54 protein-coding genes, 2 tRNA genes and 1 riboswitch (2 of these 57 running past the window's edge) are annotated in these 55654 nt (G+C 73.1%); of the genes, 29 read left to right on the top strand and 27 right to left on the bottom strand.

The genetic code is table 11. The features are described from left to right. The 6 genes from ACZ60X_RS38015 to ACZ60X_RS37990 all read left to right on the top strand — a co-directional run. On the top strand, positions 1-1279 hold the 3' portion of the coding sequence (locus tag ACZ60X_RS38015) for an amino acid permease (RefSeq protein ID WP_469608879.1). It extends 275 nt beyond the left edge of the window; the window shows 1279 of its 1554 coding nt (coding positions 276-1554); its start codon lies beyond the left edge, outside the window; its stop codon occupies positions 1277-1279. A 183-nt stretch (positions 1280-1462) separates the two neighbouring features. Then, the gene (locus ACZ60X_RS38010) at positions 1463-2542 is read left to right on the top strand and encodes a mechanosensitive ion channel family protein (protein ID WP_469608877.1); all 1080 of its coding nucleotides are present in this window, start codon (positions 1463-1465) and stop codon (positions 2540-2542) included. Positions 2543-3167: 625 nt separating this feature from the next. Continuing rightward, positions 3168-3575 carry a DUF4186 domain-containing protein gene (locus ACZ60X_RS38005; protein WP_469608875.1) on the top strand — a complete coding sequence of 136 codons (408 nt, stop codon included), beginning with the start codon at positions 3168-3170 and terminating at the stop codon, positions 3573-3575. Positions 3576-3612: 37 nt separating this feature from the next. Beyond that, positions 3613-5832 carry an NADP-dependent isocitrate dehydrogenase gene (locus ACZ60X_RS38000; RefSeq protein WP_469608873.1) on the top strand — a complete coding sequence of 740 codons (2220 nt, stop codon included), beginning with the start codon at positions 3613-3615 and terminating at the stop codon, positions 5830-5832. A 163-nt stretch (positions 5833-5995) separates the two neighbouring features. Beyond that, positions 5996-6778 (top strand): N-formylglutamate amidohydrolase, encoded by a 783-nt coding sequence (locus ACZ60X_RS37995; protein WP_469608870.1) that lies wholly within the window; start codon positions 5996-5998, stop codon positions 6776-6778. 73 nt (positions 6779-6851) lie between these two features. Then, positions 6852-8075 carry a cytochrome P450 gene (locus ACZ60X_RS37990; protein WP_469608867.1) on the top strand — a complete coding sequence of 408 codons (1224 nt, stop codon included), beginning with the start codon at positions 6852-6854 and terminating at the stop codon, positions 8073-8075. A 6-nt stretch (positions 8076-8081) separates the two neighbouring features. Here the strand turns inward: ACZ60X_RS37990 and ACZ60X_RS37985 are convergent, their stop codons facing one another. From ACZ60X_RS37985 to ACZ60X_RS37975, 3 genes are read right to left on the bottom strand one after another with little or no spacing between them, the layout of a single operon-like run. Continuing rightward, positions 8082-8600: a hypothetical protein gene (locus ACZ60X_RS37985; protein WP_469608864.1), complete on the bottom strand. Its 519-nt coding sequence runs from the start codon at positions 8598-8600 to the stop codon at positions 8082-8084. After that, positions 8597-9235, bottom strand: coding sequence for an RNA polymerase sigma factor (locus tag ACZ60X_RS37980; RefSeq protein WP_469608862.1), 639 nt, complete (start codon positions 9233-9235; stop codon positions 8597-8599). The genes ACZ60X_RS37985 and ACZ60X_RS37980 overlap by 4 nt, the downstream gene beginning before the upstream one ends. Next, positions 9232-10665 (bottom strand): S8/S53 family peptidase, encoded by a 1434-nt coding sequence (locus ACZ60X_RS37975; protein WP_469608859.1) that lies wholly within the window; start codon positions 10663-10665, stop codon positions 9232-9234. The genes ACZ60X_RS37980 and ACZ60X_RS37975 overlap by 4 nt, the downstream gene beginning before the upstream one ends. Positions 10666-10751: 86 nt before the next feature. On the opposite strand from ACZ60X_RS37975, the gene ACZ60X_RS37970 reads away from it, so the two are divergent. Then, a complete protein-coding gene (locus tag ACZ60X_RS37970) occupies positions 10752-13355 on the top strand; it encodes a CHAT domain-containing protein (protein WP_469608857.1) in 2604 nt (867 codons plus the stop codon). 3 nt (positions 13356-13358) lie between these two features. Here ACZ60X_RS37970 and ACZ60X_RS37965 read toward each other — a convergent pair whose 3' ends face one another. Continuing rightward, positions 13359-15074 carry a LuxR family transcriptional regulator AbsR2 gene (locus ACZ60X_RS37965; protein ID WP_469608855.1) on the bottom strand — a complete coding sequence of 572 codons (1716 nt, stop codon included), beginning with the start codon at positions 15072-15074 and terminating at the stop codon, positions 13359-13361. Positions 15075-15168: 94 nt separating this feature from the next. Between ACZ60X_RS37965 and absR1 the strand changes: the two genes are divergently transcribed. Beyond that, on the top strand, positions 15169-16254 hold the full coding sequence (gene absR1 / locus ACZ60X_RS37960) for a beta-glucuronidase AbsR1 (RefSeq protein ID WP_469608852.1): 1086 nt from the start codon (positions 15169-15171) through the stop codon (positions 16252-16254). Between the two features lie 108 nt (positions 16255-16362). Here the strand turns inward: absR1 and ACZ60X_RS37955 are convergent, their stop codons facing one another. The 10 genes from ACZ60X_RS37955 to ACZ60X_RS37910 all read right to left on the bottom strand — a co-directional run bounded on the left by ACZ60X_RS37955 (position 16363) and on the right by ACZ60X_RS37910 (position 24495). Beyond that, on the bottom strand, positions 16363-17739 hold the full coding sequence (locus ACZ60X_RS37955; protein WP_469608850.1) for an NtaA/DmoA family FMN-dependent monooxygenase: 1377 nt from the start codon (positions 17737-17739) through the stop codon (positions 16363-16365). 26 nt (positions 17740-17765) lie between these two features. Next, positions 17766-18977, bottom strand: a complete 1212-nt coding sequence (locus tag ACZ60X_RS37950) for an LLM class flavin-dependent oxidoreductase (protein ID WP_469608848.1) — start codon at positions 18975-18977, stop codon at positions 17766-17768. A gap of 124 nt (positions 18978-19101) precedes the next feature. Beyond that, positions 19102-19215: a putative leader peptide gene (locus tag ACZ60X_RS37945; protein ID WP_469608845.1), complete on the bottom strand. Its 114-nt coding sequence runs from the start codon at positions 19213-19215 to the stop codon at positions 19102-19104. A 5-nt stretch (positions 19216-19220) separates the two neighbouring features. After that, positions 19221-19985: a GNAT family N-acetyltransferase gene (locus ACZ60X_RS37940; RefSeq protein WP_469608843.1), complete on the bottom strand. Its 765-nt coding sequence runs from the start codon at positions 19983-19985 to the stop codon at positions 19221-19223. Between the two features lie 16 nt (positions 19986-20001). Further along, the gene (locus tag ACZ60X_RS37935; protein WP_469608841.1) at positions 20002-21021 is read right to left on the bottom strand and encodes an ABC transporter substrate-binding protein; all 1020 of its coding nucleotides are present in this window, start codon (positions 21019-21021) and stop codon (positions 20002-20004) included. Positions 21022-21071: 50 nt separating this feature from the next. Continuing rightward, positions 21072-21863: an amino acid ABC transporter ATP-binding protein gene (locus ACZ60X_RS37930; RefSeq protein ID WP_469608838.1), complete on the bottom strand. Its 792-nt coding sequence runs from the start codon at positions 21861-21863 to the stop codon at positions 21072-21074. Beyond that, positions 21860-22840, bottom strand: coding sequence for an amino acid ABC transporter permease (locus ACZ60X_RS37925; RefSeq protein ID WP_469608835.1), 981 nt, complete (start codon positions 22838-22840; stop codon positions 21860-21862). Before ACZ60X_RS37925 ends, ACZ60X_RS37930 begins: the two co-directional genes overlap by 4 nt. A 185-nt stretch (positions 22841-23025) precedes the next feature. Then, positions 23026-23172, bottom strand: coding sequence for a hypothetical protein (locus ACZ60X_RS37920; RefSeq protein ID WP_469608832.1), 147 nt, complete (start codon positions 23170-23172; stop codon positions 23026-23028). Between the two features lie 34 nt (positions 23173-23206). Beyond that, positions 23207-23319, bottom strand: a riboswitch (SAM riboswitch). A gap of 86 nt (positions 23320-23405) precedes the next feature. Next, positions 23406-24290, bottom strand: a complete 885-nt coding sequence (locus ACZ60X_RS37915) for a glutathione S-transferase C-terminal domain-containing protein (RefSeq protein WP_469608831.1) — start codon at positions 24288-24290, stop codon at positions 23406-23408. A gap of 79 nt (positions 24291-24369) precedes the next feature. Then, complete coding sequence (locus ACZ60X_RS37910) at positions 24370-24495, bottom strand: putative leader peptide (RefSeq protein WP_469608828.1); 126 nt, start codon at positions 24493-24495, stop codon at positions 24370-24372. Between the two features lie 191 nt (positions 24496-24686). Between ACZ60X_RS37910 and ACZ60X_RS37905 the strand changes: the two genes are divergently transcribed. The 7 genes from ACZ60X_RS37905 (at position 24687) to ACZ60X_RS37875 (ending at position 32018) form a co-directional block, all read left to right on the top strand. Further along, positions 24687-25865, top strand: coding sequence for an NAD(P)/FAD-dependent oxidoreductase (locus ACZ60X_RS37905; protein ID WP_469608825.1), 1179 nt, complete (start codon positions 24687-24689; stop codon positions 25863-25865). Then, positions 25862-26164, top strand: a complete 303-nt coding sequence (locus ACZ60X_RS37900) for a (2Fe-2S)-binding protein (protein ID WP_469608822.1) — start codon at positions 25862-25864, stop codon at positions 26162-26164. The genes ACZ60X_RS37905 and ACZ60X_RS37900 overlap by 4 nt, the downstream gene beginning before the upstream one ends. Further along, entirely contained in the window at positions 26157-27575 is a 1419-nt protein-coding gene (locus ACZ60X_RS37895; RefSeq protein ID WP_469608819.1) for an FAD-dependent oxidoreductase, read from the top strand. The genes ACZ60X_RS37900 and ACZ60X_RS37895 overlap by 8 nt, the downstream gene beginning before the upstream one ends. Before the next feature lie 32 nt (positions 27576-27607). Further along, positions 27608-28504, top strand: coding sequence for a dihydrodipicolinate synthase family protein (locus tag ACZ60X_RS37890; RefSeq protein ID WP_469608816.1), 897 nt, complete (start codon positions 27608-27610; stop codon positions 28502-28504). Positions 28505-28526: 22 nt separating this feature from the next. Beyond that, entirely contained in the window at positions 28527-29528 is a 1002-nt protein-coding gene (locus tag ACZ60X_RS37885; RefSeq protein ID WP_469608813.1) for a proline racemase family protein, read from the top strand. 241 nt (positions 29529-29769) lie between these two features. Next, positions 29770-30471, top strand: a complete 702-nt coding sequence (locus ACZ60X_RS37880; RefSeq protein ID WP_469608930.1) for a GntR family transcriptional regulator — start codon at positions 29770-29772, stop codon at positions 30469-30471. A gap of 170 nt (positions 30472-30641) precedes the next feature. Continuing rightward, positions 30642-32018, top strand: a complete 1377-nt coding sequence (locus tag ACZ60X_RS37875) for an amino acid permease (RefSeq protein ID WP_469608811.1) — start codon at positions 30642-30644, stop codon at positions 32016-32018. A 107-nt stretch (positions 32019-32125) separates the two neighbouring features. Here the strand turns inward: ACZ60X_RS37875 and ACZ60X_RS37870 are convergent. Next, a tRNA-Pro gene (locus tag ACZ60X_RS37870) sits at positions 32126-32199 on the bottom strand. A 44-nt stretch (positions 32200-32243) separates the two neighbouring features. Further along, positions 32244-33671 (bottom strand): MFS transporter, encoded by a 1428-nt coding sequence (locus ACZ60X_RS37865; RefSeq protein WP_469608808.1) that lies wholly within the window; start codon positions 33669-33671, stop codon positions 32244-32246. Between the two features lie 153 nt (positions 33672-33824). On the opposite strand from ACZ60X_RS37865, the gene ACZ60X_RS37860 reads away from it, so the two are divergent. Next, positions 33825-34403 carry a TetR/AcrR family transcriptional regulator gene (locus ACZ60X_RS37860; RefSeq protein ID WP_469608805.1) on the top strand — a complete coding sequence of 193 codons (579 nt, stop codon included), beginning with the start codon at positions 33825-33827 and terminating at the stop codon, positions 34401-34403. Positions 34404-34436: 33 nt separating this feature from the next. On the opposite strand, the gene ACZ60X_RS37855 is transcribed toward ACZ60X_RS37860, so the two are convergent. After that, positions 34437-34961 (bottom strand): hypothetical protein, encoded by a 525-nt coding sequence (locus tag ACZ60X_RS37855; protein ID WP_469608803.1) that lies wholly within the window; start codon positions 34959-34961, stop codon positions 34437-34439. A gap of 62 nt (positions 34962-35023) precedes the next feature. On the opposite strand from ACZ60X_RS37855, the gene ACZ60X_RS37850 reads away from it, so the two are divergent. After that, entirely contained in the window at positions 35024-35182 is a 159-nt protein-coding gene (locus ACZ60X_RS37850) for a hypothetical protein (protein WP_469608800.1), read from the top strand. A 60-nt stretch (positions 35183-35242) separates the two neighbouring features. On the opposite strand, the gene ACZ60X_RS37845 is transcribed toward ACZ60X_RS37850, so the two are convergent. Continuing rightward, the gene (locus ACZ60X_RS37845; protein ID WP_469608798.1) at positions 35243-35875 is read right to left on the bottom strand and encodes a poly-gamma-glutamate hydrolase family protein; all 633 of its coding nucleotides are present in this window, start codon (positions 35873-35875) and stop codon (positions 35243-35245) included. Beyond that, positions 35872-36915: a LacI family DNA-binding transcriptional regulator gene (locus tag ACZ60X_RS37840; RefSeq protein WP_469608795.1), complete on the bottom strand. Its 1044-nt coding sequence runs from the start codon at positions 36913-36915 to the stop codon at positions 35872-35874. The genes ACZ60X_RS37845 and ACZ60X_RS37840 overlap by 4 nt, the downstream gene beginning before the upstream one ends. 126 nt (positions 36916-37041) lie before the next feature. Here ACZ60X_RS37840 and ACZ60X_RS37835 point away from each other — a divergent pair, with 126 nt between their 5' ends. The 3 genes from ACZ60X_RS37835 to ACZ60X_RS37825 all read left to right on the top strand — a co-directional run bounded on the left by ACZ60X_RS37835 (position 37042) and on the right by ACZ60X_RS37825 (position 40121). Further along, a complete protein-coding gene (locus tag ACZ60X_RS37835; RefSeq protein ID WP_469608792.1) occupies positions 37042-38208 on the top strand; it encodes a phytanoyl-CoA dioxygenase family protein in 1167 nt (388 codons plus the stop codon). A 15-nt stretch (positions 38209-38223) separates the two neighbouring features. Continuing rightward, complete coding sequence (locus tag ACZ60X_RS37830) at positions 38224-39000, top strand: SDR family oxidoreductase (protein ID WP_469608789.1); 777 nt, start codon at positions 38224-38226, stop codon at positions 38998-39000. Positions 39001-39116: 116 nt separating this feature from the next. Further along, the gene (locus ACZ60X_RS37825) at positions 39117-40121 is read left to right on the top strand and encodes a Gfo/Idh/MocA family protein (protein WP_469608786.1); all 1005 of its coding nucleotides are present in this window, start codon (positions 39117-39119) and stop codon (positions 40119-40121) included. A 49-nt stretch (positions 40122-40170) separates the two neighbouring features. Here ACZ60X_RS37825 and ACZ60X_RS37820 read toward each other — a convergent pair whose 3' ends face one another. The 5 genes from ACZ60X_RS37820 to ACZ60X_RS37800 form a co-directional block, all read right to left on the bottom strand. Then, positions 40171-40392, bottom strand: coding sequence for a hypothetical protein (locus tag ACZ60X_RS37820; RefSeq protein ID WP_469608783.1), 222 nt, complete (start codon positions 40390-40392; stop codon positions 40171-40173). Positions 40393-40512: 120 nt separating this feature from the next. Then, entirely contained in the window at positions 40513-41421 is a 909-nt protein-coding gene (locus ACZ60X_RS37815; RefSeq protein ID WP_469608780.1) for a sugar phosphate isomerase/epimerase family protein, read from the bottom strand. Positions 41422-41423: 2 nt separating this feature from the next. Beyond that, on the bottom strand, positions 41424-42335 hold the full coding sequence (locus tag ACZ60X_RS37810; RefSeq protein WP_469608777.1) for an ATP-binding cassette domain-containing protein: 912 nt from the start codon (positions 42333-42335) through the stop codon (positions 41424-41426). Between the two features lie 4 nt (positions 42336-42339). After that, a complete protein-coding gene (locus ACZ60X_RS37805) occupies positions 42340-43425 on the bottom strand; it encodes an ABC transporter permease (protein ID WP_469608774.1) in 1086 nt (361 codons plus the stop codon). After that, positions 43425-44444, bottom strand: coding sequence for a sugar ABC transporter substrate-binding protein (locus ACZ60X_RS37800; RefSeq protein ID WP_469608771.1), 1020 nt, complete (start codon positions 44442-44444; stop codon positions 43425-43427). Before ACZ60X_RS37800 ends, ACZ60X_RS37805 begins: the two co-directional genes overlap by 1 nt. A 178-nt stretch (positions 44445-44622) precedes the next feature. Here ACZ60X_RS37800 and ACZ60X_RS37795 point away from each other — a divergent pair, with 178 nt between their 5' ends. From ACZ60X_RS37795 to ACZ60X_RS37770, 6 genes are all read left to right on the top strand, one after another. Then, positions 44623-45414, top strand: coding sequence for a GntR family transcriptional regulator (locus tag ACZ60X_RS37795; protein WP_469608769.1), 792 nt, complete (start codon positions 44623-44625; stop codon positions 45412-45414). Positions 45415-45638: 224 nt separating this feature from the next. Beyond that, positions 45639-46952, top strand: a complete 1314-nt coding sequence (locus tag ACZ60X_RS37790) for an ABC transporter substrate-binding protein (RefSeq protein ID WP_469608766.1) — start codon at positions 45639-45641, stop codon at positions 46950-46952. Positions 46953-46960: 8 nt separating this feature from the next. After that, positions 46961-47941, top strand: a complete 981-nt coding sequence (locus ACZ60X_RS37785) for a carbohydrate ABC transporter permease (RefSeq protein ID WP_469608763.1) — start codon at positions 46961-46963, stop codon at positions 47939-47941. Continuing rightward, entirely contained in the window at positions 47938-48825 is an 888-nt protein-coding gene (locus ACZ60X_RS37780) for a carbohydrate ABC transporter permease (protein ID WP_469608759.1), read from the top strand. Before ACZ60X_RS37785 ends, ACZ60X_RS37780 begins: the two co-directional genes overlap by 4 nt. A 277-nt stretch (positions 48826-49102) precedes the next feature. After that, a complete protein-coding gene (locus ACZ60X_RS37775; RefSeq protein ID WP_469608756.1) occupies positions 49103-50482 on the top strand; it encodes a PP2C family protein-serine/threonine phosphatase in 1380 nt (459 codons plus the stop codon). 21 nt (positions 50483-50503) lie between these two features. After that, the gene (locus ACZ60X_RS37770) at positions 50504-51520 is read left to right on the top strand and encodes an MASE1 domain-containing protein (RefSeq protein ID WP_469608753.1); all 1017 of its coding nucleotides are present in this window, start codon (positions 50504-50506) and stop codon (positions 51518-51520) included. 46 nt (positions 51521-51566) lie between these two features. Here the strand turns inward: ACZ60X_RS37770 and ACZ60X_RS37765 are convergent. Beyond that, positions 51567-51640: transfer RNA gene (locus tag ACZ60X_RS37765), tRNA-Pro, on the bottom strand. A gap of 139 nt (positions 51641-51779) precedes the next feature. Between ACZ60X_RS37765 and ACZ60X_RS37760 the strand changes: the two genes are divergently transcribed. Both ACZ60X_RS37760 and cobF read left to right on the top strand, forming a co-directional pair. Then, on the top strand, positions 51780-52325 hold the full coding sequence (locus tag ACZ60X_RS37760) for a DUF309 domain-containing protein (protein ID WP_469608751.1): 546 nt from the start codon (positions 51780-51782) through the stop codon (positions 52323-52325). A gap of 127 nt (positions 52326-52452) precedes the next feature. After that, positions 52453-53226, top strand: coding sequence for a precorrin-6A synthase (deacetylating) (cobF, locus tag ACZ60X_RS37755; protein ID WP_469608748.1), 774 nt, complete (start codon positions 52453-52455; stop codon positions 53224-53226). A 251-nt stretch (positions 53227-53477) separates the two neighbouring features. Here the strand turns inward: cobF and ACZ60X_RS37750 are convergent, their stop codons facing one another. Then, positions 53478-54224 carry a cobalt-precorrin-6A reductase gene (locus tag ACZ60X_RS37750; RefSeq protein ID WP_469608745.1) on the bottom strand — a complete coding sequence of 249 codons (747 nt, stop codon included), beginning with the start codon at positions 54222-54224 and terminating at the stop codon, positions 53478-53480. Between the two features lie 60 nt (positions 54225-54284). Between ACZ60X_RS37750 and ACZ60X_RS37745 the strand changes: the two genes are divergently transcribed. Further along, positions 54285-55064, top strand: coding sequence for a TIGR01458 family HAD-type hydrolase (locus ACZ60X_RS37745; protein ID WP_469608743.1), 780 nt, complete (start codon positions 54285-54287; stop codon positions 55062-55064). Here ACZ60X_RS37745 and ACZ60X_RS37740 read toward each other — a convergent pair. Further along, a protein-coding gene (locus ACZ60X_RS37740; RefSeq protein ID WP_469608740.1) for a sulfite exporter TauE/SafE family protein crosses the window boundary here: on the bottom strand, positions 55053-55654 show its 3' portion. It continues 181 nt past the right edge of the window; only the last 602 of its 783 coding nucleotides appear in the window; its start codon lies beyond the right edge, outside the window; it ends in the stop codon at positions 55053-55055. The genes ACZ60X_RS37745 and ACZ60X_RS37740 overlap by 12 nt on opposite strands.

Raw genomic sequence — 55654 nt, 5'->3', positions numbered from 1 at the left:
CCTCGCACTCGCCGAGGTCACCAGCGCGTATCCGACCTCCGGCGCGCTGTACTACATGGCCGACCGGCTCGGCGGGCGGCGCTGGGGCTGGTACACGGGCTGGCTGAACCTGCTCGGCCTGCTCGGCGCGATCGCCGGCATCGACTACGGCGCGGCCCTGTTCGCGGGGGCGTTCGCGAACCTCCAGTGGGGCTTCACGCCGACCCCCGGCAGGACCATGCTGGTGTTCTGCGCCGTCCTGCTGCTGCACGCGGTGCTGAACCTGTTCGGTGTCCGCCTGGTCAGCCTGCTCAACTCGGTCAGCGTGTGGTGGCACCTGGCCGGTGTCGCGCTCATCGTCGGCGCGCTCGCGATCGTCCCCGACCACCACCGGTCGGCGTCCTTCGTGTTCACGAGGTTCGTCAACGAAACCGGCTGGCACGACCCGCTCTACGTGGCGGCGATCGGTCTGCTGCTCGCGCAGTACACCTTCTCCGGCTACGACGCCTCCGCCCACCTGTCCGAGGAGACCTCGCGCGCCTCGGTGTCCGCGGCCAGGGGCATCGTCCGGTCCATCTGGGTCTCCTGGCTCGCGGGCTTCGTCCTGCTGGCCGGACTGACCTTCGCCATCCAGGACTACGACGCCACGCGCACGACCGCCACGGGTGTGCCGCCCGCGCAGATCCTGCTCGACGGCCTCGGCACCGACGGCGCGAGCGCGCTGCTGCTGGTCGTGATCATCGCCCAGCTCTTCTGCGGGAATGCCGAGGTCGCGGCGGCCAGCCGGATGGTGTTCGCGTTCAGCCGCGACGGCGCGCTGCCCGGCTCGCACCTGTGGCGCACGGTGAGCGGCCGCACCCAGACCCCGGTCGCCGCCGTCTGGCTGTCCGTCGTCGTGGCCTGTGTCCTCGCCCTGCCCTCCCTGTACTCGGCGACGGCGTACAACGCGGTGACCGCCATCAACGTCATCGGCATCACGCCCGCCTACGCCATCCCCGTGCTGCTGCGGCTGCGCGCGGGGGACCGCTTCCGGCCCGGGCCATGGCAGTTGGGCCGCTGGAGCAGGCCCGTCGGCTGGATCGCGGTGGTCTGGGTGGCCATGGTGACGGTGCTGTTCTGCCTGCCGCAGGGCTCGCCGGTCACGGTCGACACGATGAACTACGCCGCGGTGGCGCTGGTCGCCGTCCTGCTCCTGGCGAGCATCCGGTGGTACGTCGCCCGCCGTTCCTACGGCACGCCCACCACGGCCGCGTACGGCGACGACCGCGACCAGGCCGAAGTGGCGGAGGGCATCGTCTGAGCCACCTGCCCGCAGGGCGCCCGGTCCGGGTGCGAACCGGCGTTCCGGATACGGCAGGATGAACGATCGCGCCGGTCACCGCCGTTTCGGGGCCGGCGCGATCGCACATCCCGCACATCGAGCAGGTGACCACGTGACGAGACTTCCCCACCCCGCAGCCACGGCGAGGCCCGGAGGCGGCCGGTGAACCGCGCGCCGACCCTGGACGACCTCGTCCTCGCCGGTATCTCGATCGCCGCGGGCCTGCTGCTCGCCTTCCTGTCGCGCACGGTGCTGCGCTGGCTCGCGAAGCACGCCAAGCGGACCAGGTGGAGCGGCGACGACGTCATCGTGGACGCGCTGCGCTCGGTGGTGCCGTGGGCGGCGATCGCGGGGGGCCTGGCGGCGGCAGCGGCCGTGCTGCCCCTCACCCGGACCGTCCAGCGCCACACCGACCAGGCCCTCGAAGTGTGGCTGATCTTCGTGGTGACCCTGTCGGCGGCCCGGGTGATCACGGGTCTGGTCCGCGCGGTCACCCAGTCCCGCTCGGGCGTGGCGGGCTCGGCGACGATCTTCGTCAACATCACCCGGGTCCTGGTCCTGGCGATCGGCTTCCTGGTCGTCCTGCAGACGCTCGGCATCTCCATCGCGCCCCTGCTCACGGCCCTCGGCGTCGGCGGTCTGGCAGTGGCCCTCGCCCTGCAGGACACGCTCGCCAACCTCTTCGCGGGCGTCCACATCCTGGCCTCCAAGACCGTGCAGCCCGGCGACTACATCCGGCTCAGCAGCGGCGAGGAGGGCTACGTGGTGGACATCAACTGGCGCCAGACGACGGTCCGTCAGCTGTCCAACAACCTGGTGGTCATCCCCAACGGCCAGCTCGCCAAGGCCAACATGACCAACTTCACCCGCCCCGAACAGCGGCTGACGATCCTGGTGCAGGTGGGGGTGGCGTACGACTCCGACCTGGACCACGTCGAGCGCGTGACGTCGGAGGTCGTCGCGGAGACCATGCGCGAGATCCCCGGCGCCGTCCCCGACCACGAGCCCGCCGTCCGCTTCCACACCTTCGGCGACTCACGCATCGGCTTCACGGTGGTCCTCGGCGTCGGCGAGTTCAGCGACCAGTACCGCATCAAGCACGAGTTCATCAAGCGCCTCCACAGCCGCTACCGCGCGGAGGGCATCCGCATCCCGGCCCCCACCCGCACGGTGTCACTCCAGCAGGGCACGGCGGTGATCCCGCAGCAGCGCAGCGGGGAGGACGTGACAGCGACGCCGTAGCGGCGGCGGCCGGGCGTACGGAGCCCCCTGCGCACTCCGGCCGCCGTAGCCGAGATGCGGGCGGGGTCAGGCGCCGGCTCGGCGCCCCACCGGTGCAGGACACCCCTCCCGCCGGCACGGCCCTGCGCACCGCGCCACCGCCACGGCCCTACCGTCTCCGCGAACCCCGGTACGGCACACCCACCTCCCCACCCGCTCGGCACACCACCGATACAGAACACCCCCTCCCGCCGACACCCGGCCCCCGCCTTCCCGCCGCGCCCCCACGCGCGGTCACGGCCCTACCGTCTCCGCGAACCCCGGTACGGCACACCCACCTCCCCACCCGCTCGGCCCACACCGATACAGAGCACCCCTCTCCGGCTCGCCCGGCTCCGTCCTCCCCGCCGCGCCCGCATGCGCGGTCACCGCCACACCGTCCCCGCGGACCCCGGTCCCGCCCCGTTCAGCACGCCCACCTCCCCACCCGCTCGGCACACCACCGATGCAGAGCACCCCTCTCCGGCTCCCGCCGGCGGGAGCCTGGCCGCCGCCACCGCCCACCGCCGTACCGTCTCCGCGGCGTCGGTGCGGCGCCGGTGCGATCGGCCGGGGTGCGGTGCGGGCGGCTACGCTCGAAAGCGGCATGTCCCCTTCCACCGATCCCGCCGCCCTCGACCAGCGGCTCGACGCCCTCGCCCGGCAGCCGTTCCGGGCGCGGTTCCACCTGCGGGGGCGCGAGCGGGCGACCGCCGAGCTGAAGGGGCCGGCGACGCTCCGGTGGCACGCCTACGACCTGGTCGCGCAGCGGCTCGCGCCGGCCGCGCCGTACAAGGACGGCAGGCAGACGCCGTACCGGGGGCACCCCGTCTTCGTCGCCCAGCACGCGACCGCCACCTGCTGCCGCGGCTGCCTGGAGCGATGGCACGGCATCCCGCGGGGACGGCCGCTCAGCCGCGCCGAGCACGTCTACGTCGTGGACGTGCTCTGCCGGTGGATCGAGCGCGAGCTGGCCGACCCCTGTCGAGCCGACCCCGATCACGAGATATCTTGATGTCGAGCAATGTTGCAGACGTGGAGCGGAGCACCCGGTGACTGACTCGACCATCATCTACACCTACACAGACGAGGCCCCGGCCCTGGCGACGCATTCGTTCCTGCCGGTGATCCAGGCGTACGCCTCGCAGGCCGGTGTGCCGGTCACGACGCGCGACATCTCGCTGGCCGGACGCATCATCGCCCACTTCCCGGAGTACCTGAACGAGGACCAGCGCATCCCGGACGCGCTGGCCGAGCTGGGCGAGCTGGCCAAGACCCCCGCGGCCAACATCGTCAAGCTGCCGAACATCTCGGCGTCCATCCCGCAGCTGAAGGCCGCCGTCGCCGAGCTGCAGGGCAAGGGTTACGCGCTGCCGGACTACCCGGACGACCCGAAGACCGACGAGGAGCGCGAGATCCGCGCCCGCTACGACAAGGTGAAGGGCTCCGCCGTCAACCCGGTGCTGCGTGAGGGCAACTCCGACCGCCGTGCCCCGGCCTCGGTGAAGAACTACGCCAAGACCCACCCGCACCGCATGGGCGCCTGGACCGCCGAGTCCAGGACCAACGTGGCCACGATGGGCGAGAACGACTTCCGCTCCACCGAGAAGTCGGTCGTCATCACCGAGGACGGCGCGCTGAGGATCGAGCTGGCCGGGGCGGACGGCACCACCACCGTGCTGCGCGAGTCGGTACCGGTGCTGAAGGACGAGGTCGTCGACGCCTCCGTGCTGCACGTGGCGGAGCTGGAGACGTTCCTCGCCGCGCAGGTCGCCCGCGCCAAGGCCGAGGGCGTGCTGTTCTCCGTGCACCTGAAGGCCACGATGATGAAGGTCTCCGACCCGATCATCTTCGGTCACGTGGTGCGCGCCTTCTTCCCGAAGACGTTCGCGAAGTACGGCGAGACGCTGAAGGCCGCGGGCCTCACCCCGAACGACGGCCTCGGCGGCATCCTCAAGGGCCTGGAGAACCTGCCCGAGGGCGGCGAGATCAAGGCCTCCTTCGACGCCGAGCTGGCCGAGGGCCCGGCCCTGGCCATGGTCGACTCCGACAAGGGCATCACCAACCTGCACGTCCCCTCGGACGTCATCGTGGACGCCTCCATGCCGGCGATGATCCGCACCTCCGGCCACATGTGGGGCCCGGACGGCCAGGAGCACGACACCCTCGCCGTCATCCCGGACTCCTCCTACGCCGGTGTCTACCAGGCCGTCATCGACGACTGCCGGGCCAACGGCGCCTACGACCCGTCCACCATGGGCTCGGTGCCGAACGTCGGCCTGATGGCGCAGAAGGCCGAGGAGTACGGCTCCCACGACAAGACCTTCGAGGTCCCGGCGGCCGGCACGGTCCGCGTGGTCGACCAGGCCGGCAACGTCCTCATCGAGCAGCCGGTCGCCGCGGGCGACATCTTCCGCGCCTGCCAGACCAAGGACGCCCCGATCCGCGACTGGGTCAAGCTGGCCGTGACCCGCGCCCGCGCCACCGGCGACCCGGCCGTGTTCTGGCTGGACGAGGGCCGCGCGCACGACGCCAACCTGATCGCCAAGGTCAACCAGTACCTGCCGGAGCACGACACCGAGGGCCTGGACATCAGGATCCTGTCCCCGGTCGAGGCCGCCAAGCTGTCGGTGGAGCGCATCCGCCGCGGCGAGAACACCATCTCGGTGACCGGCAACGTGCTGCGTGACTACCTGACCGACCTCTTCCCCATCCTGGAGCTGGGCACCAGCGCCAAGATGCTGTCGGTCGTCCCGCTGATGGCGGGCGGCGGCCTGTTCGAGACGGGCGCCGGCGGCTCCGCCCCGAAGCACGTCCAGCAGCTGGTCAAGGAGAACTACCTGCGCTGGGACTCCCTGGGTGAGTTCTTCGCCCTGGTGCCGTCCTTCGAGCAGTACGCCGAGGCCACCGGCAACGCCCGCGCCAAGGTGCTCGCCGACACCCTCGACCGCGCCACGGCGACCTTCCTCAACGAGGACAAGTCCCCGACCCGTCGCGTCGGCGGCATCGACAACCGCGGCAGCCACTTCTACCTGTCCCTGTACTGGGCGCAGGAGCTGGCGAGGCAGACCGACGACGCCGACCTGGCCAAGGCCTTCGCGCCGTTCGCCGAGTCCCTCGCCGCGGACGAGCAGAAGATCGTGGAGGAGCTGATCGCGGTCCAGGGCTCCCCGGCCGACATCGGCGGCTACTACCAGGTCGACAAGGCCAAGGCGGACGCGGTCATGCGCCCGTCGGCCACCTGGAACGAGGCGCTCGCGTCCCTCGGCTAGCAGGTACGGGGTCCGAGCCGTCGCGCCGCGGCGGCTCGGACCGACGGGGGCAAGCTTCCCGGAGCAGGCCGGCCGGCAGCCGCCCGGGGCCGAGGGCCGGTGGGGGCCGGCGGTGTGGCACGGTGGTGCCCGACGTCGTCACCCCACCTCTCCGGAGTCGCGCGTGTCCCCCTCCTTCGAAGTGCTTCCCGGCGCCCCCGGCTCGCCCGTGCTGCTGCACGTGCCGCACTCGGCGCGGGCGATCCCGCGCGACGTGCGCCGCGGGATCGTGCTGGACGACCGCGCTCTGGAGCGGGAGCTGGACCACATCACGGACGCGCACACCGATGAACTCGCCTGCCGTGCCGCCGCGTTGGCGAACCTGACGCCCTGGCGCCTGGTGAACCGGCTGTCCCGGCTCGTCGTGGACCCGGAGCGGTTCCCGGACGAGCGGGAGGAGATGGCGGCCGTCGGCATGGGCGCGGTGTACACGCGCACCACGCACCGGGAGGGGCTGCGGCCCGCGGGCACCGATCCGGAACCGCTGCTGGAGCGGTACTTCCGGCCGTACGCGCGCGCCATGACCGCGGCGGTGGCGGACCGGCTGGCGGCCACCGGGCGGGCCGTGATCATCGACGTCCACTCGTATCCGACCGCCGCCCTCCCCTACGAGCTGCACGGCGCGGGACCCCGCCCGCCGGTGTGCCTGGGCACGGACGCCTTCCACACCCCGGCCACGCTGGCCGAGGCGGCCGGGGCGGCGTTCGCGGGCTGCGGGGGAACGGGCCTGGACAGCCCCTTCGCCGGGGCGTACGTACCGCTGGAGTTCTACGGCACCGACGCGCGGGTCAGCGCCCTGATGGTGGAGATACGGCGGGACACCTACATGGCGGAGCCGGGCGGGGCGGCGGGGCCGGGGCTGGACCGCCTGGCCGCCGCGCTTGCGGACCTCGTCGACGCGGTGTGAGGCCGCGCGCCGGGCCCTCCGCATGGCTTACTCCCGCAGGACAGCCGCAGGTCCCCGTACCACGCTGGAGACCATGACCGAGGAGATCACGCTCACCGACCAGACCCCGCCGCCGGTGCGGGACTGGTCCACACCCGATCTGGACGGGACGGACTTCGACCCGTGCCTCGCCGCCCTCATGCGCGAGGGTCCGCTGACCCGGATCCGGCTGCCGTTCGGCGAGGGCTGGGCGTGGCTGGCGACCCGTTACGACGACGTGAAGCTGATCACCAACGACCCGCGGTTCAGCCGCGCCGAGGTGACATGCCGTCAAGTGACGCGCATGGCACCGAACTTCGCGCCCCGTCCCGGCTCGCTCGCGTGGGCCGACCAGCCCGACCACAACCGGCTGCGCAAGCCGGTCGCCGGCGCCTTCACGGTGAGCGCCATGAAGCGGCTGCGGCCCCGCGCGCAGGAGATCCTGGACGGGTTCGTGAACGGCGTCGTCCAGGAGGGGCCGCCCGCCGATCTGATCGAGCGGGTGCTGGAGCCGTTCCCGCTCACCGTGGTCAGCGAGGTGATGGGCGTGCCCGCCGCCGACCGGGAGCGGGTGCACGCCTGGACCCGGGAGATCATCTCCACCAACGGGGCCGAGGTGGCCGGCCGGGCCAAGGAGGGCCTGTACGGGTGGATCGCCGCGACCATCCGGGCCCGTGCCACGAGCTCCGGCGAGGACGTCTACTCGATGCTCGGCGGTGCCGTGGCGCGCGGGGAGATCCGCGAGGAGGAGGCCGTGGGGCTGGCCGGCCCGCTCCAGATCGGCGGCGAGGCCGTCACGCACAACTGCGGTCAGATGCTGTACCTGATGCTGACCCGGCCGGAGCTGATGGAGCGGATGCGCGCGCGGCCCGAGGCGCGCGGCCCGGTGCTGGACGAGCTGTTCCGCTGGATCCCGCACCGCAGTTCGGTCGGGCTGTCCCGGATCGCGCTGGAGGACGTGCAGATCGCCGGACGCCGGATCGCGGCGGGCGAGCCGGTGTACGTCTCCTACCTCGCCGCCAACCGCGACCCGGCCGTCTTCCCCGACCCGGACCGCATCGACCCCGACCGCGACCCCAACCCGCACGTGGCGTTCGGCAACGGCCCGCATTTCTGCACCGGCACGCTGCTGGCCCGGCTCCAGACCGAGCTGCTGGTCGGCACGCTGCTGGACCGGCTGCCGGGGCTGCGGCTCGCCGTGCCGCCGCAGGAGGTGCGCTGGCGGCACCGGACGATGATCCGCGGCCCGCGGACGCTGCCCGTCACCTGGTCCGCCTGACCGCGGTCAGGCCCGCAGCCACTCGGTGACGATCACCTCCGCGCCGGTCCGCAGCCTGAGGGCGAACGGGCCGGCCGGGGGTGTGTCGCTGGTGAAGCGGCCGAGGGTGTCGACGGCGACCGGGCGGGTGGTCTGCGGGCCGCCGAGCACCTCGATGCGTGCCGCGCCGGCCGGCAGCACCTGTCCGATCAGCCCGTCGTCGGTGACCTCGACGTCGACGGTCACCTCGCCCGCCCGGAACGTCAGCATCCGCGGCGGATCCGCGACACCCCTGACGGGCAGCGCGTCCACCAGCGAGTCGAAGGTCAGCTCGGCGATCTTCGCGTCCAGGTCGTGCAACGCGTAGGCGTCCAGGGCCAGTTGGCGCAGGGTGTCCGGGACGGGGTCCAGGACCGCGGCCGCCTGCCGCAGTTCCTCCTCCAGCAGTGCCGCCGCGAACGCGTCGTCGTCCGTCCCCTCGCCGGCCGGCCCGGCCTCGTCGTCCGCGCCCTTCGGGGGCAGGCCGTCCGCGTCCTTGCCGCTCATGCCGCACCTCGTGCGTCCATCCGCGCCCGCAGCCGGCGCAGACAGCGCTGCCGCAGGGGTCCGATACTGCCGACCGCGATACCGAGCGCGGCCGAGATCTCCACATAGCTGGGCGGCGGGGACGCGACGAGCACGCGCAGCAGCTGCCGGCAGCGCTCGCCCATCCCCTCCAGCTCCTGCCACAGGCGGCGCACCCGCTCGGCACGGTCCGCCGCCTCCTCCGAGTCGATCAGCGACTCCTCCGGTGTCCGGTCGTCGCTGGCCCGGTCCAGCACCTGCGGATCATCCGTCAGGGTCAGCCGCGTCAGGCTCTTGAGCACCTTCAGGCACTCGTGCCGCGCGGTGCTGGCCAGCCAGGAACCGGCCTTGTCCGGCTCGCGGATCCGCCCCAGGTTCTGGGCGAAGCGGAACCACACCGTCTGGTAGACCTCGTGGGCGTCCGCGTCGGAGAGCCGGTGGGCGCGCAGCACCGACCACACCAGCGGACTCATCCCTTCCACCAGTGCCTTCCAGGCCGCGGCGTCCCCGTCGACGGCGGACTGGACCAACGCCCCGACCTCTGTACGCTCCACGGCTCCACCCCTCGTGTACGGCACGTCATGGTACGCCGTGGAGCGGAGCGTTCCGGCCGTCATACCGGCAGGGCCGGGTCGGCGACGGGTACCGGGCGCCAGGTGGGCGGCCTGAGTACCGGGACCCGCGCCCCGCGCACCTCCGCGCTGTGGGTGGCCGCCGCGAGGAGCGCGTCGCGGGCGGCGCGCGGGTCGCTCTCGCCGTACGCCGCCATCCGCGCGGCGACGAGGCCGGCGACGACCGGCGTGGCGAAGGAGGTGCCGCTCCACTGGGCGAGCCCGTCGAACATCACCTGGTCCGGCTTGGCCCCCGTGCCGCGCCGTGCCTCGCTCAACACGCCGGTGTGGCGCGGGAACCGGCAGGTGCAGGCGTAGTCGTAGTCGAACCGGCAGCCGTCGTAGGTGGAGTGCTGGTAGACGTACGGCACGGGCGTGTCGAAGCCGGTGAGGGCGCTGGTGAGGCGCTCGCCCGGGGCGAAGACCCGCACCCAGGGCCCGTGGTTGCTGAAGCAGGCCTCGCTCTCGCCGTCCGCGCCGAGCGCGCCGACCGACAGGACACAGTCCTGGTATCCGGGCAGCCCCGCGTAGGCGGCGGGCCAGAACGGCGCGTGACTGGAGTTGTTGCCGGCGGCCGCCACCAGCAGGGTGCGCTGATCGCGCAGCTCCCGCATGAACGCGTCCAGGCCGAGCAGGCCGTCGGTGACGCCGTCGGTGGTGGTGCCGGCGGAGAGGCTGAGGATGTCGGGCCAGCCGCTCGCGTCGACGGCGTCGAAGAGCCGGGCGCCGAACTCCGACTCCAGGACGGCGCCCGCGTCGGTCAGGGTGCCCCGCACGGTCACCTCGCTGCGGGGGGCGACGGCCGCGAGGACGCCGGCGATGAACGTGCCGTGGCCGACGTACTGGCGCAGCACTCCGTCGGCGTCGGTCTCGGCCGGCTGGAGATCGCCCGTGGTGTGGGCGAGCGGCGGGTAGGCGTCGTAGTCGTGTACGAGGCCGGTGTCGATCACGAGGACGCGGGGGGCGCCGTCCGGGTCGTAACGGCCCCCGGCGACGGCGGGATTGGCCGGCCGGGTGCGCGCGACGGGCACCGGCTCGTCGCCCGGGCAGGCGTTGACCGCGATGTGCACCACGTGGTTGCGGCTCACCAGCCGGCGGCCCTGGCGGCCCTCGGCCTCGCGCAGGGCGCGCAGGGCGTGCGGGACGGTGTCGGTGCCCTCGGCGGGGTCGCCGATCCGGATGCGGGTGACGCCGGTGCGGTTGGCGTGCGGGCCGTCGCGGCGTACGTGGTCGGGCACGAGGCCGGCGGTCTCGGTGAAGTGGGCGCGCACGGCGTCCTCGACGACGCGGGCGTCCTCCCCGTCCCGCGCGAGGACGACGCCCTTCTCGTACAGGAAGTGGGCGGCGCCGTCGTCGTACGGGCCCATCGCCAGCGCGGTGTCCGGCATGGCCCGCTGGATGTGATCGAACTGCTCGTGGAAACGCTGTGGTGCCATGGTGTCTCCTCCCCCGACAAGACGGTGTTCGACAGTGAGAGTCGCGGGGTCACCGTCTGATACAGCCGGCCACTACCATGCGAGACGTGACGGCGGGAAGCGAGTCAGTTTCCGAACTGCTGCCCTTGGTCTTCGCCGACCCGGGCGAGGCCCGGTCGCGCGCGGAACAGGTGCTGCGCGCCGGGCCGCCGCCGCTGCACGCCAGCGTCGCCCACCAGGTTCTCGGCATCTGGCAGCGGGACTTCGGCGACCTCAAGGTGGCGCTCGGACATCTGCGCCGGGCCCGGGACCTCGCCACCCGCGCCGACTCGGCGGACCGGGAGGCCGACGTACTCGCGACGCTCGGGGTCGCACTGGTGCACGCGGGGCGCACTCGGCAGGGGCTCACCTCCTTCGAGCGGGGGGTCGCCCGGGGCACCGGGCACACCCGGGCGCGGGTGCTCTTCCGGCGGGCGTACGTGTGGTGGGTGCTGGGGCATCACCGCGAGGCGCTGGAGGACGTGCGGCGGGCGCTGCCGGTGCTGCGCCAGGTCGGCGACGACATCTGGACCGCGCGGGCGCTGACGCTGCGGGCCACCGTGCATCTGGCGCTCGGCGCGGTGGACCGGGCGGTCGCGGACTTCACGGCGGCCGAGCGGCTGTGGGACACCACCGGCCAGGAGCACGACAAGGCCGACGCGGTGGAGAGCCGGGGGCTGGCCGCGTTCCGCTCCGGGGACATCCCGGCGGCGCTCGCGCTGCTGGACGAGGCCGAGGAGCGCTACGCCAAGCTCGGCACCCCGACGTACATGCTGTCCATCCGGCGCTGCGAGGTGCTGATGGCGGCCGGGCTGGCGCCGGAGGCGCTCGCCGAGGCGGACGCGGCGATCGCGCTGCTGGACCGGATCGGCGGGCAGTCCACCCGCAAGGCCGAGGTGCTGCTGGCCGCAGCGCGGGCCGCGCGCTCGGCCGGGGACCCGCACACCGCCGTCGCCCGCGCCGCCGTCGCCGTGCGGCTGTTCGCGGCGCAGCGGCGGTCGTGGTGGCAGACGCATGCCCGGCTGGTGCTGATCGAGGCCCGGGTGGCGGCCGGGCGCCGCTCGGGGCGGCTGGTCGCGGACGCGGCGGCGGTCGCCGAGAAGCTGGCCTCCTTCGGTTCGCCCGCCGCGCCGGAGGCCTCGCTGCTCGCGGGCCGGATCGCGCTCGCGCTGGGCTGGACCGCGGACGCCGAACGGCATCTGGCGGTCGCCGCGCGCAGCCGGCACGGCGGTCCGCCGCAGGCCCGGGTGACGGGCTGGGCGGCCCAGGCGCTGCGGGCCCGCGCCGCCGGGTCCGGGCGCGGGGTGCTGGAGGCCTGCCGGCGCGGCCTCGCCGTGCTGGACGACCACCGGATGACGCTCGGCGCCTCCGAGCTGCGCGCCCACACCACCGCGCAGGGCGCCGAACTGGCCGCGCTGGCCCAGGAGGCGAGCCTCGCGCTGGGCGGCCCCCGGCGGCTGCTGGAGTGGAGCGAGCGCTGGCGGGCGACACTGCTGTCCGCACCGCCGACCCGGCCGCCCGCCGACCCCGCCCTGCTGAGCGGGCTGACCGCCTACCGGGAGATAGCGGCCCGCGCGGACGAGGCCCGGATGGAGGGTCGCCCGGTGCCCGCGCTGGAGCGCGAACAGCGGCGCCTGGAGCGGGAGATCCGCTCGCGCACCCATCACATCCGCGGCGCCGCCTGCGACGCCGGGGACCGCTTCGAGGTGGCCCGGCTGCTGGACCGGCTCGGCGACTCCCGGCTGGTCGAACTCGCCGTCGTCGAGGGGCGGGTGCACGTCCTGCTGTGCGGGCGGGGCCGGGTGCGGCGGTTCACCGGCGGCCCGCTGGCGGAGGCGATGGCCGAGGCCGAGCACGTCCAGGCCGGGCTGCGCCGGCTCGCCCATCCCGGTGCCGAGGCCCGGCTGCCGATGGTCGAGGCGGGCGGCCGCCGCCTGCAGGAACTGCTGCTGGGCGGGGCGGCCCGGCATCTCGGCGACGGTCCCGTGGTGATCGTGCCGCCGGGCGCGCTGCACCGGGTGCCCTGGGCGCTGCTGCCCGCGCTGCGTGAGCGGGTGCTCAGCGTGTCGCCGTCGGCGGGCAGCTGGCTGCGCGCCCGCGAGACCGAGCCGCCGCCGGGCGGCCGGCATGTGCTGGTGCGCGGCCCCGGCCTCGCCACCGGCGGCGCGGAGGTGCCGGAACTGGCGGGCCGCAGTGGCACGGCGACGGTCCTGGAGGGCGACGCCGCCCAGGTCCCCCGGGTCCTGGAGCACCTCGACGGCGCGGCACTCGCCCATCTCGCGGCGCACGGCACGTTCCGCGCGGACAGCCCGCTGTTCAGCAACCTGCGGATGGCCGACGGCCCGCTGATCGTGCACGACTTCGAGCGCCTGGCCCGCAGCCCGTACCGGATCATCCTCTCCAGCTGCGACACCGCCCGCCTCGCCTCGGTCGGCGCCGACGAACTCCTCGGCCTGGTCACCGCGTTGCTCCCGCTGGGCACGGCCGGTGTGGTGGCGAGCAGCGCGCCGGTCAACGACGCGGCGGTGGTCCCGCTGATGCTCGCCCTGCACCGGGGCCTCGGCACCGGTCTCTCCCTCGCCGAGGCCCTGCGCGACGCCCGCGCGGCCCTGCCGGGCGACGCGGTGCACCAGGCGACGGGGTGGGCTTTCGCGGCCTTCGGCGCGGCTTGAGGCTCACGCCGACACGCCCTCCGGCAGCTCGACGAGCCACGGCAACGCCCCCCGATCACCTGTGCCGAGCCGGGTGTAGGCGCCGTAGAGATGATTCCCCACCGTCCGCACCGACAGCGTCAGCCGCTCGGCGATCTCCCGGTTGCTGAGGCCCGCCGCGGCGAGGGCGACGATCTGCCGCTGCCGGGCGGTCAGTTCGCCGAGCACCAGCCCGGCGAGCGCGGGTGTCCGTGCCCCCGGGCAGCGGCGCGCCAGCGCGACCGCCCGCGTACGCGACAGCCGGGCGGCACGCGGATCCCGGTGCAGCCGCACGGCCTGCGCGTAGGCCTCCGCCGCGAACAGCAGGAAGCCGCGCTCCGCCAGCGCCTCGGCGGCCCGGTCCAGCCGGCCCCCGTCGCCGCGCGCCAGCGCGTCGGCGTGCTCCGCGAACACGCTCCCTGCCGGCAGCCGCCCCACCGCCCGCCCGGCCTCTCCCCGCCGCACCGGCTCGTAGCGGGCGTACACGTCGTCGCCCTCGCCCGACGCACCGTCCGCCCGGCGGAGTTCGGCACGGCAGGACGCGTCGCCCGGCGCCTCGCGCAGCCCTTCGCGGGCCCAGGCCGCCGCGTCCCGCAGTTCGCCGCGCAGCCGCGCGAACCGGGCGCGGACGGCGGCGTACCCGGCCGGAACGGGCGTGCCCTGCGCCACCAGCCACTCCCCCACCGGGGCGGGCACCGCCCGGACGTCCAGCCGGTCGATCCCCCGCAGCAGGGCTCGCCGTTCGGCCTCCAGGGCGGTACCGAGGTCGCGCGGCGCACCGGTCAGCCGGCGGGCGCGCAGCCGGCCGGTCACGGCGCGCAGGCCCGGGCCGTGCAGGGGGTGGGCCAGGGTGACGGCGCCCTCCCGGTCGTCGACGTGGATCAGGCCGTCCGCCTCCAGGTGCTCCAGGACGTCGAGGTCGAGGTCGTCCAGCGGCAGCCCGAGCGGCTCGGCGAACGCCAGGCGCTCCAGCGTGTCCCGTTGCCCGGCGGCGGAGCGCTCCAGCACCGGGGCGAGCCGTTCGCGCACGGCCGGGGTGACGGGCAGCGGTCCGCGCCAGGCCCGCTCGCCGGTGCCCGGCAGGGGTGTCAGCCGCCCGGCCGCGCCGAGCGCGGCGACCAGCTCCCGCAGCAGCCGCAGGTCGCCCCGGCACACGCCGTGCAGGCGGCGCACCGTGAGCGGTTCGAGGCCGGCCGGGCCGAGCAGCTGCGCGACGTCCTCGTACGGCAGCGGTCGCAGCGCCAGCCGGGGCAGCACTTCGCCGGTCCACAGCCGGGAGACCGCGCCGGGCGCGGGCGCCCCGTCCACCGCGGCCACGACGAGCCGGGTGCGGCCGTGCACGGCGAGCTGGTGGACCAGGGCGGCGGAGGCCTCGTCCAGCAGATGGGCGTCGTCCACGACGAGGAGCCGGATGCCGGACAGGATCCGCAGCGCGCGCTGCGGTGGGACGGCGTCGGGCAGCAGGTGCGCGAAGGCGGCGAAGGGCAGGTCCCGGGCCTCGGGGGTGCCGGTGACCCGGGCGTGCTCGGTGCCGCGGACCGCCTCGGTGATCAGCCGGGTCTTGCCGTGGCCGGCCGGTCCCGTCACCACGATGCCGGGCCGGCCGGCCGCCCATGAGCCGCGCACCAGCTCCCTCTCGTCCTCCCGGCCGGTGAACGGCCAGGGCGCCGCCGTCGTCGCGTCCTGTTCGTAAGTCCTCACACCATCGAGAGCGCGCGTACTCAGGTTTGATACAGGGCGACTTGAGTAGCTCCCGACTCAGGCGCCGGGGGCGGCCGGCAGGCAGTCTGGGCCCATGACACGACGCCTGTGCTCGCTACCGCGGCAGCCGGCCCCGGCCTTCGCGCCGGGGCTGACGGCCGAGCGGCTGGGCGCGCTGCTCGCCGGGCGGCGGATGTGGGTCAACGGCACGGTGCTGCACTACTACTTCTACGGCCACGGCTCCGACGCCTCCGTGATCCCGGTCCCCGGGACCGGGGAGCTGCGCCGGGTGCCGTGGAGCGGTGGGGAAGCACAGCGGGACGCGGTCCGCGAGGGTCTGCGCGAGTGGCAGGGGCTCGGCATCGGTGTCATGTTCACCGAGGTCGGCGACCGGCACGAGGCGGAGCTGCGGATCGGGTTCCAGAGCGGCGGCGGTTCCTGGTCCGCGGTGGGCCGGGAAGCGTTGTCGGCCGGCCGGGGCGAGCGCACCATGAACCTGGGATGGGATGTGACGGGGCCCGGGGAGCGCGGCACGATCCTGCATGTGATCGGGCACGCGCTCGGCATGGTGCACGAGCACCAGAGCCCGTACGCCGGGCTGCACTGGGACGACGAGGCCGTGTACGCCGAGCTGGCGGGCCCGCCGAACCACTGGAGCCGGGAGACGACGGACACCAACGTGCTGCGCGCGCTGGACGCGGGCGAGGCGAGCGGGTCGGTATGGGATCCGCAGTCGGTGATGACGTTTCCGTTCGGGCCGGGGCTCGTACTGGAGCCGGAGCAGTACCGCGGGGGGCTGCGCCCGTCCGGTGCTCCGTCCCCGGCCGACAAGGAGTTCGTGCTGCGGTGGTACCCGCCGGCGGATGTGGCCGCTCCGGCCGCGCTGGTGCCGTTCCGGTCGGCGCCGCTCGGTCTGGGGCCGGGTGAGCAGGCCGACTTCGTCGTCGAGCCGCCGGAGACCCGCGAGTACAGCGTGGGCACCTTCGGCGACGCCGACAGCGTGCTCGTGGTCTTCGAGGAGCGGGACGGGGAGCCGCGTTTCCTCGCGGGCCACGACGACGGCGGCACGCCGGACAACGCCGCCGTCCGGGTCCGGCTCGTCAAGGGCCGCCGCTACGTCGTCCGGGTCCGCCTGTACTCGACCTGGGGTTCGGGAGAGACAGCGGTCATGTGCTGGTGACGGCACGGGGACGACGACAGCCACAGTCCGGCGCCGGGGGAGCGGCCGCGGACGTCACCTACGGGGGAGGTGACGTCCGCGGCCTTGCCGTCTCACGCGTGCGGTGCCCTACGAGGCGGCCGCCCGCTGCCTCGCGGCCGGGTCGGGGTGGGCGAGGCCGAGGTGGTCGCGCAGCGTGGTGCCCTCGTAGTCGGCGCGGAACACGCCCTGTTCCTGGAGCAGCGGAACGACCGTGTCGGCCAACCGGTCGAGGCCGCCGGGGGTGATGTGCGGGACGAGGATGAAGCCGTCGGAGGCGTCCGCCTGCACGAAGTCGTTGATCGTCCGTGCGACGGTGGCCGGGGAGCCGACGAAGGTCTGCCGGTTGCCGGTGTTGATCACCAGGTCGCGGATGGACCACTTGTTGGCCTCGGCGAGCTGCCGCCACTCGCGGGCGATGGCGAGCGGGTCACGGTACATCCGCACCTGGGCGCGGCCCCGGGAGATGTGCTCCTCGCTCACCACCGGGTCCACGTCGGGCAGCGGGCCCTCCGGGTCGTACGCGGACAGGTCCCGGTTCCAGACGAACTCCAGGTGCCTGAGGGCGGTGGCGCCGCTGACCTGCTGCCGGCGTACCTCGCGGGCGAGTTCGGCGGCCTCCTGGTCGGTGTCGCCGAGGACGAACGTCGCGGCGGGCAGGATGAGCAGGTCGCCGGGGCGGCGGCCGTACTTGGCGAGGCGGGACTTGACGTCCGTGTAGAAGGCCTTGCCCTCCGTCAGGGTGGAGTAGCGGCTGAAGATGGCGTCCGCGTCGGCGGCGGCGAACTCGCGGCCCTCGTCGGAATCGCCGGCCTGGAAGATCACCGGGCGGCCCTGCGGGGAGCGCGGGACGTCGAACCGGCCGTGGATGTCGAAGTGCCTGCCCTGGTGGACGAAGGCGCCGGCGCGCGCGTCGCGCAGGAAGGTGCCGGTGGCCTGGTCGGCCACGATCTCGTCACCCTGCCAGGAGTCGAAGAGTTCGTGCGCGGTGGCGAGGAACTCCTTGGCGCGGGAGTAGCGCTCCTCCTGCGGCAGGAAGCCGCCGCGGCGGAAGTTCTCGCCGGTGAAGGCGTCCCAGGAGGTGACCACGTTCCAGGCGGAGCGGCCGCCGGAGAGGTGGTCGAGGCTCGCGAACTGGCGGGCCACCTCGTACGGCTCGTTGAACGTGGAGTTGATCGTTCCGGTCAGTCCGAGCCGGTCGGTGACGGCGGCGAGCGCGGCCAGCACGGTGAAGGTGTCGGGGCGGCCGACGACGTCCAGGTCGTATATCTTCCCGCCCTGTTCGCGCAGCCGGAGCCCCTCGGCGAGGAACAGGAAGTCGAACTTGGCGCGTTCGGCGGTCCGCGCGAAGTGCGCGAAGGAGCTGAACTCGATGTGGCTGCCCGCGGCCGGGTCGCTCCACACGGTGGTGTTGTTGACACCGGGGAAGTGCGCGGCCAGGTGGATCTGCTTCAGCGGCTTGCTCATGGGGTGCGGGGGTCCTCTCCGGCTGCTCAGGCTGTGGCGGCGGCTGCGTAGCGGTTGGCGGGGCGGGCGAGGCCGAGCAGGCCGCGCAGGGTGCCGGCTTCGTAGGCGTCCCGGAAGCGGCCCCGGCGCTGCAGCTCGGGCACCAGGTCGCGGCTGATCCGGGGCAGGTCGTGCCCGGCGACGGCGGGCCGCAGCCGGAAGCCGGTCAGCCCGGCCGCCGCCAGCTCTTCGAGGAGGTCGGCGAGTTGCGGGGCCGTGCCGGTGAAGATCCGGGCGTCGCTCCGGTACGGCTCGCCCGCGAGCCTGTCCAGCCGCTCCCGCCGGTCCTCGGCCGCGGCCCGGCTGTCGTCCAGGAGGACGACGAGGTCGCCGAAGACGTGCAGGGGGTGCCCGGCCCGGCCCGCCGCCTCCTGCTCGGCACGGATCTCGGCGACGATCGCGCGGGCCTCGTCCGCGTCGTGCGGGGTGACGTAGCCGAGGTCGGCCTGGCGGGCGACGAGCCGGTAGGGCACGGTCTGGTGGGCGAGGGCGGTGACCAGGGGCTGGCCCTGCGGCGGGCGCGGGGTGATCGAGGGGCCCCGGACGCTGAAGTGGCGGCCCTGGAAGTCGATGTAGTGCAGCTTGTCCCGGTCGATGAAGCGGCCGGTCGCCGCGTCCCGGATCTCGGCGTCGTCCTCCCAGCTGTCCCAGAGCCGGCGCACCACCTCCACGTAGTCGGCGGCCTCGTCGAAGAGTTCGGCGGTGATCTCCTGGGCGGCGGGGCTGTCGTAGGCCTCGATCCGGCCGATGGTACGGCGTCCGAAGTGGGCGGCCTCGTCCGGCCGGGCGCTGATCCGCACCCGCAGGCCGGCGCGGCCGGTGCTGACGTAGTCGAGGGTGGCGACGGCCTTGGAGATGTGGAACGGCTCGGTGTGCGTGGCCACCACGGTCGGGACCAGGCCTATGTGGTGGGTGAGGGGCGCGACGCGGGAGGCGATGAGCACCGCGTCGAGGCGGCCGCGGACCTGGTCGGTGCGCTCGTCGGGAGCGAGGAGGTGGGAGGACTGCGGGGCGAGGCCGTCCTCGATGGTCACGAAGTCGAGCAGGCCGCGCTCGGCCTCGGCGACCAGATCGGCCCAGTAGCCGGCGGTGAACAGGTCCCGGGGGCGGGCGACCGGCTCGCGCCAGGAGGCGGGGTGCCAGCCGGTGCCGTCCAGGGCGACGGCGAGGTGCAGAGGGCGAACGGGAGTTGGGGACACGTCGGTGCCTTCCTGGATGTCCGTACGAAGGTGGGCACGGCGAACACCGGCACGCGAGGGCAGGCGTCGGCGCCGGGCGGGCGCGGCGGGGGGAAAGAGGCGGGCCGTGCGGCCGGGGAAGAGGTCAGGGGCGACAGAGCGCGGCGGACACGCGCTGGAGGTCTATGTGCGGCCGGGAGTGCAGACGGACGGAGCGGTAGGGGCACGGGGCGTGTGGCAGGCGTCGTTCGCGTGTCACGACCGTCACCTCCGTGCCGTCGGCCGCCGCGCCTCGCGCGCCGCGGGTCCCGTCAACTCTCCCAACGCTCCGCCCGCTTCGGTTGTTCCCGCACCTCGCACCCGTACGATCCGGGAGCGGCGGCGCAGGGTGAACCCGAGGGACTCGTAGAGCCGGATCGCCGGTGCGTTGTCCGCGGCTGCGTGCAGGAACGGGGTGTCCCCGCGCTCCCGGATGCCCCAGGCGACGGCGCGCACCAGCCGGGTGGCCAGCCCCCGGCCGCGGTGTGCGGGGTCGGTGCACACCGCGCTGATCTCGGTCCAGCCGGGCGGCCGCAGTCTCTCCCCCGCCATGGCGATCAGCCGTCCCTCGTGCCGGATGCCGAGATAGGTGCCCATCTCGACGGTGTGTTTCAGGAACGGACCGGGCCGGGTGCGGGCGACGAGGTCGAGGATCTCGGGGACGTCGGCGGGCCCGAGCCGTACCGCCTCCGGGGCGGGTTCGGCGCGCAGCGCGGTGTCGGTCAGCTGAACTCCCTCCCCCTCGCCCTCGATCCGCCAGCCGTCGGGCACCCGGTCGACGGGTTTGATCCCCACGACGGCTTCCGGGCCGGTGAGCGCCCGCAGATCGTGCCAGGCGGCCGGGTCCGCCGGGTCGGCGAGCGCGGCGAAGGCGTAGATGCCGTCCCGGTAGCGGGCGGCGCGGCCGCGGCGTTCGGCGAGGTGGGCGTGCGGCCCGGTCAGCGCGGCCCAGACCGCGTTGTCGAGCACGTGAGGGGGCTGCGAGGGCATGTGCGGCACCGCCTGTTCAGGAGTTGGTCAGCGGCAGCCCGGGCGGGTTCACCTCGGACTTGGCGACGGCCTCGTTGGAGAGGTTGTAGGCCTTGAGCCACTCGGCGTACTGACCGTTCGCGATCAGGTGGTTGACGGCGTCGGCGATGGGCTTGGCGAGGCCGCTGTCCTTCTTGGTGGTGGCCGCGATCAGTCCCTGGAGGCTCGCGCCGGCGCCGGAGAAGGTGCCGGCACTGCGGGTGGCGTTCGGCGAGGCGGCGGTCTGCTTCTCGTGGTAGGCCTGCCCCGGGTTGGCGGAGAAGTAGGCGTCGATCCGGCCGCCGGCCAGTGCCAGATAGGTGGCGTTCTTGCTGCGGTAGTACTTGACGGTGAGCCGCTTGCCCTCCTTCTTCAGCTTCGCCTGCCACTCCAGCAGGATCTTCTCCTGGTTGGTGCCGTTGTCCACGGCCACCGTCTTGCCGGCGAGGTTCTGGTAGGTGCCGTCGAAGTTCCAGGTGCTCTTCTTCGGCACCTCGAAGCCGAGGTTGTCCTTGCGGTAGGAGGCGAAGTCGTACTTCTTCTTGCGTTCCTCGGTGTCGGTGATGTTCGCGAAGCCGACGTCCGCCTTGCCGCTGTCGATGCCGACGAACATGTTCTCCCAGGTGTCGTTGGAGAGCTGGGGCTTCAGCCCGAGCACCGCGGCGACCAGGCGGGCGAGGTCGGGCTCGGCGCCGGTGAGCGACTTCTGGTCCGAACCGATGTACGCCAGCGGCGGGAACCCGTCGGGCAGGGCGCCGACGGCGATCCTCAGGGTGCCGCTCTTGCGCACGGTGGCGGGGAGTTCGGAGCTGATGGTCTTCACCTCGGAGACCTGGAGCCGGGTCTCCTTGGCCGCGCCGTTGGACACCCTGCCGACGGTGACCGTGCCGGCGGTGTCGGTCGTGGTGGCCGCGTCGCTGTTGCCGCCGCAGGCGGCGAGCCCGGTGGCGAGGGTGGCGACGGCGGTCGCCGCGGTGATGCCGCGTATCAGGCCGCGTCGGGAGAGGTGGCTGTGCATGGCTGTCCTTCGTCGTTCGGTGCTGCTCGGGGAAAGGGAGGAGAAGGGAGTCAGAGGACCTTGGCGAGGAAGTCCCTGGTCCGCTCGTGCCGGGGCCGGTCCAGGACCTCCTCGGGTGGGCCCTGCTCGACGATCCGGCCGCCGTCGACGAAGACGACCCGGTCGGCGACCTCGCGGGCGAAGCCGATCTCGTGGGTGACGATGACGAGGGTGGTGCCGCTGGTGGCGAGGTCCTTGATGACGGCGAGCACCTCACCGACCGTCTCGGGATCGAGGGCCGAGGTCGGCTCGTCGAAGAGGATGATGCCGGGGCGCAGCGCGAGGGCGCGGGCGATGGCGACGCGCTGCTGCTGCCCTCCGGAGAGCTGGCGCGGGTAGGCGCCGGTACGGTCGCCGAGGCCTACCCGGGTGAGCAGTGCGCGGGCCAGGTCCAGCGCCTCGGGCCTGGTCAGCTTCCCGGTGGCGACGGGCGCGGCGGCGACGTTGTCGAGGGCGGTCAGGTGCGGGAAGAGGTTGAAGTTCTGGAAGACGAAGCCGATCCGGCTGCGCTGGGCCAGGATGGCGCGCTCGCTGAGCTCCTTCAGCCGGCCGCCGCTGCCGCGTCTGACGCCGATGGGCTCGCCGCCGACGCTGACATGGCCGATCTCGGGCTTCTCCAGGTGGTTGACGACCCGCAGCAGGGTGGACTTGCCGGAGCCGGAGGGGCCGATGATGACGGTGACCTCGCCGGGGCGCACCGTCAGGTCGATGCCGTCGAGCACGCGATGGGTGCCGTACCACTTGTGGACGTCGTGGACCTCCAGCGCGGCCGGGGTGGTCTCCAGGGTGTCGGTGGCGGTCATACGGCGGCCTCCTTGCGCAGCCGGGCCCGGAACCCGGCGAGGCCGGCGCGCGCCTTCTGCAGCGGGGTCGGCGGCAGGCTGCGGGTGGCGCCCCGCGCGAAGTACCGCTCGACGTAGAACTGGACGACGGACACGGCGCTGGTGAGGACCAGGTACCAGACGGTGGCGACGAGCAGCAGCGGCACGATGTCGCCGGGGTAGGTGCTGCCCATGGTCTGCACGGAGCCGAAGAGGTCGAGCAGCGAGACATAGAACACCAGCGAGGTGCTCTTGATCAGGCCGATGAGCTGGTTGACGTAGTTCGGGGTGATCGACCTCAGGGCCTGCGGGAAGACGATCCTGGTGAACTGGTAGCCCTTGGGCAGCCCGAGCGCGGCCGCCGCCTCGTGCTGGCCCTGGTCGACGGAGAGGATGCCGCCGCGGACGACCTCCGCGGCGTACGCCGCCTCGTTGAGGCTGAGTCCGACCACGGCGACCGTCATGTCGGTGGCCAGCTTGGACTCGTCGAAGGTGACGAAGGCGGGGCCGAAGGGGATGCCGAGGCTCACCGTCTTGTAAAGGGCGGAGAAGTTGTAGAGGAAGATCAGGACGACGATGAGCGGTACCGAGCGGAACACCCAGGTGTAGGTCCAGCTCACGGCGCGCAGCACCGGGCTGCCGGACTGGCGGCCGAGGGCCAGCAGGATGCCGCCGAGGAGGCCGAAGACGGCGCTGAGCGCGGTGACTTCCAGGGTGACGACAAGCCCGTCGAGGACCGTGGGGCGCAGGAACCAGTAGCGGAAGCGGTCCCATTGGTAGAAGGGGTTCGTGGCCAGACCGTGCACGAACTGGGCGACGAGCACCAGGACGACGGCGGTGACGATCCACCGTCCGGGGCGGCGCAGCGGCTGAACCCGCTGCTTCCTGAACGGTTTTGACGGGGCGTCGGCGGGTGGCGCGGCGGCCAGGGACAGGGCGGCGCCTGGGGGTTCACTCATGGCGGGGCTCCGGCTCGGGTCGGCTCCCCGGTCGCGCGGCGCGCGGGCACGGGCCGCGGCGGCCCTGTGGCGCGAGGTGGCGCGCGTGGTGCGCACGGCGACCGGGGGCTGGGGTGGGGCTGGGCGGAGGACGGCACACCGCGAGGGCGGTGTGCGTCAGGAACGCGGGTGGCTGGAGAGGGAGTTCAGCCGCGGCGGCGGGTGCCCGGTGCGGTACACAGCGCGCTGTTGACCCGGAGCAGATCGACGGCGCGGTCGGCGACGAGGAGCCCGGCGTACGACGGTACGCGGCCCTGGGGGCGGCTCACGGCCGCCCGGGGGCTTGCGTCCATGGTGTCACCTGTCACTGTTCCGGCCCCGTCGGGGCCCTCGCGCTTACCGAAATACGTCGTTCCGGTCCGGTCGTCACCTGGGGCACCCCACCGCGATGCGAGGGTTGCCGGTCAGCGAGCCAGGGCTTGGCGCTGACGCTCATGACCATCTGGCCGTCAGTTAAGGCAGCCGGCCGCCCGCATGTCAACCGCTGTCCGGCAGGTGGACGTTCGGGCGTCCGCATGCACCGCGTTCACCTGCGGAAAGCGTCCTCGGTGCCGGCCGCGTGGCCCGCCCAGTCCACGATCTGGACGGCGGCTCCGGCGGCCTCCAGCCCCTGGCAACGGCCGTGGTGACGGCGGGAGATGCCGTCGAGGTCGAGGTGGCGGCCGAAGGCGGGACGGGCGGCCAGCCGGCGGGCATAGGCCCACAGGGCGCGGTGGCCGGCGAGGCGGTGCACGGCGGAGGCGTCGAGGTGGCAGCGGTGGACGGTGTCGAGCTGCACCAGGGTCACCCACAGTTCGACGTCGGCGGCGGTGAGCCGGCCGTCGACCAGGTACTCCTCCCCGGCCAGCCGGCTGTCCAGCCGCTCCAGGGTGTCGAGCAGCGCACCGAGGGCCGCGGTCCGTTCGCCGGGCTCGGCATCCGCCCGGCCGGCGCGCTGCGCGGCCTCCTCGACGCCGTCGCACATCGCCTCGACGGCCTCGATCACGGACTCCTGGCCGCTCGGGTACAGCGTGCCGCGCCCGTCGCCGGGGAAGCGGTCGAGGTCGCGCAGGATGTCGCGGGCGCGGGTGCTGACGATGCGTCCGGACCAGTCGTCGCTGAGCACCGGGGCGAGGGCGGGTCCGGTGTAGTGGTGGGCGCTGGCCTCGTACAGCGGGCGGAGCGCGGAGTGCCCGTCGCCGGGACGGTCCGGGACGGCGGGCAGGAGGGTGACCGGACAGCTGTCACCCAGGGCGAGGAGGGCGTGTCCGACGGCGAGGCGCAGGCCGTCGGGACAGGCGGTGGACAGGTGCAGGCGGTAGCGGTGGGGCACGGCGTAGTGGCCGCTGCGGGCGTCCCCGCCGATCCGGCCCCGGAAGACGGGTGCGGCGCGGTGGACGGACGGGACGGCGGCGAGCGGAGTGATGGACATGCGTCTCCCCGGGTGGTGGGCGTGCTTCAGGGGGCGCGCCCGCGGACGTCGTCGGCCGGTGGGCGCGCGGGGCCCGGTCTCAGCGGCGCGGGCTGATCGCGCTGCACACGCGCAGCAGATCGATGTGACGACGGGAGGTCAGCAGGGGCGCGCGCGACGGCGTGCGACCGGCGTGGCCGGCGACCGTGGCGAGGCGCGTCATCATTCCCTACCTTTTCACTAGGATTCCCGCCCTGAAGTGTCGATCCGGTGTCGTACGACGTCAAGGGGGCGTCCACGACTCAGTCTCACGGCGTGGGACGGCGCGGGGCGGCTCGGGCCGGCGCTGGACACGAGCGGGCGGCCGAGTGTGTCCGGGGTCTCCTCAGACAGTGCGCCATGTGACATAGTACTGCTGTGGCGAAGCGACTGACCTGCGATGTCGTGGTGGTCGGAGCCGGCATGGTCGGCGCGGCCTGCGCGTGGTACGCCGCGCGGGCGGGCCTCGACGTCAGGGTGGTGGACCGGGGCCCGGTGGCCGGCGGTACCACCGGAGCGGGCGAGGGCAACCTGCTCGTCTCGGACAAGGAACCGGGCCCGGAGCTGGAGCTCGCCCTGCTGTCGGCCCGGCTGTGGGAGCGGCTGGCGGGCGAGCTGGGCGCGCGGATCGAGTACGAGCCCAAGGGCGGCCTGGTGGTCGCCTCGACGCCCGGCGCCCTGGCCGCGCTGACGGACTTCGCAGCCGGGCAGCGCGCCGCCGGCGTGACCGCCGATGCGGTGGACGCGGCCGGACTCGCCGCCCTGGAACCGCACTTGGCTCCCGGCATGGCGGGCGGTGTGCACTATCCCCAGGACGCCCAGGTCATGCCCGCGCTGGCCGCCGCCCATCTGCTGCGCGCCGCGGGCGCCCGGCTGCACCCGGGCTGGACCGTGACCGGGATACTGCGCGCGGAGGGCGGCGCGGTCGCCGGTGTCCGCACCGACCGGGGCGAGTTGTCCGCGCCGGCGGTGGTGAACGCGGCCGGCACCTGGGGCGGTGGCCTCGCGGCACTCGCGGGCGTCCGGCTGCCCGTCCTGCCCCGGCGCGGCTTCGTACTGGTCACCGAGCCGCTGCCGCGCATGGTCCGGCACAAGGTGTACGCGGCGGACTATGTGGCAGATGTCGCCAGCGACTCGGCCGCCCTGCGCACCTCGCCGGTCGTGGAGGGCACGGCCGCCGGGCCGGTGCTGATCGGCGCGAGCCGGGAGCGGGTCGGCTTCGACCGCTCGCTGTCCCTGCCCGCCGTACGGGCGCTCGCGGCCGGGGCGGTCGGCCTGTTCCCGTTCCTGGAGCGGGTCAGCGCGCTGCGCGCGTACGCCGGTTTCCGGCCGTACCTGCCCGACCACCTCCCGGCGATCGGTCCCGACCCCCGGATGCCCGGCCTCTTCCACGCCTGCGGGCACGAGGGTGCCGGCATCGGACTCGCCACCGGCACGGGCCTGCTGATCGCGCAGGCGCTCACCGGGAAGGCACCGGAGCTGGACCTCACACCGTTCCGGCCGGAGCGTTTCGACACCGACACCGACACCGACACCGACGGAGGCGACACGCCGTGAATCCCCTGGAGTTGGCCGGGGCCCGGCCGGGCGAGGCCTTCACCGTGACGCTCGACGGGCGGCCCGTGGCGGCGCTGCCCGGACAGACGGTCGCTGCGGCGCTGTGGGCGGCGGGCGTGACGGCCTGGCGCAGCACGCGCGCGGCGGGCCGCCCGCGCGGGGTGTTCTGCGGGATCGGGGTGTGCTTCGACTGCCTGGTGACCGTCAACGGCCGGTCGAACCAACGGGCTTGCCTGGTCACCGTGCGGCCGGGCGACGCGATCCGCACCCAGGAGGGGACGGGCCGGGACGATGACTGAGCCCCCGTCCCTCGCCGTCGTCGGAGCCGGCCCGGCGGGCCTCGCCGGGGCCCTCGCCGCGGCCGCCCGTGGCCTGAGCGTCACCCTGATCGACGCGGCCGGCCAGGCGGGCGGCCAGTTCTACCGGCAGCCCGCCCCCGCCCTGAACGCCCGCCGCCCCGAGGCCCTGCACCACCAGTGGCGCACCTGGCGGCGCCTGCGGGACGGCCTCGCCCGGCACATCGCGGCGGGCCGGATCACCCACCTGACGGAGCACCATGTCTGGTGCGTGGCGCGGGAGTCCGAGCAGGGGACCGGTTCCTTCGCGGTGCACGCCCTGCGCGGCCCCGCGCAGGAGCACGGGGTCACCGTGCGGGCCGATGCCGTGCTGCTCGCCACCGGCGGCTACGAGCGCGTGCTGCCCTTCCCGGGCTGGACGCTGCCCGGCGTCGTCACGGCGGGCGGCGCGCAGGCGATGCTCAAGGGCGCCCTGGTGCTGCCGGGCCGTACGGTCGTGGTCGCGGGCACCGGTCCGCTGCTGCTGCCGGTGGCCACCGGGCTCGCGGCGGCGGGCGCGCGGGTGGCCGCACTGGTCGAGTCCGCCGCCCCCGGCGCCCTGCTGCGCCGGGCGCCGGACCTCGCGGTGCAGCCCGGCAAGCTCGCCGAAGGCGCCTGGTACGCGGCGCTGTTGGCGCGCCACCGGGTGCGCACGCTCGCCCGGCACACCGTGGTGGAGGCGCACGGCACCGACCGGCTGACCGCCGTCACCGTGGCCGCGCTGGAGGGGACCGGCCGCATCCGGCCCGGCACCGCGCGCCGCATCCCCTGCGACACCCTCGCCGTCGGCCACGGCATGCTGCCGCACACCGACCTGGCCGAGACCCTCGGCTGCGCCCTGACCGAGCCGGACGGCACGGCCGTACGGGTGGACGCGGAGCAGCGCACCGACGTGCCCGGCGTGTGGGCCGCCGGGGAGGCCACCGGCATCGGCGGCGCCGCCCTCGCGCTCGCCGAGGGACACATCGCCGGCCGCTCGGCCGCCGCCCGTCTCACCGGCACCGCCCCCGACCCCACCTCCTGGTCGGCCGCCGCACGGGCCAGGGAGCGCCTGCGGGCGTTCTCCGCCGCGCTCGACACGGTGTACGCCCCGCCCGCCGGGTGGGCCGAGCGGATCCCGGACGACACGGTGGTGTGCCGCTGCGAGGAGGTCAGCGCCGGTGCGGTCCGTGCGGCCGCCCGGACGCTCGGGGCCGGCGACCTGCGCTCGGCGAAGCTGCTCACGCGGGCCGGCATGGGCTGGTGCCAGGGCCGGATGTGCGCGCCGGCGGTGGCCGGTCTGACCGGCTGCCCGCTCGTGCCGGGGCGCCGCCCGTTCGCGCGCCCGGTCCCGCTCGGCGTGCTGGCGGGCCTGCCGGACGAACCCACGTTGTGACATGTCACGCCCTACCTGATGGGAGACCGCTCATGACCCACCCGGAGAACCGGCCCTGGCGCGGCGTCCTCGTCGCCACCGCGCTCCCGCTGCGCGCCGACCTCTCCGTCGACTACGACCGCTACGCCGAGCACTGCGCCTGGCTGGTGGCGAGCGGCTGCGACGGCGTCGTGCCGAACGGCTCGCTCGGCGAGTACCAGGTGCTCACTCCCGAGGAGCGGGCCCGGGTGGTGCGGACGGCCGTGGCGGCGGTCGGCGGGGAGCGGGTGATGCCGGGCGTCGCCGCGTACGGCTCCGCCGAGGCCCGCCGCTGGGCCGAGCAGGCGGGCGAGGCCGGCTGCGCGTCGGTGATGCTGCTGCCGCCCAACGCCTATCGCGCCGACGAGCGTTCCGTTGTCGCCCACTACGCGGAGGTGGCCCGGTCCGGTCTGCCGGTGGTGGCGTACAACAACCCGATCGACACCAAGGTCGACCTGGTGCCCGAACTCCTCGCCCGGCTGCACGGCGAGGGCCACATCCGCGGCGTCAAGGAGTTCTCCGGCGACGTGCGCCGCGCCTGGCGCATCGCCGAACTCGCCCCGGAACTCGACCTGCTGATCGGCGCCGACGACGTCGCCCTGGAGCTGGCCGTGGCCGGCGCCAAGGGCTGGGTGGCCGGCTACCCCAACGCGCTGCCGCGCGCCTCGGCCGAGCTGTACCGGGCCGCGACGGCCGGCGACCTCGCCACCGCGCTCCCCCTGTACCGGCAGCTGCACCCGCTGCTGCGCTGGGACTCGCGGACGGAGTTCGTGCAGGCGATCAAGCTGTCCATGGACGTCGCCGGCCGCCACGGCGGCCCGGTGCGACCGCCGCGCGTCCCGCTGGCGCCCGAGCAGGAGGCCGCGGTGCGCGCCGCGACCGAGAAGGCCGTGGCCGCGGGGCTCGCGTAAGCTCGCACGAAGGAGTCGGACCATGCGCAGCAAGCTCGTCCTGCACGCCGTCGACTCGCACACCGAGGGCATGCCGACCCGCGTGATCACCGGCGGGATCGGCACCGTACCGGGTGCGACGATGAACGACCGGCGGCTGTACTTCCGTGAACACCGCGACGCCGTCAAGCAGTTGCTCATGAACGAGCCGCGCGGGCACTCCGCGATGAGCGGCGCGGTCCTCCAGCCGCCGAGCCGCCCCGACTGCGACTGGGGCGTGATCTACATCGAGGTCTCCGGCTATCTGCCGATGTGCGGACACGGCACCATCGGGGTGGCGACCGTGCTGGTGGAGACCGGCATGGTGGAGGTCGTGGAGCCGGTGACCACCATCCGCCTGGACACCCCGGCCGGCCCGGTGGTCGCCGAGGTGGCGGTGGAGAACGGTGCCGCGCGGCACGTCACCCTGCGCAACGTGCCCTCGTTCGCCGTCGACCTGGAGCGCCGGATCACCCTCCCGGACGGGCGTACGGTCACCTACGACCTCGCCTACGGCGGCAACTTCTACGCGATCCTCCCGCTCGACGCCCTCGGGCTGCCCTTCGACCGCGCGCGCAGGGACGACATCCTCACGGCCGGCCTCACCCTGATGCGGGCGATCAACTCCGCGGCGGAGCCCGTGCATCCCGAGGACCCGTCCATCCGCGGCTGCCACCACGTCCACCTCTACGCACCCGGCGCCACCGCACGGCACTCGCGGCACGCGATGGTCATCCATCCAGGCTGGTTCGACCGCTCCCCGTGCGGCACGGGGACGAGCGCGCGCATGGCGCAGTTGCACGCGCGCGGCGAACTGCCGCTGCACACCGAGTTCGTGAACGAGTCCTTCATCGGCACCCGGTTCACCGGACGGCTGCTCGGCGAGACGGACGTCGCGGGGATCCCGGCCGTGCTGCCGAGCTTCACCGGCCGCGCGTGGATCACCGGCACCGCCCAGTACCTGCTCGACCCGACCGACCCGTTCCCGGAGGGCTTCGTCCTGTAGTGCCCCGGCAGGCAACGTTTGCCCGTCAAGGAGCGGCGTCCGGTGCGTGGCTGCCGGTGTGCCGGCCGGAAGTCCTCGTACTGGGCGTACGTGGGCTTTCGGCCGGTGCGGCGAGTGGGGGCGCCTCCCGCGCAGCGGGGGAGCGTGCCGGGCGTCGCGACGGGGCGAACGTTGCCTGCCCGGGCACTAGGGAGCGGCGGAGCCTTCCGGACGTCCTCTACACTCCCCGGTGATGCGTGACATGGCACAGGACCAGAAGAAACCGGGCTCGGAACTTCCGGCACTGCCCCGGCTCGGCGGCCGGCGCAGCAGCTACCGCGAGCGGGTCGCCGACGCGCTGCGCGCCGCGCTGATCGCGGGCGAGCTGCGGCCGGGCGAGGTCTACTCCGCGCCCTCGCTCGCCGCCCGCTTCGGGGTCTCGGCGACGCCGGTGCGCGAGGCGATGCTGGACCTGGCCAAGGAGGGCCTGGTCGACACCGTGCCGAACAAGGGCTTCCGGGTCACCGCCGTCTCGGACCGGCAGCTGGACGAGTACACCCACGTCCGCGCCCTCATCGAGATCCCCACCGTGGCCGCCCTGGCCCGCACGGCGGACCGCGTCTCGCTGGAGGCGCTGCGCCCGGCGGCCCGGGAGATCGTCCACGCGGCGGCGGCCGGCGACCTGATCGCGTACGTGGAGGCCGACACCCGCTTCCACCTCGGCCTGCTCGCCCTGGCGGGCAACGGCCACCTGGTCGAGGTGGTCGCCGACCTACGCGGCCGCTCCCGCCTCTACGGCCTGACCGCACTGGTGCGGGCGGGCCGGCTGCTCGCCTCGGCCGAGGAACACCTCGAGCTCCTCGACGCCCTGCTGGAGCGCGACGAGCAGGCCGTGCACGAGATCATGACCCGGCACCTGGGCCATGTGCGCGGCCTGTGGGCGGCGAGCGGGGAGCACGACTAGTCCACCGGACATTTCGCGGCGGGAGCCCCGCTGTCCTGCATTTTTTTCACGTTCTGCCCGGCCGGACGACACAAGGACCGGCAATTTTGCGGGGGGTGGGGGCTTCCCGGACCATTGGTCCTGTTCCGGCGATCCCGGGACATCTGTTTGATGAGAGGCAGAACACCCACATGGCCACGGCCGTCGACACCACACCCGCCGACACCAAGGACGCCACGGACCCCTCCGGAACCAGCAAGCACGCGCGGCGCTTCGGCCTGCCCGTCGCCACCGCGCTGGTCATGGGCAACATCATCGGCGGCGGCATCTTCACGCTGCCCGCCTCCATCGCCCCCTACGGCACGGTGAGCCTGGTCGCCTTCGGCGTGCTGACCGTCGCCGCCATCGCCCTGGCCCTGGTCTTCGGCAGGCTGGCCGCCCGCGATCCGCGCACCGGCGGGCCGTACGTCTACGCCCGCGAGGCCTTCGGTGACTTCGCCGGGTTCCTGACCGCCTGGTCGTACTGGATCACCGGCTGGGTGTCGAACGCGGCGCTCGCCGTGGCCGCCGTCGGCTACCTCGACGTGCTGCTCCCGGTGGGCGGCCACCACTGGTCGGCGTGCCTGACCGCCCTTGTCCTGCTGTGGCTGCCCGCGGTCGCGAACTTCGCCGGCAGCCGGTACGTGGGCGCCGTACAACTCGTTTCCACGGTGCTGAAGTTCGTGCCGCTGCTGCTCGTCGCGGTCGGCGGTCTGTTCTTCTTCGACCCCTCGCGCCTCGGGCCGTTCAACTCCAGCGGTCACGGCCCGGTCGGCGCGGTGTCCGCCTCCGCCGCCCTGCTGCTCTTCTCCTACCTGGGCGTGGAGTCCGCCGCCGTCAGCGCGGGCGAGGTCGACAACCCACGCCGCAACGTGGGCCGCGCCACCGTCATCGGCACCGCGGGCGCGGCCCTGGTGTATCTGCTGGGCACCCTTTCCGTCTTCGGCACGGTCCCGCACGACCGGCTGGTGCACTCCACCGCGCCGTTCTCGGACGCCGTGAACGCGATGTTCGGCGGCGGCTGGGGAGGTACGGCCGTGGCGCTGGCGGCGGTGATCTCGATGACCGGCTGCCTCAACGGCTGGACGCTGCTGAGCGCCCAGACCCCGTACGCCGCCGCCAAGGACGGGCTGTTCCCGGCCACCTTCGCCCGGCGCCGACGGGGCGTGCCGACCTTCGGCGTCGCCGTCACGGTCGTGCTCGCCTCGCTGCTCACCGCGTACAACTACCTGTCGGGCTCGACGAAGATCTTCGAGGTGCTGGTCCTCGTCACCACGTTCACGGCGACCGTGCCGTACCTGCTGTCGACGGCCGCGCAGCTCTCCTACCTGGTGTCCGGCCGGGGCGCGTCGGTGGACCGCGCCCGGCTGGTGCGGGACTCGGTGATCACCGCGGTCGCCGCCGGCTTCTCCCTGTGGCTGATGGCGGGCGCCGGGTACGCGGCGGTCTACCAGGGCACGCTGTTCCTGTTCGCCGGGGTCCTCGTCTACGCCGTGATGACGGCGCGCCGCCGGCGCGAGGCGGCGTAAGGCCCGCGGCGCGCGAGGAACGCGGAAACCGGCGGAAGACGGGGAGAAACGGAAGGCGCCGTGCCGGAGAGTTCCGGCACGGCGCCTGACCTTGCGTTCTCGCAACGTCGGGACGACAGGATTTGAACCTGCGACCCCTTGACCCCCAGTCAAGTGCGCTACCAAGCTGCGCCACGTCCCGTTGCGATCCACCCGGGGTGCCCCGCGTGATCACGCAGGTCAACCCTACCGCACCCGGGCAGGTGTCCGGGGCACCCCGGTCGCGGCGGGGGTCGTCGCGGCGCCGGGGCGGCGGGCCGGGACCAGGAGGGCGGCGCCGGTGGCGGCCAGGCAGAGCAGGGCGAGCAGGGCCCAGCCGTGGGTGTAGCCGGAGGCGTAGGGCAGGCCGGAGGGCTGGAGGCGGCCGGTCACCAGGACGCTGGTGAGCGCGGCGCCGATGGAGCCGCCGATGGTGCGGATGTTGGCGTTCATTCCGGTCGCGGCGCCGGTCTGCTCGGGCGGGACGCTGCCGACGATCAGGTTGGCCATGGCGGCGAAGGCGAGGCCGATGCCCAGGCCGAAGAGGCCGGCGACCACGGCCGTCTGCCACGGCGCGTCATGCCAGAGGGTGAGGAAGCCGCAGGCCAGCGCGCCGAGCGCCGCACCGGTGGTGAGCAGCGCCTTGGCGCCTACGCGGGGTTCCAGGCGGCCCGAGAGGACGCCGGACACGAACATCGCGAGCAGCATCGGCAGCATGAGCAGGCCGGATGCGGTGACGCTCGCACCGAAGCCGTACCCGGCGGCGGACGGCGTCTGGACGAAGCCGGGCAGGAAGGACCAGATCGCGTACATGCCGGCGCCGAAGAAGAGGGCGGCGGCGTTCGTCGTCCACACCGCGGGCTGCCGCATCACCCGCACGTCGATCAGCGGGCTGCGGGAGCGGGCCTCGGCGGTCAGCCACGCGGCGAACAGCACGACGGCGGCGGCGAACAGGCCGAGCACCTTCGCCGAGCCCCAGCCCCACCGGCCGGCCTGGCTCAGCGGCAGCAGCAGGGCCACCAGCCAGGCGGACAGCAGCGCGGCTCCGGCCCAGCTGACCTTGCCCTGGGCGCGCTTGGGCGACTCGGGGACGTAGGCGACGGCGATCAGGACGGTGGCCGCGACGATCGCGACCGGGATCCAGAAGAGCCAGCGGTAGTCGAGCGCGGAGACGATGGGTCCGGCGGCCACCATGCCGACCCCGCCGCCGGCGGCGATCACCGCGGAGAGGTTGCTGATGCTGCCGCTGACCTCGGCCGCGGCGAACTCGTCCCGGATGATGCCGAAGGACAGCGGGAAGAGGGCGCCGCCGACCCCCTGGACGACCCGGGCGACGATGAGGGCACCGATGCCCGGCGCGAGCGCGGCGAGGAGGCAGCCGGCGAGGACGGCGAGCAGGACGGCGACGAGCGTGCGCTTCTTGCCCACGAGGTCGCCGACGCGGCCGAGGATCGGGGTGAAGACAGAGGCGGACAGCAGATACGCCGTCATCACCCAGGTCGCGGTCGACTGGGAGGTGTGCAGGGCGTGCTGGACGGTCGGCAGGGCCGGCGCGATCAGCGACTGGAGCATCGAGAACACGCCGGCACCGGTCGCGAGGACCGCGAAGGTGAGGCGGGTGGACGTGCGGGGCATGGAGGGGCCTCTTCCGGATATCCGGGGCAGGGAAAGGTGGAGTGCACGTGGGATTGCTAAAGTGGAGGTGCCCCTCCACTCTAGCGGAGGTGGACCTCCGGTTTCAAGATGCGGAGGCGACCCTCCAGATGTCCACGCCCCCAGGAGGCACCAGTGACGGCCACCCCGTTCCCCGTCGGCGAGATCGTGGCGGCCCGCAGGCCGCACCGCAAGGACGCCGCCCGCAACTACGACGCGCTGCTCGCGGCCGCCCGCGAGGCGTTCGCCGAGCACGGCTCGGACGCCTCCCTGGAGGACATCGCCCGCCGCGCGGGCGTCGGCATCGGCACCCTGTACCGCAACTTCCCCACCCGCCGCGATCTGTTCGAGAGCGTCTACGCCGACGAGGTCAACACCCTGTGCCGGGCCGCCGTGGAGGTCGCGGACCGGGAGCCGTGGGAGGCGCTGACGGCCTGGCTGGACCGGTTCGCCGGGTACATGGTCACCAAGCGCGCGGTGCGCGAGGCACTCAACGACGAGTCCGGGATCTTCCGGTCCTGCCGCGACTCGATGTACGCCGCCGGGGGTCCGCTGCTGGAACGCGCGCAGCGGGCGGGCGTCGCCCGCGCCGACATGGACTTCACCGACCTGCTGCGGATGGTCTCCGGGATCACGGCGACCGTGTTCGACGACGACGCCCAGCGCGACCGGGTGCTCGCGATCGCCCTGGACGGCGTGCGCACCGGCCGCTGAACCCCGGCCGGGCGCCCCGCAGCGCCCGGCGCGTCACTTGATGAGCGCGTTAGCCACCACCACGATCAGCCCGAGCAGCGCGTCTCCGAGCCCCATGAGGACCGCGACGGGCCAGCCGCGGGCCGACCGGCGAGCGGTGAACAGCCCGAGGCCGAAGAGGATGGCGATGTTCAGGCCGAAGGCCGGGTACTCCAGCCCCTTCGCGGGCCACCAGCCCCAGCCCGCGCCCGCGAGGACGAGGACGGTGGGCAGGACGGCCACGACCAGCGGCCACTCGTCGCGCAGGGCGCGCAGCACGTCCCAGCCGCGGTGCGGGGCGCGTTCGGCGATGTAGTGGGCGTAGCCGTGCGCCAGGGCGGAGGCGAGTGCGGTCACCAGCAGCCACACGGCGTCGTAGCGGCGGCCCGCCGGGGTGACACGGCCGTACTGGGTGAGGGCGGCGACCATCGAGCTGGCGAGGACGGCGCCGTAGACCCCGCCGAAGAGGACGGCCTCGCGCGTGCCGTGCCGCTGCCGCGGCGCGCCGGGCCGACCGGTGGCCGCCGTGGAGTCAGCCATGCTCCCCACGGTCGTACGCCCCCGCCGCCACCGCCAGCGGACGCACCCCGGCGAAGTGTCCCGTGACCGGCCCGGACGCCGACCGGGTCCGCGGGATCCGGCAGATCACCCCGGGGGTGGTCACGGACACCGAGGCGGACGAGGCGTTGATCGGCGGCTCGGCGACGATCGAGGTCGAGGGCGAGCCGGTGCCGGAGGTGGGGACGCGAGATGGGGGGTAATGCGGGCGGGGGTCCGTACGCGGTGGGCGGTGCGGGAGACGCCGCGCAGGGCGTACGCGGTCAGTCTGTGAAGCGGGGCGCGTGTGGGCCGTGGGGCGCCGGCCCGCGCAGCGTCGCCACTCCCGCCGCCAGCGCCTCCACCACGTCGTCCGGCGGGACGTCCGTGCCCTCGTCGGTGCGGGCCAGGAGCGGCAGTTCCACCTGGACGCCGGCGAGCGGGGTCAGGTTGACCGGGTTCGCCGGGTGTACGCCGCGCAGGCCCGCCGGGATGACCGACAGGTCGGCGACCGCCGGGAACCGCGGCGCCCGGGACGCGAGGGCCTCGGCGAGGGCGCGGGCCGCCGCGCGGTTGCGGCCGCCGAGGAAGACGGTGTGCGGTGCCTCGGGCCGCATGTGACCGTGCAGGGAGACCGTGAGGCGGACGCGCGCCAGGAACTCGCCCAGCAGCGCGCAGTGACCGCAGGCCATGCGCGGGGACGGGATGTGCACGGGCCGCCGGGTGCCGGGCTGGGTGAAGACGAGGCTGGTGGCGCCGCAGCGCCGGGCCAGGATGGCGGCGAGTTCGGCGGTGCCGCCCTCGTTGCTGCCGTGCAGCGCGAGCACGCCGATCCCGTCGCCGTCGCCGGGTACGAGGGTGGCGACCAGCGCGACGCCCTCGACCACCACGTGCTCCACGCGTTCGCGCCGCGTCACCGCTCCCCCTCGCTCACCGGCCGCACCGGCATGTTGTACGGCGTGACGACCTGGATCGCGCAGGGCTGCGCCGGTGCGGCCGGGGGCAGGGCGCCGTGGGCCCGCATGACCAGGTGGCAGGCCTCGCGCATGTCCTGGCGCAGGTCGTGGTGGAGCACCGCGGACAGCCGGTGCTCGCGCAGCAGACGCGTGTTCTCGTGGTCGAGGTCGTGGGCGACGAACACCGCGCATTCCCGGCCGAGATCGGCGAAGGCGCGCAGGGTGGCCCGGTTGCCGCCGCCGATGGAGTACACGGCGCGGATCTCGGGGTCGCGCTCCAGCGCGGCGCGGACGAGGTCGTACTGGGTGGCGTCCAGGCCCTGCCCCTCGGCGATCTCCACGAGCGTACGCTCGGGGTGCCGGGCCCGCATCACACTGCGGAAGCCCATGTCGCGCTCCTCCTCGTTGCGGAAGGAGCCGCTGCTCAGGCTCGTGAGGACATGGCCGGGGCGGTCGCCGAGCCACTGGCCCATCAGATAGGCGGCGGTGGCGCCGGCGCCCCGGTTGTCGCTGCCGACGTAGCCGATACGGCCGCTCGCGGGCAGGTCGGTGACCAGGGTGACGACGGGGATGCCGGCCGCGGTGAGCCGGCCCACGGCGGCGCCGACCTCCGGGACGTCCGGCGCCTTGAGGATCACGCCCTGGGAGCCGCGCCGGGCGATCCGGTCCAGCGTCGCGACCTGCCCGGCGGCCGGGCCGGTCTCGCGGAAGTGGAAGCGGGAGCGGACGACCGCCGGATGCAGCGAGGGCAGTTCGGCCTCCAGGGCGGCGCGGACGGCGGTCGAGAACCGCTCGGGCGCCTGCACGACGATGTCGAGCATGAACCTGCGGCCGACCAGCCGGACCTGGGTGCGCTGCCGGTCCAGGTCGGCGATGGCCCGGTGCACCTCCTGCGCGGTGCTCTCCCGCACCCCTCCCCGGGCGTTCAGCACGCGGTCCACGGTGGCCTCGCTCAGGCCCGCCTGACGTGCGATTTCCCGGATCGGGAACGGATGGCCCATGCGCCGGCTCCTTGAGGGGTTTTTGATGGCTGGCTGCTGGTTGTTCGAAGGGTTTGTCATGACAAGAATGACAGGGCCGAGCTGCCCGTGCGGCCGAACGCCCTGATCCACGAAATGAGGACACCGATGTCCGTAGCCGCCGCGCCGGGCCGTACCTGGCTGTCCGAGCAGGACTGCGACCTCGACGCCTTCCGTGCGCTGACCGGCCGTACGACCCCGCTCGCCGACTACCCGCACGCCGCGTCCGTGCGCGACGGCGTCCTGCTGTACGACGCGGCGCGGCTGCGCTCGGCCGGTGACCAGGGCGCGCTGCGGGCCGAGTTGGTGCGGGCCCTCGCCGACGGGCCCGGCGTCGTCGTCGTGCGGGGCGCCTTCCCGGACCCGGCGGTCGTCGACCGGCTCACCGGCGTCTTCGAGGCGCTCGTCGCCGAGCAGCGGGCCTCCGGGGCCACGGCCGGCGACCACTTCGCGAAGCCGGGCGCCAACGACCGGGTGTGGAACGCGCTGGAGAAGGCGGCCCTGTACGACCCCGAGGCGTTCGCCGACTACTACGCGAGCGACGTCCTGGCGCTCGTCTCCACGGCCTGGCTGGGCCCCGGCTACCAGGTGACCTCCCAGGTCAACGTGGTCAATCCGGGCGGCGCCGGACAGACCGTGCACCGCGACTACCATCTGGGCTTCCTGAGCAACGCGGCCGCCGCGGCCTACCCGGCGCACGTGCACCGGCTCTCCCCCGTGCTCACCCTCCAGGGCGCGGTCGCCCACTGCGACATGCCCGTGGAGTCCGGCCCGACGCGCTGCCTGCCGTACTCCCAGCTGTTCGAGCCGGGCTATCTGGCGTGGCGGCTGCCCCGGTTCCAGGCGTACTTCGAGGAGCACCACGTCCAGCTGCCGCTCGCCAAGGGCGACGCGGTCTTCTTCAACCCGGCGCTGTTCCACGCCGCGGGCGCCAACCGCACCGCGGACGTACGGCGCACCGCCAATCTGCTGCAGATCTCGTCCGCGTTCGGGCGGGCGATGGAGACCGTGGACCGGGAGGCGGTGGCGGGCGCGGTCTTCCCGGTGCTGCTGCGGCGCGCGGCCGAGGGGGCCGACGAGGCGTGGCTGGAGCGGGTGATCGCGGCGAGCGCCGAGGGCTATCCGTTCCCGACCAACCTCGACAGCGACCCGCCCGTGGCCGGTCTGGCCCCGCCCTCGCAGGCGGACCTGGTGCGGCGCGCGGTCGGCGAGGGGTGGGATCCGCGGCGGCTGCGCCGCGAGCTGCGGTCGTGCGCCGAGCGGCGCGAGAGCTGAAGGGACTGAGCGGGCATGGGACTCCTCGACGGCAAGGCGGTGCTCGTCAACGGCGGCAGCCAGGGCGTGGGGGCCGCGATCGCGCGGGCCGCCGTCCGGGAGGGCGCCGCCGTGGCGGTCACCGGCCGGCGCACCGAACCGGGTGAGGCGCTGGTGGCGGAGCTTTCGGCGGCGGGCGGCACGGCGATGTTCGCCCGCGCCGACCTCGCGGACGCCGAGCAGGCCAAGGCGGCGGTCGCCGAGGTGGTGGACGCGTACGGCCGGGTGGACTGCCTGGTGAACTCGGCGGGGCTGACCTCCCGGGGCACGTTGCTGGACACCACCCCGGAGCTGTTCGACCAGCACATCGCGATCAACCTCAAGGGGCCGTTCTTCGCGATGCAGGCGGCGGTCGCCGACATGGTGGCCCGCGAGGCACCGGGCACGATCGTCAACATCATCACCTCGTCGGCGCACGGCGGACAGCCGTTCCTCGCGCCGTACGTCGCGGCGAAGGCGGGGCTGGCGGGCCTGACCCGCAACGCGGCGCACGCCCACCGCTTCGACCGGATCCGGATCAACGGCCTGAACATCGGCTGGACGGCGACGGAGGGCGAGGACGCCACCCAGCGCGCCTTCCACGGCGCCGGCGACGACTGGCGCGAGCAGGCCGCGACACGGCTGCCGATGGGCAAGCTCGGCCAGCCGGACGAGATCGCCGACTTCGTGGTCTTCCTGCTGTCCGACCGCTCCGGCGTGGTCACGGGCTCGGTGATCGACTGGGACCAGAACGTGCTCGGCGGCCTCGACTGAGCGCGTCACCGGAAGTGTCGCGACATGCCGTCGATCGGCAGCGGGTCCGCCGCGACCGGAATTCGCCGGACCCGCTGGGAAACCTCCGCACCAACACCCTGGGAGCAGCACCCCTCATGCGTATCGGAATCCTCGGCCTCGGCCGCATCGGCGCCTTCCACGCCGAGACCCTCTCCAGCCTCGACGCCGTCGAGTCGCTCGTCGTCACCGACCCGTTCGCGGACGCCGCCAAGGCCGCCGCGGAGCGGTTCGGCGCCGAGGTCGTGGACTCGCCCGAGGCGCTGCTGGCCGCCGGCGTGGACGGCATCGTGGTGGCCGCCGCGACGGACGCCCACCCCGCCCTGATCCTGGCCGGCGTGGAGGCCGGCGTCCCGGTCTTCTGCGAGAAGCCCGTCGCGAAGACGATGGGCGAGGGGGTCGAGGTCCTCAGGGCAGTCCAGGGCCGCGGCGTACCGATCCAGATCGGCTACAACCGGCGTTTCGACGCGGGCTTCGCCGCCGCCCGGGCCGCGGTGCGGGCGGGCGAGCTGGGCAAGCTGCACACGGTGCGCTCCACGACCCTGGACCCGGCGCCGCCGCCGGCCGCGTACGTCGCCGCGTCGGGCGGCATCTTCCGCGACTGTTCCGTGCACGACTTCGACATCATCCGCTGGGTGACGGGCCGCGAGGTCACCGAGGTCTACGCGGTCGGCGGGAACAGGGGCGCCGACTACATCAAGGAGGCGGGCGACGCCGACACCACCGGGGCGATCCTCACCCTGGACGACGGCACCATCGCGGTCGTCTCCAACTCCCGCCACAACGCGCGGGGTTACGACGTCCGCATGGAGCTGCACGGTTTCGCGGACTCCATCGCCGTCGGGCTGGAGGACAAGCTGCCGCTACGGTCGGTCGAACCCGGCGTGAGCTTCCCGGCCGGCGCGCCGCACGACTTCTTCATGGACCGCTTCACGGCCGCCTACCGGGCCGAACTCAGCGCGTTCACCGAGGTCGTGGCCGGCACCCGGCCGTCCCCGTGCACCGTCGAGGACGCCCTGGAGGCCGGCTGGATCGCCGAGGCGTGCACCCTGTCCCTGCACGAGCACCGTCCGGTGACGATCGCCGAGGTCCGCCGGGCGTGAGGGGAGGAGGGAACGGCGCCGGGTCTGCGCCCGGCGCCGTTTCGCCGTCTCAGCCGCAGTAGCGGATCAGCCACTCGTCGGGGTTGTACGTGTCCCGCGCCGGGTCCGGTGCGGTCGCGGGCCTGGTCTCCACCATGTCCTGCGGGCGTATCCGCTCGGGCAGCGCGCCGAAGCGGTCACGGCGCGCGGCGGCCGCGCCGTCGGTCCCCTGCCGGTCGCGGTGCGCGCCCCCGTCCTGGGGCGCCGTGCGTGCTTCCGTACGGTGTGTCATCGCGTCCTCCCGTCTGCGCGGGCCTCCCCCGTCACCCTCACAACGCCCGCGTGCCCCGGTAGGTTCCCGGCCGTGAGCGGGCCGAATCCACCGGGGGCACGAAGGAGAGCGCGTGGCCGCTCAGGCTCCGCAGGAGCGCAGGAACCGGCGCGTGCGGACCGCGATCGGCAGGGGCCGGTCCGGCTCGCAGGGGTACATGTCCTGCTCGACGATGGCGAACAGCTCCACGCCCAGTTTCTGGGCCGCCTCCAGCACCGGGCCCAACTCGGGGACGCCGGAGGGCGGTTCGCACATCACGCCCTGCGCGACGGCCGGCCCGAAGGGGGTCCCCTTCTCCGTCACGTCGGCCAGGATCTCCGGGTCCACCTGCTTGAGGTGCAGATAGCCGATGCGCTCGCCGTAGGTCTCGATGAGCTTGACGCTGTCCCCGCCGCAGTAGGCGTAGTGGCCGGTGTCCAGGCAGAGGTTGACCAGTTCGCCGTCGGTCGAGTCCAGGAAGCGTTCGACGTGGTCCTCCGTGTCGATGTGGGTGTCGGCGTGCGGGTGGACGACGATGTCCAGGCCGTACGCCTCCTTGACCTCGTGGCCGAGGCGCTCCATGCCCTTGGTCAGGTGGGCCCACTGCTCGGCGGTCAGCTCCGGCGGCTCCAGGATCTCGGCGGTCTTGTCGTCCCGCCAGAAGGAGGGGATGACCACCAGGTGCCGCGCGCCCATGGCCTGGGTGAGGGCGGCGACCTGGCTGACGTGCGCCCAGGTCTCGGCCCAGACGGAGGGGCCGCGGTGCATGCCGGTGAAGACCGTGCCCGCCGAGACCTTCAGGTTCCGCCGGGCGACCTCGTCGCGCAGGCGGGCGGGGTCGGTGGGGAGATAGCCGTAGGGGCCGAGTTCGATCCAGTCGTATCCGGCCTCGGCGACCTCGTCCAGGAAGCGGTCCCAGGGGACCTGCCGCGGGTCGTCCGGGAACCAGACGCCCCAGGAGTCGGGGGCCGAGCCGACCCGGACGCGGTCGAGCGGGGTGGGGTGTGCCATGGTCAGGTGGTTCCTTCCGGGGTGCTCGCCGTGGGTGCGGCGAGGTCGCTCTCCTCGGGGAGTTCCTCGGTGTCGACGCCGCGTACCTGGGCCAGTTCGTGCTTGAGCGCGGCGAGTTCGGCGCCGCCGGCCATGTGGTTGGTCAGCTCCTCCAGGCTGATGCGCTCCCGGGCCGCGCTCAGCTCCAGCGTGCCCAGCCGCAGCACACTGAAGTGGTCGCCGACCATGTACGCGTGGTGGGGATTGTGGGTGATGAAGATGACGCCCAGGCCCCGGTCACGGGCGGCGGCGATGTACTTGAGCACCACACCCGACTGCTTCACCCCCAAAGCGGCCGTCGGCTCGTCCAGGATCAGCACTCGCGCCCCGAAATACACCGCCCGGGCGATGGCCACACACTGCCGCTGACCACCCGAGAGCGTACCGATGGGCTGGTCCAGGTCGTCCAGCACGATGCCCATGTTGCGCAGCTCCGCGTCCGCGGTCCGCTTCATCCCCGCGATGTCCAGCCGCCTCAGCGGCCAGGGACCCCGCGTCAGCTCCGAGCCCAGGAAGAAGTTGCGCCACACCGGCATCAGCGGCACCGTGGCCAGGTCCTGGTAGACCGCCGCGATCCCCCTGTCCAGCGCCTCACGCGGCGTGGCGAACCTGACCGGCTCCCCGTCGACCAGGAACTCGCCCTCGGTGTGCCGGTGCAACCCCGAAATGATCTTGATGAGGGTCGACTTGCCCGCCCCGTTGTCCCCCAGCACACACGTGACCCGCCCCGCGTGCACCGTCAGATCCACCCCGTGCAGCGCACGCACGTTGCCGTAGGACTTGCCCGCCCCCCGCAACCGCACCAGCGGCACCTCGCCCGACGGCGGGGTGTCGGCGAGCACCGCACCGTGACCCGCGGCCTTGTTGTCAGTCATCGCTTCACCTCCGGGTCGCCGCACGGCCGACCCACAGATTGATCAGGACGGCGCCGAGCAGCATCACGCCGAGGAACGCCTTGAACCAGTCCGGGTTCCAGCCGGCGTAGACGATGCCCTGCTGCACCATGCCGAACATGAACGCCCCGAACACCGGCCCGATCGCCGAGCCCGCACCACCGGTCAGCAGACAGCCGCCGATCACCGCCGCCGCGATGTAGATCAGCTCCTGCCCCACACCCTCACCGGACTGCACCGTGTTGAACGAGAACAGGTTGTGCATGCCGATGAACCACGCCCCGAAACCCACCAGCATGAACAGCGAGATCTTCGTGAACGTCACCGGCACGCCCACCGCCCGCGCGGACTCCTTGCTGCCCCCGACCGCGAACACCCAGTTGCCGTACTTGGTGCGCAGCAGCACCCACGTGGCCAGCGCCGCGAACACCAGCCACCACACCACCGTGATCTTCACCTGCACCCCGCCCACGTCGAACGACGACGCGAAGACCTTCCTCGCCTGGGCGAAACCGTCCATGTCACTGATGTCGTCCGTGGCCACGTTGCCGGTCACCAGCTTGGTCACCGCCAGGTTCACACCCTGCAGGATCAGGAACGTGCCCAGCGTCACCAGGAAACTCGGCAGACCGGTCCTCACCACCATCCAGCCGTTGAAGAAGCCGATCGCGAGGGAGGCGGCCAGGGCGACGATCACGCCCGTCCACACGTTCAGGGTCAGCTGGTAGCTGAGCATGCTCGCGGTCAGGGCGGAGGAGATCACCGCGACGCCGGAGGACAGGTCGAACTCGCCGCCGATCATCAGCAGCGCCACCGGCAGGGCCATGATCCCGATGGTCGAGGACTGGTAGAGGATCGTCGCCATCGAGCTGCCCTGGCGGACGGAGGGCGCGACGACCAGGAAGAAGGCCAGGACGGCGGCGGCACCGAGGAAGACACCCACCTCCGGCCGGGCCAGCATGCGCAGCGCAAGCGGGCGCCGGGCGGTACGGCCGTCGGTCTCGTCCGCCTTGGAACCGGGTGCCGGGGGTGTCGTCCCCACGGCCGGTTCGGCGTGCTGGGCCATGCTCATCACCGTGTCCCCTTCGCGGCGAACCCGGCGATCCTGTCGACATTGGACTTGTCGACGAAGGCCGGGCCGGTGAGCACCGGCTGCTGACCGCCGCCGCTGAAGTTGCCGTTGTACTTGTAGAGCCACAGCGAGTCGACGGCCAGGTAGCCCTGGAGGTAGGGCTGCTGGTCGACCGCGAACTCGATGCTGCCGTTCTGGACGGCCTTGACCAGGTCCTTGTTCAGGTCGAAGGTCGCCACCTTGGCCTTGCTGCCCGCGTCGCCCACCGACTGCACGGCGGTGAGGGCGAAGGGGGCGCCGAGGGTGACGACGGTGTCGATGGAACTGTCCTGCTTGAGCTTGGCGGTGATCGTGGACTTCACCGAGGGCATGTCCGTGCCGTTCACGTACAGGGTCTCCGTGGTGCCCTTGAACGTCTTCTGGACGCCGTCGCAGCGCTGGGTGAGGCCCACGTTGCCCTGCTCCTGGATCACGCAGACGACCTTCTTGGCCCCGGTGGTGTTCAGCTTGTCGCCGAACGCCTCGCCCGCCACGCTCTCGTCCTGGCCGAAGAACTCCAGCAGGCCGAGCTGCTTCCAGTCGCTCAGTCCCGAGTTCAGGCCCACCACGGGGATGCCGGCCTGCCCGGCCTTGCCGATGACGCCCTTCATCGCGTCCGGCTTGGCCAGGGTGACCGCGATGCCGTCCACCTTCTGGTCGAGCGCGTTCTGCACCAGGTTCGCCTGGTTGCCCGCGTTCGGGTCGGCGGAGTAGACGAGCTTGATGTTGTCCTTGGCCGCGGCCGCCTCGGCGCCCTTGCGGACGGTGTCCCAGAAGGTGTCGCCGGGCGCCTGGTGCGTGACCATGGCGACGGTCATCCGGGGGGTGTCGGCCTTGCCCGCCGAGGCGTTCTGTGCCGCCTCCTCGGCCTTTTTCCCGCCGTGGGCGCTGGCGCACCCGGCGAGAGTGAGGGCTGCCGCCGCGGCCACCGCCACGAGGGGGGCCGTTCTGCGGAAGCGGGAGGGAGAAGAGCGGTCCATCTTTCCAGCACCTCACTGTGCATGCGACGGGGGGAAGGGACGCTGTTGCGTTGGGACGCGATCCAAGTCCCTGGTGGGCCCGCTGTCAATACTTTGTCAAGACATCATTTCAGAAGCAGGTCCGAATGTAAGTACAAACCGTTGACACCGGGGCCTCCCGCGCCTACACCTGACAGGCATGAGCCCAGTACACCGCACACCGCAGCGAACGGCACCGGGTGACCGGGCGCTCGACTCCCTCGCCTTTGCCCTGGACCGCACGAGTCCGGTACCGCTGTACTACCAGTTCGCGCAGCAACTGGAGGCCGCCATCGAACAGGGTGCGCTGGCTCCGGGCAACCTTCTGGGCAACGAGGTCGACCTTTCCGTACGGCTCGGACTGTCCCGCCCGACCGTCCGCCAGGCCATCCAGTCCCTGGTCGACAAGGGACTGCTGGTGCGCCGCCGCGGGGTGGGCACGCAGGTCGTGCACAGCCAGGTCAAGCGCCCGCTGGAACTGAGCAGTCTCTACGACGACCTGGAGGCGGCCGGACAGGCCCCGACCACCCGGGTGCTGCGCAACGAGCGCATCCCGGCACCCGCCGACGTGGCCGCCGCCCTCGGCGTCGCGGAGGGCGCCGAGGTGACCGTGCTGGAGCGGCTGCGCCACACCCACGGCCGTCCGGTGGCGTTCCTGTGCAACTACCTGCCGCCCGCGCTGCTCGAACTCCCCACCCAGCGGCTGGAGTCGACGGGCCTGTACCAGCTGCTGCGGTCCGCCGGGATCACCCTGCACAGCGCCCGGCAGTCCATCGGCGCGCGCAGCGCGACCGCCGACGAGGCCGGCCTGCTGGAGGAGAAGGAGGGCGCGGCCCTGCTCACCATGCGGCGCACCGCGTACGACGACACGGGCCGGGCGGTGGAGTACGGCAGCCACCTCTACCGGGCCTCCCGCTACGCCTTCGACTTCCAGCTGCTGGTCAGGGCCTGAGGCGGCCGATCCGGCCCATTGATCAACAAAGCCGCAGGTAACGATGACGATTACGTTTCGGGCAAGACACCCCCGAGTGCGACCCGACCTATTGACGCATGAGCGGACATGGCGGTGTCATGACGCCCACGATGTTCGGTCGAGTTGATTTCTGAGCGGTTTCGAAAAGCTTTCGGTGATCAACTCACCCCCTTGACCGAGCCCTGTATTCCTCTGGAGCCGCCATGCGCCTCTCCCCCTCCGGTGTTTCCGTCCCGGGTCCCAGCCGTCGCTCGCTGCTGCGCACGGCGGGCGGTGCCGCTCTGCTCGCCGGTGCGGGCACACCCCTGCTGTCCGCCTGCGGAGGCAGCGGTTCCTCCTCCGACCCGAAGACCGTCACGGTCGGCTCCAACGCCTCCGACGCGGTGCCGAAGAAGGCCTTCGAAAGCGTCTACGCGGAGTTCGAGAAGCAGTCCGGTCTCACGGTCAAGGTCAACACCAAGGACCACAACACCTTCCAGGAGCAGATCAATTCGTATCTGCAGGGCACCCCGGACGACGTGTTCAACTGGTTCGCCGGATACCGCATGCAGTTCTTCGCGGCCAAGGGACTGGCCTCGCCCGTCGACGACGTGTGGCAGAAGATCGGGGGCGATTTCCCCGACGCGATGAAGAAACTCAGCAAGGGCGAGGACGGCAAGTACTACTTCGTGCCGCTGACGACGTATCCCTGGGCGGTCTTCTACCGCAAGAGCGTCTTCCAGCAGCACGGCTACAAGATCCCGGCCGGCTGGGACGACTTCGTCGCGCTGTGCAAGCAGATACAGAAGGACGGACTGGTCCCGATCGCCTTCGGTGACAAGGACGCCTGGCCCGCGATGGGCACCTTCGACCAGATCAACTTCCGGCTCAACGGCTATGACTTCCACGTCCAGTTGATGGCCGGAAAGGCCTCCTGGACCGACGCCAAGGTGAAGGCCGTCTTCGACCACTGGGCCGAGATCCTGCCCTACCACCAGGACGGCTTCATGGGCCGCACCTGGGAGGACGCGGCGCAGACGCTGGTGGCGAAGAAGGCCGGCATGTACCTCCTCGGCTCCTTCGTGGCGCAGCAGTTCACCAACAAGGCCGACTTGGACGACCTCGACTTCTTCGCCTTCCCGGAGATCAACTCCGCGTACGGCCAGGACACGGTCGAGGCGCCGACCGACGGCTTCATGGTCAGCAAGTCGCCGAAGAACCACGACGGCGCGGTGAAGCTGCTGGAGTACCTGGGGACCCCGGCGGCCGAGGAAACGTACCTGAAGACCGACTCCAGCGTGGTCGCCGCCTCCAGCAAGGCCGACACCTCCGCGTACTCGCCGCTGCAGAAGAAGGCGTTCGAGATGATCGGGAGCGCCAAGAGCCTCACCCAGTTCATGGACCGCGACTCCCGGCCCGACTTCACCTCCACGGTGATGCAGCCGGGGCTGCAGAAGTTCCTCCAGGACCCCAAGGACGTCGACAGCCTGCTGTCGTCCATCGAGCGCCAGAAGAAGACGATCTTCGCGTCCCAGTGAGCGACCCGATGACGACCGACACGACGACGAAGACCCCGGAGGCGGCCGCCGTGCCGCCGCCGGGGCCCGCGCCCGAGAAGAGGCGGGCCACGCAGGGCCACCGGCGCCTGCTGACCCGCCGCGACCGGATCACGCTCGGCCTGATGGCGGGCGTGCCGACGATCCTGCACGTGGCCCTCGTCTGGGTCACGGCCATCGCCTCGATCTTCCTCGCCTTCACCACCTGGGACGGCATCGGGTTCGCCTCGATCAAGTGGGTGGGCCTGGACAACTTCAAGCAACTCTTCAACGACAACCCGCAGTTCTGGCCGGCCCTCCAGCACAACGTCGTCTGGTTCGTCGTACTGATCCTGATCCCGACGCCGTTCGGCCTGTTCCTGGCCGTGCAGCTGGACAAGCGGATCCGGTTCTCCCGGGTCTACCAGACCGCGTTCTTCCTGCCGGTCGTCATCTCGATGGCCTGCATCGGCTTCGTCTGGCAACTCGTCTACAACCCCGACACCGGCCTGATCAACAGCATCATCGGCGCCAACAAGCCCGGCCGCTACATCGACTGGATCGGCAACCCGCACCTGAACCTGTGGGCGATCCTCATCGCCGCGTCCTGGCGGCACACCGGCTACATGATGATCCTTTACCTGGCCGGACTGAAGAGCGTCGACCCCTCGCTCAGGGAGGCCGCCGCGCTGGACGGCGCGAACGAGTGGCAGACGTTCAGATCCGTCATCTTCCCCACCCTGCGCCCGACCAACACGGTCGTCCTCGTCGTCACCATCATCGAGTCCCTGCGCGCCTTCGACCTCGTCTTCGTCTTCAACAAGGGCGCCCAGGGCACGGAGTTGCTGTCGATCCTGGTGACGAACAACATCATCGGCGAGTCCAGCCGCATCGGTTACGGGTCGGCCATCGCCGTCGTCCTGCTGGTCATCTCGCTCGCGGTGATCATCCCGTATCTGATCGCCACCTTCCGCAAGGAGCGGCGCGCATGAGCAGCACCACTGTCCCGCTGAAGCAGCGCGCCCCGATCCGCCCGGCCCGTGTGCTGCTGCACGTCTTCCTCGCCGGTACGGCCCTGGCCTGGCTGGCGCCGCTGCTGTGGGCGGTCTTCTCGGCCCTGCGGCCGTACAGCGAGACCAGCGCGAAGGGCTACGTCTCCTGGCCCAGCAAGCTGACCTTCGCGAACTTCACGAACGCCTTCCAGCAGTCCGACATGCTGCACTACTTCGGCAACACGCTGGTCATCGCGGTGCCGGCCGTGCTGCTGACGCTGCTGCTGTCCTCCTGCGTGGCCTTCTACGTCAGCCGGTTCGACTTCCGGCTCAACCTCGCCCTCCTGCTGGTCTTCACGGCCGGGAACCTCCTGCCGCAGCAGGTCATCATCACCCCGCTGTACCGGCTGTACCTGCTGACGAACCTGCCGGGCATCACGGCCAGCGGCAAGCTGTACGACTCCGCGCTCGGGCTGGTCCTCATCCACGTGGCGTTCCAGTCCGGCTTCTGCGCGTTCGTGCTGAGCAACTACATGCGCTCGCTGCCGCACGAGCTGACCGAGGCCGCGCTGGTCGACGGGGCCTCGGTGTGGCGGCTGTACTGGCAGATCACGCTGCCGCTGTGCAAGCCGGCGATGGCCGCCCTGGCCACCCTGCTGTCCATCTGGATCTACAACGACTTCTTCTGGGCGCTGGTCCTCATCTCGACCGGCGAGAACATGCCGATCACCTCGGCGCTGAACAACCTCTCCGGCCAGTACTTCACCGACCCCAACCTGGTCGCCGCCGGCTCCCTGGTGACGGCGATCCCGACCCTGATCGTCTACTTCGCCCTGCAGCGCCAGTTCGTCAACGGTCTGACCCTGGGCTCCAACAAGGGCTGAGAACCTCCTGACCTGCGACTTTCACAGGATAACCGGGCAGCGCGCCGTACCTGTCCCCGTGGCCGGCGCCCGCGGCGGCGCGGGTGCCGGTGCACAATCGGAGACGACGCAGCGATGACCGTCGGCCCCGGGGTGCTCGGGGCCGGGGGTGCCCGGGGGCGGGGAAGGAGGCCGCCATGCACTGGTCGAGTCAGGAGCTGCACGAGCGGAACCACCGCGGCCGGCGAGCGGACCCGACGCCGGCCGGGCGCCGGCATCGGGCCACGGAGTGCCCGTGATGGCGGGAGAGAGGCACGGACGGGCACCCCGGCAGCCGCACGTCCCCGATCTGCACGCACGCCTGCGTTCCGAGCTGGGCCGGATCGACGAGCAGCTGCGCGCCCTGCTGTCCTCCATGGACCGGCTCCAGGGCCTGCTGGACGCAGTGGTGGCCATCAGCCGTGAGGTCGAACTGCCGGCGGTGCTGCACCGCATCGTGACCACCGCCATGGAGCTGGTCGGCGCCCGGTACGGGGCACTGGGCGTGCTCGACGAGTCCGGTGAGCGCCTGGCGCAGTTCATCACGGCGGGGCTGAGCGAGCAGGAACACCAGGCTCTGGCCGGAACCGGCATGCCGCGCGGTCTGGGTGTCCTCGGCCACCTGATCCGCTACCCCGAGCCCCTGCGGATCGACGACATCCCGGCCCACCCGTCCTCCACCGGTTTCCCGGCCGGCCATCCCCGCCTGCGCACCCTGCTCGGCGTCGCCATCAGCGTGCGCGGCGAGATCTACGGCGACCTCTACCTGTCCGAGCGGGACGACGGAAAGCCCTTCGACCTGCACGACGAGAACGTCGTCGTCGCCCTGGCCGGCGCCGCGGGCATCGCGATCGAGAACGTCCGCCTCTTCGAGCGGATCCGGGTCGGAGCCGAGCAGTTCCAGCGGCTGCTGCTGCCCACCCTGCCCGACCTGCGGCCCTTCACCGCGGCCGCCATCTACCGGCCCGCCGCCGAGCCGAGCCAGCTCGGCGGGGACTGGTACGACGCCGTCCCGCTGCCCGACCATGTGGTGGCCGTCGTGATCGGCGACGTGGTCGGTCACGATCTGCGGGCCGCGGCCGCGATGGCCTCCACCCGGAACATGATGCGCGCCCTGCTGTTCGACCGGAGCGACCCGCCCGGCGCTGTCCTCGCCCGGCTCGACCGGGCGCTGGAGGCCATCACGGACAACACCGTCACGACCACCACGCTGGCCCGCATCGAACCGGAGGAATCGGGCTGGCGAGTGCGCTGGAGCACGGCGGGCCACGTCCCGCCCCTGCTGCTCACCCGTGAGCACCACGCGACGTACCTGCTCGGCGAGCCCGGACTGCCGCTCGGCGTCGACACCGCACAGCCGCGCCCGGACCACTCCCGGCTGCTGCCCCCGGACGCCACCGTGGTCTTCTTCACGGACGGGCTGGTCGAGCATCCCGAGCACCCCATCGACGAGCGGCTGATCGCGCTCGCCGAGCTCGCCGTGGAGCACTCCGGGCTGCCCCTGCCCGCGTTCGTCCGGGCCCTGGCCGATCACCATCCCAGCGACGGTCACGACGACATGGCCATCCTCGCCGTCCGTACACCGCCCGGCGGCATGGAGCATCCGGGAGATCCGGCGGATGATGGACCTCGGGGGTGACGTCGACGCGGAGGTCGCCCGATGCCCGTCGCGCGGCATGTGCACCTCGGCCGCAGTGGTGCGGTGGCCGTTCTGGAGGTCTGCGCCATCGCCGCGCTCTACTACGGCTCGGCCAGGCTGGGACTGCTCCAGCAGCTGGTGCGCGGCCAGGTCACCCCGCTGTGGCCGCCGAGCGGGATCGCGGTGGCGGGCCTGCTCCTGCGGGGGCGGAAGGTCTGGCCCGGGATCGCGCTCGGCGCGTTCCTGGTCAACATCGCGCTGGGGCCGTCGTTCCCGGCCGTCCTCGCGATCACGGCGGGCAACACCGTGGCGCCCCTGTGCTCGTACGCACTGCTGCGCCGCACGGGGTTCCGCAACGAACTGGACCGGCTGCGGGACGCCCTCGCCCTGATCTTCCTCGGCGCGTTCACCGGGATGCTGATCAGCGCGACGACGGGCAGCGGGACCCTGATCCTCGCGGGCGTCCTGAACGCCGAGGGCTTCTGGCCGACGTGGTCGGTCTGGTGGACCGGCGACGCGATGGGCGTTCTCGTGGTCACGCCGGTCCTGCTCCTCCTCAGCTCGGCTCGCTGGCCGAAGCAGGCGCCGCCCCGGCGGTGGGCGGAGGGGCTGCTGCTGACGGCGGCCACCTGCGGCGTCGGCGTCGTCGAGACCGGGAACACACCGCTGCTGTTCCTCGGCTTCCCGCTGCTGATCTGGGCGGCCTTCCGCTTCCAGCTGGCCGGGGCCGCGCCGTGCGCGCTGGCCGTGTCCACCTTCGCGATCGTCACCGCGACGCGCGGATCAGGCCCGTTCGCCGGTCATGACCTGCTCACCGGCATGATCACCCTCCAGGCCTTCAACGGCTCCGCCTCGCTGACCGCGCTGCTGATCGCGGCGGTCATCAGCGAGCGCAACGAGACCCAGCGCGAGATCGCGCGGGCCTGCGGGCAACTCGCCGGGATGGTGGCCAGGATCGCCACCGGCGACCCTCACCCGATGCCCGAACAGGAGGAGGAAAGGACGAAGAAGGCGAACAGGACGGACCCGCAGACATGAGAAGGCCGTCCCCTCATTCCTGAGAAGACGACCTCCGACCTGCCGGTCGGGACGACAGGATTTGAACCTGCGACCCCTTGACCCCCAGTCAAGTGCGCTACCAAGCTGCGCCACGTCCCGGTGCGCTCACTCGCGGTGACCCGCGTGATCGCGCGAAGAGAACTTTACCCCACGTCCGAGGGTGCGCCGAAGGGGGTCGCGGGGAGCCGGGGGAATGCGAGGGGGACGGCGAGGCGGAAGGCGAGGGAGAATCGGCCGTATGACGAACGCGGGCGCAGCGGAGGCCAGGGACAACGCGGGCACGCCGGAGGCCCGGGACCGCGACGCCGAGGGGCGGGCGCGCAACGCACGGCCCCGGGACGGGCTCGGGCGGCCGCTGCCCCACGGGACGCAGGGCGTCGCCCGGCAGCCGGAGGGGGTCGCGCGGACGCCCGCCGAGACGGTCGCCGAGGCGCAGACCCTGCTGGCGGCCGGCAAGCCGTTCCACGCGCACGAGGTGTTCGAGGACGCCTGGAAGTCGGGACCGCGCGACGAGCGGACGCTGTGGCGGGGCCTGGCCCAGCTGGCGGTCGGGCTCACCCACGCGGCCCGCGGCAACGCCGTCGGCGGGGCGCGCCTGCTGCGGCGGGGCGCCGGCGCGGTCGAGGAGTGGGAACGGGGGCGCGGCGAGGACCGGCCGTACGGGATGGATCTCGCCGGGCTCGCGCGGTGGGCGCGGGAGCTGGCGGGGCGGGTGGAGCAGGGGGCCGGGCCGGTGGATCCGGTGGCCGAGGCGCCCCGGCTCGGATGGGGCGAGCCGCGCTGAGCGGGCATGCCGTGCTGAGCGGGCATGCCGTGCTGAGCGGGCATGCCGTGCTGAGCGGGCATGCCGTGCTGACCGGGCGTACGGAGGCGGTGGACGCGTGGCCGGTGGCATGCGGCAGACTCGGGGCGTGCGAACGATTCATGTCATCGGTATCGGCGCGGGCGACCCCGACCAGCTGACCTTGCAGGCCGTCAAGGCCCTGCGGAGCACGGACGTGTTCTTCCTGCTCGACAAGGGCGAGGTGAAGAGCGATCTCACCCAGCTCCGCCGGGACATGCTCGACGCGCACCTGCCCGAGGGCTCGTACCGGGTGGTGCGGGCCCGTGACCCCGAGCGGGACCGTACGGCCGGCGGCTCGGCGTACTCACCGGCGGTGGAGGACTGGCGCGGCGCCCGCGCCCGGATCTGCGAGCGGCTGATCGCCGAGGAACTGGACGAGGACGGCACCGGCGCCTTCCTGGTATGGGGCGATCCCGCGCTGTACGACAGCACGCTGGGCGTCCTGCAGGAGGTGCTGCGGCGGGGCGCGGTCGCGTTCGAGTACGACGTCGTGCCGGGGATCAGCAGCATCTCCGCGCTGGTCGCCCGGCATCGTACGGGCCTGAACCGGGTGGCGCGGCCGGTGCAGATCACCACCGGGCGGCGGCTCACCGAGGGCTTCCCGGAGGGGGTGGACGACGTGGTGGTGATGCTGGACGCCCACCAGGCCTTCCGGCGGTACGCCGGCGAGGACATGGACATCTACTGGGGAGCCTACATCGGCACGCCGGACGAGATCCTCGTCTCCGGCCCGCTCGCCGAGGCCGGCCCGGAGATCGAGCGGGTGCGGGCCGAGGCCCGCGAACGCAAGGGCTGGATCATGGACACGTATCTGCTGCGCAGAAACCCCGGGGACGCGTAAGTCCCCTGCCCGCGCCGCGACCGCGTCGCCCGGGCGCGCCCGGATCCGGATGACGCCCGATTGTGGCTTCAGCGCGAGACCCGACACGGCTCGCTGTGGGCGTACGGCCTGCGGAACCCGGACCTCGTCCGGTGCCCTTTTCGCGCGGTCCCGCGCGAGCGCGCACGCTGGTGCGGCACGGGGCACCGGGCAGCGGCTGACGCCGGTCGCCCGCGGACCGTCGACCGCATCCGGCACGCGGGGCCGGGCTCTCACGCGTGGCCGAGGCCGAGCCTCGCCAGGACGCCCGGCACGTCGGGGACCGCCGGCACGCCGGGCGGCAGCGGAGGGCGCCGTACGACGATCACGGGGAGCCCGAGGTCCCGTGCGGCGGTGAGTTTCGCGGCCGTGGCGTCGCCCCCGCTGTCCTTGGTCACCAGGATGTCGACGCGGTGGGCGCGCAGCAGTTCCGTCTCGTCGGCGACGGTGAACGGGCCGCGCGCGAGGACGAGTTCGGTGTGCGGGGGCAGCGGCGGTTCGGGCGGGTCGACCGAGCGGACGACGAAGTACAGGTCCGTCAGGTGCGCGAACGTCGCGAGGCCCAGGCGTCCGGTGCTGAGGAAGACCCGGCGGCCGAGAGCGGGCAGCGCCGCGGCGGCCCCGGCCAGACAGGGCACGTCGTACCAGCGGTCGCCGGGGCCCGGTCGCCAGCCGGGGCGCCGCAGCACGACCGCCGGCACGCCCGTGTCGGCCGCCGCACGGGCCGCGTTGAGCGTGATGGCCTCGGCGAAGGGGTGGGTGGCGTCGACCAGTGCGTCCACCCGGTGCGCGCGCAGCCAGTCGGCGAGGCCCTGCGCTCCGCCGAAGCCGCCGATCCGCACCTCGCCTGCGACCGCTCCCGGCGCGGCGACGCGGCCGGCGAGGGAGGTGGTGACCCGGACGCCGGGGCGGGCGGCGAGGTCGGCGGCGAGACGGCGGGCCTCGGTGGTGCCGCCGAGGATCAGGACGTGCGCGGGCATAGGGGTGAGCGTACGAGGTCGTGCGGCTGCCTGGGGCGCTCGGGTCGCTACGGTCGGGGCATGGAATCCGTGCGGGCCGTGCTGATCGACATCGACGGTGTGCTCACCGTCTCCTGGAAGCCGCTGCCGGGCGCGGTGGAGGCGCTGGGCAGGATCCGCGCGGCCGGTCTCGGCGTGGCACTCGTGACGAACACGACGTCCCGGACCCGGGCGTCGATCGCCGGCACGCTGGCCGGGGCCGGTTTCGACGTGGCTGCCGAGGACATCCTCACCGCGCCCTCGGTCACCGCCGCACACCTGGCCGAGCACTTCCCGGGTGCCCGCTGCGCGCTGCTCAACAGCGGGGACATCGCGGAGGACCTGGGCGAGGTCGCCTTGGTGGACGAGGATCCCGAGGTGGTCGTGGTGGGCGGTGCCGGTCCGGAGTTCGACTACGCGGCGCTCAACCGGGCCTTCGGGCACCTGCAGCGCGGCGCGCGGCTCGTCGCCATGCACCGCGGTCTGTACTGGCGGACGGACGCGGGGCTGCAACTCGACTCGGGGGCGTTTCTGCTCGGACTGGAGAAGGCGGCCCGCGTCGAGGCGGTGGTCACGGGCAAGCCGTCGCGGGCGTTCTTCGAGGCGGCGCTGGCCCGGCTGGGGGTGGGCGCGGGGCAGGCGTTGATGGTGGGCGACGACGTGGAGTCGGACGTGCTCGCGGCGCAGGGGGCAGGGCTCACCGGGGTGCTCGTGCGGACGGGGAAGTTCCGCCAGGGGACGCTGGACGGCGCGAGCGGCACCCCGGACCACGTCCTCGACTCGTTCGCGGACCTCCCGGCGCTGCTGGAGCTAGCGCAGTAGCAGTTGCACCCCGCCCACGACCGTCGCCGCGATGACGAGTTGTTCGAAGAGTCGCTGGTTGATCCTGTTCACAGCCCACTTGCCGATGAACGCACCGGGCACGACGAACACCACGAGCGCGGCGTCGAGCAGCAGCGAGTGCCCGTCGATCAGGCCGAGGCCCGCGCTGAACGGCACCTTGGACACGTTCACGATCAGGAAGAAGAACGCCGACGTGCCGAGGAAGCCCAGCTTCCGGAAGCCGGCGGACAGCAGGTACATCGACATCACCGGCCCGCCCGCGTTGGCGACCATCGTGGTGAACCCGCCGAGCACGCCGTACGAGCGGGCCTTGAGCCGGCCCGCCCGGCTGGTCACCGCGTCCGGCTCGTCGGCCTCGCCCGCGCCGTCGGCCCGGCGCCGCCGCCAGAGGGTGACGCCGGCCATGAGGAGCAGGATCGCGCCGATCGAGGTCCGCACCACCCCGTCGTCGGCCCACACCAGGAACAGGGTGCCGAGGACGACTCCGGCGGCGACGGCGGGGAACAGCCGCCACAGGGTGGGCCAGTGGGCGTGCCGGCGGTAGGTGAGGACGGCGAGCACGTCGCCGG

This window comes from Streptomyces sp. NPDC104106, assembly GCF_055584345.1.
This window is presented reverse-complemented; position numbering and strand designations above follow the sequence as displayed.

Coding starts and splice junctions, on each gene's coding strand:
- ACZ60X_RS38005 (WP_469608875.1), top strand. CDS start 3,168: ATGTCCCCTTCCACCGATCCCGCCGCCCTCGACCAGCGGCTCGACGCC.
- ACZ60X_RS37990 (WP_469608867.1), top strand. CDS start 6,852: ATGACCGAGGAGATCACGCTCACCGACCAGACCCCGCCGCCGGTGCGG.
- ACZ60X_RS37985 (WP_469608864.1), bottom strand. CDS start 8,600: ATGAGCGGCAAGGACGCGGACGGCCTGCCCCCGAAGGGCGCGGACGAC.
- ACZ60X_RS37980 (WP_469608862.1), bottom strand. CDS start 9,235: ATGACGGCCGGAACGCTCCGCTCCACGGCGTACCATGACGTGCCGTAC.
- ACZ60X_RS37975 (WP_469608859.1), bottom strand. CDS start 10,665: ATGGCACCACAGCGTTTCCACGAGCAGTTCGATCACATCCAGCGGGCC.
- absR1 (WP_469608852.1), top strand. CDS start 15,169: ATGACACGACGCCTGTGCTCGCTACCGCGGCAGCCGGCCCCGGCCTTC.
- ACZ60X_RS37955 (WP_469608850.1), bottom strand. CDS start 17,739: ATGAGCAAGCCGCTGAAGCAGATCCACCTGGCCGCGCACTTCCCCGGT.
- ACZ60X_RS37940 (WP_469608843.1), bottom strand. CDS start 19,985: ATGCCCTCGCAGCCCCCTCACGTGCTCGACAACGCGGTCTGGGCCGCG.
- ACZ60X_RS37935 (WP_469608841.1), bottom strand. CDS start 21,021: ATGCACAGCCACCTCTCCCGACGCGGCCTGATACGCGGCATCACCGCG.
- ACZ60X_RS37930 (WP_469608838.1), bottom strand. CDS start 21,863: ATGACCGCCACCGACACCCTGGAGACCACCCCGGCCGCGCTGGAGGTC.
- ACZ60X_RS37925 (WP_469608835.1), bottom strand. CDS start 22,840: ATGAGTGAACCCCCAGGCGCCGCCCTGTCCCTGGCCGCCGCGCCACCC.
- ACZ60X_RS37920 (WP_469608832.1), bottom strand. CDS start 23,172: ATGGACGCAAGCCCCCGGGCGGCCGTGAGCCGCCCCCAGGGCCGCGTA.
- ACZ60X_RS37915 (WP_469608831.1), bottom strand. CDS start 24,290: ATGTCCATCACTCCGCTCGCCGCCGTCCCGTCCGTCCACCGCGCCGCA.
- ACZ60X_RS37910 (WP_469608828.1), bottom strand. CDS start 24,495: ATGATGACGCGCCTCGCCACGGTCGCCGGCCACGCCGGTCGCACGCCG.
- ACZ60X_RS37895 (WP_469608819.1), top strand. CDS start 26,157: ATGACTGAGCCCCCGTCCCTCGCCGTCGTCGGAGCCGGCCCGGCGGGC.
- ACZ60X_RS37890 (WP_469608816.1), top strand. CDS start 27,608: ATGACCCACCCGGAGAACCGGCCCTGGCGCGGCGTCCTCGTCGCCACC.
- ACZ60X_RS37885 (WP_469608813.1), top strand. CDS start 28,527: ATGCGCAGCAAGCTCGTCCTGCACGCCGTCGACTCGCACACCGAGGGC.
- ACZ60X_RS37880 (WP_469608930.1), top strand. CDS start 29,770: ATGGCACAGGACCAGAAGAAACCGGGCTCGGAACTTCCGGCACTGCCC.
- ACZ60X_RS37875 (WP_469608811.1), top strand. CDS start 30,642: ATGGCCACGGCCGTCGACACCACACCCGCCGACACCAAGGACGCCACG.
- ACZ60X_RS37865 (WP_469608808.1), bottom strand. CDS start 33,671: ATGCCCCGCACGTCCACCCGCCTCACCTTCGCGGTCCTCGCGACCGGT.
- ACZ60X_RS37855 (WP_469608803.1), bottom strand. CDS start 34,961: ATGGCTGACTCCACGGCGGCCACCGGTCGGCCCGGCGCGCCGCGGCAG.
- ACZ60X_RS37840 (WP_469608795.1), bottom strand. CDS start 36,915: ATGGGCCATCCGTTCCCGATCCGGGAAATCGCACGTCAGGCGGGCCTG.
- ACZ60X_RS37835 (WP_469608792.1), top strand. CDS start 37,042: ATGTCCGTAGCCGCCGCGCCGGGCCGTACCTGGCTGTCCGAGCAGGAC.
- ACZ60X_RS37830 (WP_469608789.1), top strand. CDS start 38,224: ATGGGACTCCTCGACGGCAAGGCGGTGCTCGTCAACGGCGGCAGCCAG.
- ACZ60X_RS37825 (WP_469608786.1), top strand. CDS start 39,117: ATGCGTATCGGAATCCTCGGCCTCGGCCGCATCGGCGCCTTCCACGCC.
- ACZ60X_RS37820 (WP_469608783.1), bottom strand. CDS start 40,392: ATGACACACCGTACGGAAGCACGCACGGCGCCCCAGGACGGGGGCGCG.
- ACZ60X_RS37815 (WP_469608780.1), bottom strand. CDS start 41,421: ATGGCACACCCCACCCCGCTCGACCGCGTCCGGGTCGGCTCGGCCCCC.
- ACZ60X_RS37810 (WP_469608777.1), bottom strand. CDS start 42,335: ATGACTGACAACAAGGCCGCGGGTCACGGTGCGGTGCTCGCCGACACC.
- ACZ60X_RS37805 (WP_469608774.1), bottom strand. CDS start 43,425: ATGAGCATGGCCCAGCACGCCGAACCGGCCGTGGGGACGACACCCCCG.
- ACZ60X_RS37800 (WP_469608771.1), bottom strand. CDS start 44,444: ATGGACCGCTCTTCTCCCTCCCGCTTCCGCAGAACGGCCCCCCTCGTG.
- ACZ60X_RS37795 (WP_469608769.1), top strand. CDS start 44,623: ATGAGCCCAGTACACCGCACACCGCAGCGAACGGCACCGGGTGACCGG.
- ACZ60X_RS37790 (WP_469608766.1), top strand. CDS start 45,639: ATGCGCCTCTCCCCCTCCGGTGTTTCCGTCCCGGGTCCCAGCCGTCGC.
- ACZ60X_RS37785 (WP_469608763.1), top strand. CDS start 46,961: ATGACGACCGACACGACGACGAAGACCCCGGAGGCGGCCGCCGTGCCG.
- ACZ60X_RS37780 (WP_469608759.1), top strand. CDS start 47,938: ATGAGCAGCACCACTGTCCCGCTGAAGCAGCGCGCCCCGATCCGCCCG.
- ACZ60X_RS37775 (WP_469608756.1), top strand. CDS start 49,103: ATGGCGGGAGAGAGGCACGGACGGGCACCCCGGCAGCCGCACGTCCCC.
- ACZ60X_RS37770 (WP_469608753.1), top strand. CDS start 50,504: ATGCCCGTCGCGCGGCATGTGCACCTCGGCCGCAGTGGTGCGGTGGCC.
- ACZ60X_RS37760 (WP_469608751.1), top strand. CDS start 51,780: ATGACGAACGCGGGCGCAGCGGAGGCCAGGGACAACGCGGGCACGCCG.
- ACZ60X_RS37750 (WP_469608745.1), bottom strand. CDS start 54,224: ATGCCCGCGCACGTCCTGATCCTCGGCGGCACCACCGAGGCCCGCCGT.
- ACZ60X_RS37745 (WP_469608743.1), top strand. CDS start 54,285: ATGGAATCCGTGCGGGCCGTGCTGATCGACATCGACGGTGTGCTCACC.